This window comes from Zunongwangia sp. HGR-M22, assembly GCF_027594425.1.
In the GTDB taxonomy this organism is placed as follows: Bacteria; Bacteroidota; Bacteroidia; order Flavobacteriales; family Flavobacteriaceae; genus Zunongwangia.
In genome coordinates this window covers 1544730-1602400 of record NZ_CP115159.1, presented here as the reverse complement: position 1 = coordinate 1602400, position 57671 = coordinate 1544730, and the positions used below count along the sequence as shown (strand labels likewise).

Annotated in this window: 46 protein-coding genes (1 of these 46 only partly in view); 13 read left to right on the top strand and 33 right to left on the bottom strand. The window is 34.3% G+C overall.

What is annotated here, in order from left to right:
• Nucleotides 1-153 precede the first annotated feature (153 nt).
• Entirely contained in the window at nt 154-549 is a 396-nt protein-coding gene (locus PBT91_RS06970) for a hypothetical protein (RefSeq protein ID WP_219038854.1), read from the bottom strand.
• A gap of 147 nt (nt 550-696) precedes the next feature.
• Between PBT91_RS06970 and PBT91_RS06965 the strand changes: the two genes are divergently transcribed.
• Complete coding sequence (locus tag PBT91_RS06965; RefSeq protein WP_270061057.1) at nt 697-1686, top strand: hypothetical protein; 990 nt, start codon at nt 697-699, stop codon at nt 1684-1686.
• A 60-nt stretch (nt 1687-1746) separates the two neighbouring features.
• Here PBT91_RS06965 and PBT91_RS06960 read toward each other — a convergent pair whose 3' ends face one another.
• The 9 genes from PBT91_RS06960 to PBT91_RS06920 form a co-directional block, all read right to left on the bottom strand.
• Complete coding sequence (locus PBT91_RS06960) at nt 1747-2385, bottom strand: response regulator transcription factor (protein ID WP_270061056.1); 639 nt, start codon at nt 2383-2385, stop codon at nt 1747-1749.
• 5 nt (nt 2386-2390) lie between these two features.
• Nucleotides 2391-4355: a tetratricopeptide repeat-containing sensor histidine kinase gene (locus PBT91_RS06955; RefSeq protein ID WP_270061055.1), complete on the bottom strand. Its 1965-nt coding sequence runs from the start codon at nt 4353-4355 to the stop codon at nt 2391-2393.
• A gap of 25 nt (nt 4356-4380) precedes the next feature.
• Complete coding sequence (locus PBT91_RS06950; protein ID WP_270061054.1) at nt 4381-6612, bottom strand: tetratricopeptide repeat protein; 2232 nt, start codon at nt 6610-6612, stop codon at nt 4381-4383.
• Nucleotides 6613-6614: 2 nt separating this feature from the next.
• Entirely contained in the window at nt 6615-7271 is a 657-nt protein-coding gene (locus PBT91_RS06945) for a DUF1266 domain-containing protein (protein ID WP_270061053.1), read from the bottom strand.
• 3 nt (nt 7272-7274) lie between these two features.
• Entirely contained in the window at nt 7275-9812 is a 2538-nt protein-coding gene (locus PBT91_RS06940) for a hypothetical protein (RefSeq protein WP_270061052.1), read from the bottom strand.
• An 83-nt stretch (nt 9813-9895) separates the two neighbouring features.
• Nucleotides 9896-10933 (bottom strand): SMI1/KNR4 family protein, encoded by a 1038-nt coding sequence (locus PBT91_RS06935; RefSeq protein ID WP_270061051.1) that lies wholly within the window; start codon nt 10931-10933, stop codon nt 9896-9898.
• Between the two features lie 115 nt (nt 10934-11048).
• Nucleotides 11049-12185: an adenylosuccinate synthetase gene (locus tag PBT91_RS06930; RefSeq protein WP_270061050.1), complete on the bottom strand. Its 1137-nt coding sequence runs from the start codon at nt 12183-12185 to the stop codon at nt 11049-11051.
• Nucleotides 12186-13052: a hypothetical protein gene (locus PBT91_RS06925; RefSeq protein ID WP_270061049.1), complete on the bottom strand. Its 867-nt coding sequence runs from the start codon at nt 13050-13052 to the stop codon at nt 12186-12188.
• 2 nt (nt 13053-13054) lie between these two features.
• Nucleotides 13055-13408, bottom strand: coding sequence for a hypothetical protein (locus PBT91_RS06920; protein WP_270061048.1), 354 nt, complete (start codon nt 13406-13408; stop codon nt 13055-13057).
• Nucleotides 13409-13621: 213 nt separating this feature from the next.
• On the opposite strand from PBT91_RS06920, the gene PBT91_RS06915 reads away from it, so the two are divergent.
• Complete coding sequence (locus PBT91_RS06915; protein ID WP_270061047.1) at nt 13622-14062, top strand: SMI1/KNR4 family protein; 441 nt, start codon at nt 13622-13624, stop codon at nt 14060-14062.
• 21 nt (nt 14063-14083) lie between these two features.
• A complete protein-coding gene (locus PBT91_RS06910) occupies nt 14084-14989 on the top strand; it encodes a DUF6892 domain-containing protein (protein ID WP_270061046.1) in 906 nt (301 codons plus the stop codon).
• A 61-nt stretch (nt 14990-15050) separates the two neighbouring features.
• Here the strand turns inward: PBT91_RS06910 and PBT91_RS06905 are convergent, their stop codons facing one another.
• Nucleotides 15051-16199, bottom strand: a complete 1149-nt coding sequence (locus tag PBT91_RS06905) for an MFS transporter (protein WP_270061045.1) — start codon at nt 16197-16199, stop codon at nt 15051-15053.
• 205 nt (nt 16200-16404) lie between these two features.
• Here PBT91_RS06905 and PBT91_RS06900 point away from each other — a divergent pair, with 205 nt between their 5' ends.
• Together PBT91_RS06900 and hemN are read left to right on the top strand one after the other, a co-directional pair.
• On the top strand, nt 16405-16686 hold the full coding sequence (locus PBT91_RS06900) for a hypothetical protein (protein WP_270061044.1): 282 nt from the start codon (nt 16405-16407) through the stop codon (nt 16684-16686).
• A 2-nt stretch (nt 16687-16688) separates the two neighbouring features.
• The gene (gene hemN, locus PBT91_RS06895; RefSeq protein ID WP_270061043.1) at nt 16689-18047 is read left to right on the top strand and encodes an oxygen-independent coproporphyrinogen III oxidase; all 1359 of its coding nucleotides are present in this window, start codon (nt 16689-16691) and stop codon (nt 18045-18047) included.
• A 750-nt stretch (nt 18048-18797) separates the two neighbouring features.
• Here hemN and PBT91_RS06890 read toward each other — a convergent pair.
• The 8 genes from PBT91_RS06890 to PBT91_RS06855 all read right to left on the bottom strand — a co-directional run bounded on the left by PBT91_RS06890 (nt 18798) and on the right by PBT91_RS06855 (nt 27613).
• Nucleotides 18798-19535 (bottom strand): sulfite exporter TauE/SafE family protein, encoded by a 738-nt coding sequence (locus PBT91_RS06890; RefSeq protein ID WP_270061042.1) that lies wholly within the window; start codon nt 19533-19535, stop codon nt 18798-18800.
• Nucleotides 19536-19976, bottom strand: a complete 441-nt coding sequence (locus tag PBT91_RS06885; protein ID WP_270061041.1) for a FixH family protein — start codon at nt 19974-19976, stop codon at nt 19536-19538.
• 11 nt (nt 19977-19987) lie between these two features.
• Nucleotides 19988-21409, bottom strand: coding sequence for a cytochrome c oxidase accessory protein CcoG (gene ccoG, locus PBT91_RS06880; protein WP_270061040.1), 1422 nt, complete (start codon nt 21407-21409; stop codon nt 19988-19990).
• Between the two features lie 64 nt (nt 21410-21473).
• Nucleotides 21474-22448: a cbb3-type cytochrome c oxidase N-terminal domain-containing protein gene (locus PBT91_RS06875; RefSeq protein ID WP_270061039.1), complete on the bottom strand. Its 975-nt coding sequence runs from the start codon at nt 22446-22448 to the stop codon at nt 21474-21476.
• On the bottom strand, nt 22445-22630 hold the full coding sequence (locus PBT91_RS06870; protein ID WP_270061038.1) for a CcoQ/FixQ family Cbb3-type cytochrome c oxidase assembly chaperone: 186 nt from the start codon (nt 22628-22630) through the stop codon (nt 22445-22447). The genes PBT91_RS06875 and PBT91_RS06870 overlap by 4 nt, the downstream gene beginning before the upstream one ends.
• Nucleotides 22631-22685: 55 nt before the next feature.
• Complete coding sequence (gene ccoN / locus PBT91_RS06865; RefSeq protein WP_270061037.1) at nt 22686-24926, bottom strand: cytochrome-c oxidase, cbb3-type subunit I; 2241 nt, start codon at nt 24924-24926, stop codon at nt 22686-22688.
• 14 nt (nt 24927-24940) lie between these two features.
• Nucleotides 24941-25120: a cbb3-type cytochrome oxidase assembly protein CcoS gene (gene ccoS, locus PBT91_RS06860; RefSeq protein ID WP_270061036.1), complete on the bottom strand. Its 180-nt coding sequence runs from the start codon at nt 25118-25120 to the stop codon at nt 24941-24943.
• 90 nt (nt 25121-25210) lie between these two features.
• On the bottom strand, nt 25211-27613 hold the full coding sequence (locus PBT91_RS06855; protein ID WP_270061035.1) for a heavy metal translocating P-type ATPase: 2403 nt from the start codon (nt 27611-27613) through the stop codon (nt 25211-25213).
• A gap of 131 nt (nt 27614-27744) precedes the next feature.
• Here PBT91_RS06855 and PBT91_RS06850 point away from each other — a divergent pair, with 131 nt between their 5' ends.
• Nucleotides 27745-28446 (top strand): Crp/Fnr family transcriptional regulator, encoded by a 702-nt coding sequence (locus PBT91_RS06850; protein ID WP_270061034.1) that lies wholly within the window; start codon nt 27745-27747, stop codon nt 28444-28446.
• On the opposite strand, the gene PBT91_RS06845 is transcribed toward PBT91_RS06850, so the two are convergent.
• From PBT91_RS06845 to PBT91_RS06825, 5 genes are read right to left on the bottom strand one after another with little or no spacing between them, the layout of a single operon-like run.
• On the bottom strand, nt 28443-29876 hold the full coding sequence (locus PBT91_RS06845) for a glycosyltransferase family 2 protein (protein ID WP_270061033.1): 1434 nt from the start codon (nt 29874-29876) through the stop codon (nt 28443-28445). The two genes, PBT91_RS06850 and PBT91_RS06845, sit on opposite strands and share 4 nt — an antisense overlap.
• Nucleotides 29876-30961, bottom strand: coding sequence for a HEAT repeat domain-containing protein (locus PBT91_RS06840; RefSeq protein ID WP_270061032.1), 1086 nt, complete (start codon nt 30959-30961; stop codon nt 29876-29878). Before PBT91_RS06840 ends, PBT91_RS06845 begins: the two co-directional genes overlap by 1 nt.
• 44 nt (nt 30962-31005) lie before the next feature.
• Nucleotides 31006-31362, bottom strand: coding sequence for a response regulator transcription factor (locus PBT91_RS06835; RefSeq protein ID WP_270061031.1), 357 nt, complete (start codon nt 31360-31362; stop codon nt 31006-31008).
• Between the two features lie 2 nt (nt 31363-31364).
• The gene (locus PBT91_RS06830; protein WP_270061030.1) at nt 31365-32093 is read right to left on the bottom strand and encodes an Hpt domain-containing protein; all 729 of its coding nucleotides are present in this window, start codon (nt 32091-32093) and stop codon (nt 31365-31367) included.
• Nucleotides 32094-32150: 57 nt separating this feature from the next.
• Nucleotides 32151-36851, bottom strand: a complete 4701-nt coding sequence (locus PBT91_RS06825; RefSeq protein WP_270061029.1) for a PAS domain S-box protein — start codon at nt 36849-36851, stop codon at nt 32151-32153.
• Nucleotides 36852-37163: 312 nt separating this feature from the next.
• Here PBT91_RS06825 and PBT91_RS06820 point away from each other — a divergent pair, with 312 nt between their 5' ends.
• The 3 genes from PBT91_RS06820 to PBT91_RS06810 are packed head-to-tail and all read left to right on the top strand — an operon-like array spanning nt 37164 to nt 40038.
• Entirely contained in the window at nt 37164-38195 is a 1032-nt protein-coding gene (locus tag PBT91_RS06820) for a formate/nitrite transporter family protein (RefSeq protein WP_333474242.1), read from the top strand.
• A gap of 2 nt (nt 38196-38197) precedes the next feature.
• Complete coding sequence (locus tag PBT91_RS06815; protein WP_270061028.1) at nt 38198-39052, top strand: NAD(P)-dependent oxidoreductase; 855 nt, start codon at nt 38198-38200, stop codon at nt 39050-39052.
• A gap of 44 nt (nt 39053-39096) precedes the next feature.
• Nucleotides 39097-40038 carry a cation diffusion facilitator family transporter gene (locus PBT91_RS06810; RefSeq protein ID WP_270061027.1) on the top strand — a complete coding sequence of 314 codons (942 nt, stop codon included), beginning with the start codon at nt 39097-39099 and terminating at the stop codon, nt 40036-40038.
• A gap of 3 nt (nt 40039-40041) precedes the next feature.
• On the opposite strand, the gene PBT91_RS06805 is transcribed toward PBT91_RS06810, so the two are convergent.
• Entirely contained in the window at nt 40042-40698 is a 657-nt protein-coding gene (locus tag PBT91_RS06805; protein ID WP_270061026.1) for a porin family protein, read from the bottom strand.
• Between the two features lie 180 nt (nt 40699-40878).
• Here PBT91_RS06805 and PBT91_RS06800 point away from each other — a divergent pair, with 180 nt between their 5' ends.
• A complete protein-coding gene (locus PBT91_RS06800) occupies nt 40879-43026 on the top strand; it encodes a M3 family metallopeptidase (protein ID WP_443089638.1) in 2148 nt (715 codons plus the stop codon).
• A 105-nt stretch (nt 43027-43131) separates the two neighbouring features.
• On the opposite strand, the gene PBT91_RS06795 is transcribed toward PBT91_RS06800, so the two are convergent.
• Genes PBT91_RS06795 through PBT91_RS06780 form a run of 4 tightly spaced genes read right to left on the bottom strand, consistent with a single transcriptional unit; the run spans nt 43132 to nt 49287 of the window.
• Nucleotides 43132-44472, bottom strand: coding sequence for a TolC family protein (locus PBT91_RS06795; protein WP_270061024.1), 1341 nt, complete (start codon nt 44470-44472; stop codon nt 43132-43134).
• An 18-nt stretch (nt 44473-44490) separates the two neighbouring features.
• Entirely contained in the window at nt 44491-47604 is a 3114-nt protein-coding gene (locus PBT91_RS06790) for an efflux RND transporter permease subunit (protein WP_270061023.1), read from the bottom strand.
• A 21-nt stretch (nt 47605-47625) separates the two neighbouring features.
• Nucleotides 47626-48672 carry an efflux RND transporter periplasmic adaptor subunit gene (locus PBT91_RS06785; RefSeq protein ID WP_270061022.1) on the bottom strand — a complete coding sequence of 349 codons (1047 nt, stop codon included), beginning with the start codon at nt 48670-48672 and terminating at the stop codon, nt 47626-47628.
• Nucleotides 48673-48693: 21 nt separating this feature from the next.
• Nucleotides 48694-49287 carry a TetR/AcrR family transcriptional regulator gene (locus PBT91_RS06780; RefSeq protein WP_270061021.1) on the bottom strand — a complete coding sequence of 198 codons (594 nt, stop codon included), beginning with the start codon at nt 49285-49287 and terminating at the stop codon, nt 48694-48696.
• A 562-nt stretch (nt 49288-49849) separates the two neighbouring features.
• Between PBT91_RS06780 and PBT91_RS06775 the strand changes: the two genes are divergently transcribed.
• From PBT91_RS06775 to PBT91_RS06765, 3 genes are all read left to right on the top strand, one after another.
• Complete coding sequence (locus tag PBT91_RS06775) at nt 49850-50401, top strand: hypothetical protein (protein WP_270061020.1); 552 nt, start codon at nt 49850-49852, stop codon at nt 50399-50401.
• A gap of 88 nt (nt 50402-50489) precedes the next feature.
• Complete coding sequence (locus PBT91_RS06770; RefSeq protein ID WP_270061019.1) at nt 50490-50978, top strand: MarR family winged helix-turn-helix transcriptional regulator; 489 nt, start codon at nt 50490-50492, stop codon at nt 50976-50978.
• Between the two features lie 62 nt (nt 50979-51040).
• Complete coding sequence (locus tag PBT91_RS06765; RefSeq protein WP_270061018.1) at nt 51041-51613, top strand: pseudouridine synthase; 573 nt, start codon at nt 51041-51043, stop codon at nt 51611-51613.
• A gap of 12 nt (nt 51614-51625) precedes the next feature.
• On the opposite strand, the gene PBT91_RS06760 is transcribed toward PBT91_RS06765, so the two are convergent.
• The 4 genes in view from PBT91_RS06760 to PBT91_RS06745 are tightly spaced (at most 55 nt apart) and all read right to left on the bottom strand, a layout consistent with a single transcriptional unit that may run on beyond the window.
• A complete protein-coding gene (locus tag PBT91_RS06760) occupies nt 51626-52198 on the bottom strand; it encodes a biliverdin-producing heme oxygenase (protein WP_270061017.1) in 573 nt (190 codons plus the stop codon).
• Nucleotides 52179-52742: a response regulator gene (locus tag PBT91_RS06755; protein WP_270061016.1), complete on the bottom strand. Its 564-nt coding sequence runs from the start codon at nt 52740-52742 to the stop codon at nt 52179-52181. The genes PBT91_RS06760 and PBT91_RS06755 overlap by 20 nt, the downstream gene beginning before the upstream one ends.
• Nucleotides 52743-52797: 55 nt before the next feature.
• Nucleotides 52798-55023: an ATP-binding protein gene (locus PBT91_RS06750; protein ID WP_270061015.1), complete on the bottom strand. Its 2226-nt coding sequence runs from the start codon at nt 55021-55023 to the stop codon at nt 52798-52800.
• On the bottom strand, nt 55024-57671 hold the 3' portion of the coding sequence (locus tag PBT91_RS06745) for a CheR family methyltransferase (RefSeq protein WP_270061014.1). The gene runs 1018 nt beyond the window's last position; 2648 of the gene's 3666 nt are visible here — the last part of the coding sequence; its start codon lies off the right edge, out of view; the stop codon is at nt 55024-55026.

Genomic DNA, 57671 nt, shown 5'->3' with positions numbered 1-57671 from the left:
GAAGCATAAAAACGTCTTATGATTTTCATAAAGGCGTTTTTTTTGTTTCACAATTTAGTTCCTTTTTCAATTATTGAACTATCAAATAAAATGCAAAAAAAACAGAAAGCTTAATCAGCTTTCCGTTTTTTTATAAGGTACTAAAAGTAGTGATTATAAATTATTTTCTAAAAATTCACGAATCACCAAATCAGAGAAATAACCACTGTGGTGGCCACCCCAACAAGCGGTAAGCGAAAATACACCATCTGTTATTTTTAATTCTTTTTTATCTTCTGCGCCTTCATTAGCGATGCAATAAACCTCTACCGTATTAATGCTTTCTTGTACAGCTTCTTTGCCCATATCATCTGCACAAACTTCTTTAAAAGCATCGGTAAGACGTTGTAAACAAACGCTAGGTACAAACTTCATGAAATCTAGTTCAAACGTATCCCAGTTAATGTTTATAGGCAATTCTTTCCCTACAATCTCGTTGATTTCTTTTTGATAATCTGCTAAATACTGATCTTCAATTGCTTTTGCTGTTTTTTTTTCTTGTAATCCCATGGTGTTTTTTATTGAAATTTATACTTCAAAAGTATTGGCTATTACTGAAAAAAAACTGCCCTGTTTTAATGAAAATAAAAACTCACGGAATTCCGTGAGTTTTTATTTTGCTTATTATTTAAATTAGTTTATTCATATAAATAGCTCATGAAAAATATAGTATATATCGTAATTCTAATACCTATTGTTATAGCTTGTTTTAGCTCGTGTGCCAGATTATTTGGGGGAATGAGTAAAGAAAAAGCCGCAAAAACATTAACTCAATATCTTGAAAAACATACCGATCAAAAATTGGGTTTTAGCAACCTTAACCGGTTTTGGAATGAAGGCAATATGAATCCCAATATGTTTACTGTTGAAATTTTTGATGAACAAATTCCAGAGATTCGGTTCGGTTTACATTTTGACGCTAAAGTGATGAAAGAGCAAGATTCTTTATCACAGGGAAGTTTTCAGGAACTTTCTATTCAAGAACAATATGAAGAATTTGAAAAAGATTACCGTATTAAACAAAGCATGATTGTTCCTTTAAAAAATAACGGTATAATTATAGATTTTGACTATTATGATGCGCAAATTCAATTTGAAAGCATTCCAAAACCTGATCAGCTTAAAGAAACACTTTCTACACTAATAACTACCATGAACACTAATAAAAGTAATTTATTATGTGCTAACTATTTTAACTTCAATATACAAACACCTCAGTATTCATCGGCTATTTTGCAAGCCAAAACCACTTCAGAAGAAAAAGAAAATTGGAAACTGAATTATTTCACACTCAACACTAAAGCAGAAGATTATAAATTAATTGAAAAATTTATTGAAGATGAAACAAACAACTATTTAAAACCTCTCGATCATCAATACCAAATGCATACGGCAAGTAAGGTTTTTGTAAATGCAGATACTTTTGAAGATGCCGTCTGGATTCAATTTTTAAGTGATAAATCTGAAACTGACGATACTATTATTAAACGTTCAATGGCGCCAATAACCGCGGTTATTTTTCAATATTTTAATCTTGAAACCCAAAAGATTATCCGTACCGAAGTTGAACCCATTGCTAATGTAGACTTTTTTGAAGAATATTGGGAGAATACAAAAGAAAAACTTCCGTTTTCTACCGGCTTTTAAGATTCTATTCAAAACAAAAAAACTTGATTCAATATCAGGTTTTTTTGTTTTCTAGCTTATTTAGTCATCAAATAATCCCGATTCAATCGCAAATTTCACGGCTCCAGTAGTAGTTTTAGAACCTGTTTTTAGCAAAATATTTTTACGATGTGTTTCTACGGTATTCACCGAAATAAACAGTTTTTCAGAAATTTCTTTAGAAGTAAATTCTTCTCCTAAAAGCTTCAACACCTCTTTTTCTCTGGGAGAAAGCTCGATGTTTTTGTACTTCTTACGTTCAAAAACACTTTCAATATAACGTTGTTTAATCACTTCTGAAAAGTATTGTTCGCCTTCTAAAACGGTTCTCACCGCTTTTTGCAACTCTTCTTTGCTGGTAAATTTGGGCACAAAACCATTGGCACCTTTTTGAATTACTTTGTGTACGGTACGGTGATTGTCGAGCATACTCAGCATAATAATTTTCACCTCTGCGTGCTTCTTTTTAATTTCTTTTAGCAACTCGATCCCATCCATCTTTGGCATACTAATATCGCTAATAATCAAATCGATTTCAAATTGATTTAGCAAGCGTAATACCTGCTTTCCTTCAGTAGCTAAATGTATTTCATCAATTTCGGGCATATCCTGTAAAATGGTATTGATGCCTTCTAAAAACATTAAATGATCGTCTGCTATTATGATGTTTATTCTTTTCAAAATATTTAGTTTAGAGGGATGTCGATTGTTATTGAAGTACCGTTTTTTGAGCCGCTGTCGATATCTAAAGTTCCTTGCATTTTTTGCAGTCGCTCTTTAATATTGCGAAGTCCTATTCCTTGTTTTTTGGCTTTCTGAAAACCTTTGCCATTATCGTTAATAACAATATTTAGGTGATCTTCGTGTTTAGTAAGCTGTAATTCTGCTTGTGTTGCTTTGGCGTGTTTTAAAATATTGTTGATTAACTCTTGCACAATACGATACGTATCTGCTAAAAGTTCGTCCGGTAGTTCATCTATCTCTTCCTCCGGAAACAAAAAAGTTTGAATTTTTAATTCATTTTTTTGTGTTACCTGATTAATAAATTCATTTAAAAAACTACTAAAACCAATTTTAGAAAAAGGTAATGGATGTAACTGGTGAGATAGTGTACGTACATCAATACACACATTGTTAATCGCTCCTAATAAACGTTTTGCGTTAGGTTGTAAGCCAGCTCCCTCCAAGTAATGCTCAAAGGCAATTTTAATTCCTGCCAGATCGCTACCAATACCGTCATGAATATCTCGCGCCAATCTAGAACGCTCTTCTTCTTGCCCTTCCTGATAGCGTTTTATTACAGAAAGCTTGTGCTCTTGCATCATTTGATTAATGCGCTGTCTGGCATTTTCTTCTTTCTGAGAACTCAATTGTTTTTGAACACGTAGCCGCTGGATATAAAATAGGCGCAGTACAATTAATGTAATTAAAACCAATACAAAACCGGCTATAAAAGCATTTCTTACCACACGCTGCCGTTTTAAAGTTAAGGCTGCCTTTTGCAATTCGGCATCGCTTAATTTTTGATCTTTTTCCAGCAATTTAATGCGGGTTTCCTTCAATTGAGTTTCGTAACGCTCCTGAAGTTTAGCGACATATTTTTCTTTGTTCAGGCTATTATGCTGTTCTTCTGTTTTTACCGCTTTTTGATAAAATGCTAACGCTTTTTTATAATTTTTTTGGTTGTTATATAGCTGCGAAATGTTACTATAAATTTCTGAATTATACTTTAAAAGTGCTTGCTCCTCTCCTATTTTTAAAGCTTTTTCAAAATAAAATATGGCTTTTTGACTATTTCCTAATTTACTTTCGCAAAGTCCTAAATCATTATAAACAACCGCGATATCTGATTTAAATTGAAGCGCCTGCAAAAGACCTAATGTTTTCTTTAAAGCGATAAGTGCCTCAGGATACTTTTTTTCTTCCAGCAACATTTGTGAAAGATTCATATTCACATAAGCTATCACCGATTTATTTCCTTCGCGTTTTCTGTATTTTAGTACCGTTTGGTAGTGTTTCCTTGCTTCATTAAATTTACCTTGTTCTTTTAGAATATTTGCAAAATTGAATAAAGTAGTAAGCACGCCATCATCATCTTTTAATTCTCGAAAAAGATCTGCTGCTCTGTCTAAATTTTCAGCTGCCTTTTTATAATCTTCCTGTAGAATATATAAGGTGGCAATATTTTGGTAAGCATTGGCTTGTTGCTCTTTGTTGTTTTCTTTTTCGGCAAACTTTAAACAGTTCAGAAAATTATCCATTGCTTTTGGATATTCCGCCATATTTTTATAGCCCAGCGCCAATAAGTTATAGCTCGCCGATAAGCCGTCTTTTTGATTTAGCGCTTTTAAAATTTTAATAGTTTCTTGGATATTGGCAACCGTACTTTGATAATCGCCGGCGCTATTCCCTAAATTAGCCAATGCATAATGCGCCTGCGCTTGCTGTAATTGATCATTTGAATTTTTTGCCGCCTCTAACCAAGCTAAAGCTGCTTGCTTTGCAATTTTAGGCTGGCTGTTCAAGTTGCTTCGATATACTGCCGAAAGTGAATCTATTGAAGTAATTTCAAGCTTCTGCTGGCTATAAACAGGCGTATAACCTGCCAATAGCCAGAGCATACCTAAAATGTAAATTTTTAATATTTTCATGAATTCATTCGCTTTCGCGAAAGTGTTAAGCAAAGTAGTTTTGTATAATTTCAGCTTTTATTTTTCTTAGTTTCTTTGTTTTTTCTTCTGTTACTTCTGTTTTACTACCAGCTAATAAATTATGGTATAAAAATAAATCTTCTTTATGAAAATCTTCAGCAATTTGTTGATGCTCTTCTAAATATATTTCAAGTGGATTTTCTTTACTTAAAAGTACCGCACTGTATCTGGTATAATCTTTTATATTCATTTCCCCTTTTGCCGATTCTCTAAGGGTTTGAATAATCATACTTTTATGTTGCGCAAAATTATAAAATACTTCATACGGATACGAGGCTGTAAAATTGAGAAATGCCTCTTTTGCTTCTTTAAAATTTTGGGTTCGCTCTAATAAACCGGTGTAAGAAATATCGATCTCCCAGTTTCTAGCTTCCGGAACTTCTTTTACTAAATCTCTATATATGCGTACCGCCGATTCTTTATCCGGACTTTCTCTCGCACAAAGGTAAGCTAATTGATAATACAAGTCTTTTTCTACATCTTTTTCAACAGCAATTAATAAAGAATCTATAGCTTCTGTATAATTTCCTATCATCCAATAGGTTAATCCGTTATTACGATAATGAATAAAGGTTTTCGGATTAGCAATTAAATCTGCTTCTGAAGCTTTTTCTAATCCTTCAGGTTTTGGTAGATAACTATAAAAGCAAATCCATTTTAATACATTGTGAAGATCTGCATCCAGCTGTCCTTGTTCAAAACAATATACACCGTATTGATGCGATTTTTTGTAATCTCCCGTTTCAAAAAACGAAACCATACACAAGTTCATCGAGTTGCAATAGTCGCTACTCCCTTCCGGGTAAAATTTTACTTCATTCTGAATATCTCTCAGCATCAAATCATAATTTTTATAATGCTTATGAATTACAGCTCGCCAATAATACATCCAAGCGTGAAATGCCGATTGTGGATAATTTTCTATTCCTTCTGTAAAAACTTCAAAAGCATGATCTAAAAAGCCTAATTTAACTAAAGCTATTCCTCTAAAACATGTACTTTTTGCATTAGGGAAATGCCGTTGATGAAACTGATTCACCGTTTGTAAAATTCCCTTATAATTGTTTACCCGATCATATACATCCATTGAAGTTTGTAAATAATCGGTAGCAGAAAGGCCTTGTTGAAATGCTTCGTTAAACGCTTCTGATGCCTGCTGATAATCTGCTTGAAAGAAGAAAAACTTCCCTTTCAATTCTAATAATAACGGATTTTTAGGATGAAGCGCTAAGCCTTGCTGTAGGCAATATGCCATTTTCTTCAAGTCTTTTGAATAATGATAAAACGACTTTCCTATTAATAAATATTGATGTTGAGCTCGTTGCCAACCTGCATTAGTAAGCGCTAGCATGTAAGTTCTATAAGCTGCAAAATCGCTATAGTTTTCTGCAGGAAAATTAGGTGCCTCAGGAAATTTTAGCACCTCATCTACCATATCATACATCATAAATGCTTTGGCATAATCTGCCAATAAATCACGAGTTTGGTCTGCTAATTCTACATGTTTCCATTCGGCTCTCCATTGGTTACGATTTTCTACCGATCTATTTTGCCAAACAGCTAATTGAATTTGAACGTGGTATTTTTCGGCTGGTGTTAATCGAGGATCTAGTTCTAAGCCTTTTAAAACCGATTTATTGTGGGTTGCAGAAGCTAAATCAAGAAGCTGTGTTGCTTCAATTTCTTTTTCAGAATTACATAATTCATCTAAATATTCTTGTTTAATTTCCCATAATAAAAAGCGACAATCTGTACTTCCCGGATAACATTCTAGTATATACTCTAGTACTTCAATAGCTTCAGTAAAACGTCGTTCTTCTTTCAGTTTTAAAGCATAATGCAGATGCAAGGTTTCGTTATAAGAATAAGCCATTAACGCTTTTTCATAAATTGCTTGCGGACATATTTTGTAAAAACTACAGATGAGTTCGTAATCTGATGCTTCTAATACACCTTCATTTTCTAAAGCTTCAAAATAGGTTTGCATTGTTGTTATCTTCACCTCATCAAAAAGCGTTAAAAAACGCATATATAATCGATAATATCGAATACATATGGCTTGGTCTTGAGCTTCTAAAGCATCAAAATTTTCTTGAATAACAACAATATGCGATTCTAATTGTCTGTTAAGTTGGTTAGCGTAAGCTGCTTCAGCCTGCTCTATATGTGTGATTACTTGTTCTCTTGTCAATTCCATAATTACCATTCTTTAAACCAAGTTGAATAAGTGATGTGCATCCGCTGGTAACATTCCCAAAGGGTTAGTATTCCCGGGAATGAACTTCTATCTTGTTCTCCGCTTCCGTTAATAAACTCATCTCCTATACATACGTTTCGATGAAACTCTCCCCAGCTAGTAAATGTATTTTTAAGTAAGGCTTCTGCTTCCGTTAAGCGTAAGGTAATTTCTTCTAACTCCATGTAATTTAAGATGCCGCCCAAACGCATCAGAAATACATATTTTGCCATTTCATAGCCTTTAAGCTTCTGATCTTTAAGGCTAAATCTATATTTCCAGGCAAGCGTATATTGGTGCTCTTGAATAACATTATCTAAAGATTTATATTTGGCTTCGAAACTGCTGGTGGTATCTAGGCGTAAACTGGCTGCTAATTTTTCAAAAGTAGTGGAAGCTATAATTCCGTTTTCATATTCAAACAACTTACCGCGTAAATCTAAGCCTGAATGTATTCCGTAGTACTTCAATAAGCGTTTTGCTGCTTTAACATGCCACTCGTTATGTACATCAAATCCAAACCAACTTTCAAGATCTACTTCGTGAGCGTGTTTTTTTAAAAGCAAAGCCGAAAAGTTTAATTGCTTTTGTATTTGAGGTGTAATTTCTTCTGTAGTCATTAATTAGGCTTTTAAATTGGTCACTACTTGTAATAAAGCTTTGGTTAATTTTTCGGGATAGGCACCAGATGAAGCCATCATTTCTAATCCTTGTGCGTAGCTTAAAGCCATAGTGCTTCCTTTTACCAGCGTCACAAAAAGGTTTCTACTCAAGTCTCCGTAAGCTTCATATTTGGTGTCGGGTGCGGCTTCTAAATCGATAATCAATAAATATAAAACCTGATACATTTTCATTTTAAGCTCCATATTTTCTTCTAGCAAAGCTTTAATTTCAGTCTCGTGTTGTTCTATAAATGTTTTATAAACACTACTATCTATTCCGTTGGTTTTATAGTTTTCTAATCCTGAAATTACATGTTCTAAAACCTCTTTACTGAATTGCGTTTCTGATAAAAGTACTATAGACTCTGCAGTTGGTGAAGTGGTTTGTTCTTCTATTGCAGTTTCTATTGGTAATTCTGCGGCATCTTCTTTTTTTTCTTCTTCTTGAAAATAATATTTGTAAAAAGGAAGAATCACACTTTCTAATTGCATGTTATGGTAGGCATTAATCTCGTGCCCCATAATGTAGTTGTATAAAACCTCTACTACTTGTTTAGACAATTTTTCTGGTTTTAAATCTTTTAACAAATGGTAGATATGCTGAGCAATAGCGAAACCTATTTCATTTAATTTAGGATACGATTCTGAATGTTTGCTACACATTTTTAAAAACATATTCAACCTAAAGAGTATCTCACTAGGAAAACTTCCTTCTTCATTCTCATTAAAATACTTAGCTAAACGAGCTCCCTGAGTTTTTAATACTTCTTCTACCCATAAGGCTTCTTTGCCTAAGCTGTAGTAATAATCGTTTAAAAATAAATACCAACTTTGTATGAGGTTAGCGGTTAACGGAATTTCTGTATTTACATAATGAGATTTTGAAAACTCTTCGCAGTATTCTGTTAGGCTAGGATTTATATTTTTTAAGGATGCAATTTCATTTACTTGCTTAAAATTTTCAGTGTCTTTGTAAACTTCCGCTAAAATTTCTACACAAATCTCTACACCGGTTTCTCGTAAATAAGGTTCTGTTTCTCTGGCATCTTTAGCTAATGTCAGCAAGTAGTTATACAAAACCGCATTACTTTCTTCGTTAATCTTTTCTTTTAATTCTGTACGAACATCGTAAAAACAAAGGAGTAAAAACTGATTTAACGGATCTGCAAAACCTAAACGTTGGTAATTCGGAAGCCAATCTTTTAATAAGTAAATATTTTCTAATAAACCGTCGAGCACATACATTCCGGTGACTTGAAAAGCTTCACCTTCATGACTCATGATCGGCAATTTTTTAGCTTTCCAATCTGAAAGTAAACATGCAAATACCTGATTAAAATAGACTTTTCTAGCTAAGTTTTTGTGATAGCATTTGCTCATCTCGAACCAAAGTAAAATTAATTTTACCGGTAATTCTCGAGCACTTTTTACAGCAAAAACTGCTTTTGCATAATTGTCTACAACAGGGCGGTTAAAATTAGTACCGTTATTTGCCAACAGCCAATTTTGTAGTTTGTAAAAACCGGGTTCAGTTTGTTTTAAAGGAATATTTTTATCCTTCAAGCTAAATAAAAGTACATCTCTTTCATTCCATTCTTTAGTGTTGAAAGCTGCAATTATTGGGTAATATCCTTCTGCAGTGCGAAGATTGAGGTAATCAAAACTTTCATCTTCTACAAAAAACAAACGCTCTAGCAAGACTTGATGTGCGCTTTTTGCAAAATCTTCATTCGCGGCATAAAAATCAGCTAAATCTTCTGTTAGCCAAGGTTTCAGCAACTCATAAGCGCCAGGTGTATTTTCTTCACTTACCGGTAAAACTTCGTGAAAGCTTTTTGCCAACAAGTAAAAACTATTTTGATAAAAATGATTTACAAAATCATCGGTAATCAGAAATGGATATTCCTGTAAAATTTCATTATTATCTTTTGCAAAATAGCTTTTGGCCAGTAATTTATAATTTAAACACTGCTGAACAATAAACGAAGAACTCTGATAATCTCGAATATCAAAAGCACGTTCCATTAAAAAACGAGCTACCGGTAACGACGCTTCAGATTTACCATGCACTAAAAGGTATAAGACTTCAAATACATTTTTCCTTCTTTCTGTTGAAATTTTTTCTGACTGTAAAAAAACTAACCCGAAATAAAGAAATTCTAGCAGTTTTTCTGCACTCTCTTCATCTGGAAAAAAACCTTTTTTTAGCAAAGGGATCCAAGTCGCTATCCATTCAAATCCTCGATCTTCATCTGCGTAAACCTCAGGATGATAATATATTTGTTGGGCTAAAACTTTTGAAAATACAGGAGCGATAGGCTGTAACTCTACTGTATTTTTTGTTTCAATATAAACACGAGAATCTTGGGCTTGCAATAATTCTAACACCTCTACTAAAGCTTGAAGAGCGGCAGTATCTAACTCAAAAGTGTTTATTTTGGGGATTATTACATTTTTAAATGTCTCTCTTGGAATTTCGCTATTCAAATTATTTTCCACGGTTGCAGTTTTTTATTGAAGTCCGCATTGGTAAAGTTGCGCAACTAAAATTTTGTTTTTATGATGCCTTATCTTTAAACAGTTTAATACTCGTCTTCATCAAACTCTTCAGAAGTTAATAGTTCTTCTAAAAAGGCGTTTAAACTTTCTGCTTCCTGATAACCAATTTCTTGATCGGCACCAAAACGTATCACTTGTCCGGGCGTTCCCTTTTCTGTAGGCGCAAAATCTAAGGCTATAAAATTACCGTTGTATAAATCGAAAAAGGGAATCCAATACGGCGTGGTGTACATCAACAAAGTTTTCCCTTCATTAGTACTATAGGTATCTAGCAATTCTTCTTGCGTCCAATCTTGATATATGTTTTTCCATTCTCTCCATTCTTGTAGAATAGATTCAGCATTTAAAAAACGGGTTTTTTCTACTCCATTATGAAGGCTTAAAAAATCTTTGAGCAGCTGTGGAAATACAAAACCGGCTTCCGCTTCAAATTCATTATAAATTTGTTGATTATCGGTTGGAGGAATAATCTTCCATGAATTTTTAGCTACCAGTGTTTCAAAATTTGCTTTTATAGTTTCAAAGTTATAATCGACTTCTAAATGAATAAACGGATTTATAAAATCTGCTTTCTCTTTGGCTAATTGTTCTGCAATAAAATGATTGGGAATGTTTTGTACAATAAATTCTCCTGTATGCTCAAAAAGCTGTTCGTGTTTTTTAGCATTTATTGGGCTGTAACTATAACTGCTTTTGGAAAAATGAAATAACTTGGCATCTGTTTTATCATCATCTTCATCAAGAACAGCATCGTACCACTGAGTGAAAATTTCAGTTTGCTGAATTTCAGCGGTAAATATCTCTTTCGTTTCTAGGTAGGCAATGCCGTAAAATGCTGAATTTAAATTAAAATCTGGAGTTATAAATAACAGTTTTAAAACATTTTTACCTGAAATTTCTTCGAAAGCTTCTAGTAGCGAATCTCTAAAGGTGAAACTATTTCTAAAATCTTCAGGATCTTCTAAAGTTGGAAGTGTTTCTATCTGAATAGGTTCAAACTGAAAATCGTTCCACTTCTTCTGATTGACATCTTCTTTATACGCAATTATACTTTTCATCATAACTTCATTTTTACAAAACGAAATTATGGTAGAATAGCTTACAATTTATCCCTGAAAAAGGTGATTTTGGAAAATAAACATTCTAATTAAAAAATGTTTTAGCTTGGAAAACAGTTTAATTGGTAGATTTTATGAGTTTAATGGTTTGTCTACTAGGACCATAACTAGCATATATTTTTGAAAATGAAATCGGAATTTTTTGAAGTAAATTTTCTACCGAAAAATCAGGTAACTGATCTAAACAGGTAATCATTAAATTTTTGGTAATAGCTAAATTTTGATGATGAATTTGATCGCAGCTTAAGGCATAATTAAGTAAATTGGGATCAAGCGTTTTTGTTCGAAATTCCCCTTGAAACTCGTTGGTTACATTAGCTTCATTTTCATTATTAATTAAGGTAACTTCTGGAGTATTGCTCATCGGGCCGTTGCCGTGGCGAGTTTGGTAACAGCGCGTTACATAATATATATTGATTTGGGCATCATTCAATTCATTTGCAATAAGCTGAATGGCATTTTTAGAAGAAGTGTAACTCCACGTGGTATGCGGATAAAAACCGTGTTGGGTATCTAGCAAAATACCCTGACTGCCTTCAAAAATAAAATGCTGAAATGAAGAAGCTAAGTCTGCCAATTTTGCAATTGTATAAAAAGAATGCATTGTAAGACAAGTCTCTACAAAAAAAGCTTCCTCGTATTGCTTTAATTCATTTGTATAATATTCTTGAACGGCTTTAGATTGCTGCGCTATTTTGTTTTGATAATATTTTTGAATACTTTGTAATCGCTGTTCTATAACCCATTTAAATTGTAAATCGTTCGCATAAAAAAACACCTCTTCTCGATGGCGAGCTATGGTAGCACCAAAACCTAAACCACAAGAACCATGGCCTTGTTGTTTTTCTAAAGCCCGGTTATATGCAATATCATACACAGTGGTTACCATGGCCAACGGATGTAAATACAACTTAGGATGGTAGGCTTTTAAATAGTTTCCTTCCTGTAAAATGGCAGGCGGAAAAAGTGTGGTATGCTCGCTATAATAGGTAGGAACACCCTGAAACGTACCTGAACCAAAATTACTAAAAGTATGTTCTAGATTTTCTGTTGCCACCGTATGCCCTACCTGATGCCCACCAGAAAACCGAACCACCAGACTTTCTTCAGGTTGTTGCGATGCCAGAAAATCGGTCGTTATTCCTTTTCCGGCATCGCCAAAACCTAAATCTATTACAATACTACACTTCGGCATTTATAGCATATTTTCTACATCAATATTCGAATTAGAAGAAGTGTTGTTTCCTACAGAAGATGCAGCAGGTTGATGATTTTGAATCACTACTTCAGCAATACGCTTGGCTACTTTTTTATAATTGGATAATTCTATAAAATTTTCACCTAGCAATTCTTTCCAATTTCCTTTTCGGGTTTCTTTTTTAGACCAATCATTATGTTCTAAATGAATGTGATATACGTTATATTTTTCTTGCGCTTCTTTAATAATAGCTTCAGTACTTATGGTTGAAGCTTCATTGGTACACGTATATTTACGAATAATTTCTGCTGGAAGCTCTTTAAAAACAGGCTCATCACCAATGGTAAATAAAAATCCTTTTTGTTTTCTTTTTTCCCAACAATCTATAGCGGTATGGCGTGCCGCAAATAAATGCGCCAAATTATACCCTTCTTGATTGTTACCGCCACCGCCGCCTTCTAAATACACACGGGTTAACCAGCGGTCTAACAATTCGGCAGAAGACTCAAATTGACCTACTTGCAAAGGAGCACTATCGTAAACAAAATCTCCCAGTCCCATAAATAAGACTTGTGGATGCTCGATCCCGGCTTCCATAAGCGAACCTATAAGATCTGGCAGCGCCTCTTTAACAATCAATTCGGGAACAAATCCCATACTTCCGGTAACATCTAGACCTACAATAATCGAAACCGATTCTGGGTGCTCTTCAGAATCTCTAGATTCACGCACTAAGGCTTTTGACGGATCCATTTCTGGATCTATATTTCTGGCAGTAAATATCTCTTCGCGAGATTTATTTTGATATCCTTTAGAATTTCTTAACTGTTCGTAAGCTTCGTTACTAAATCTTCCTCCTCCCATAATTATAATTCTTCTATTTTAGCTCCAAATAAATACGCATAGCGTTTTTTGGCCAATTCTAATTTAATTTCTAAGTTTCTTATTTTAACCGCCATTTCTAAGTCTTTGGCTACATAATCTTTAGCATCAAAATCTGAAGCCAACACCAAACTATTCGCATCTGTAGGACTCATATCTAGCATATTTTCTTGTTCGCGTTTTAAGCGCTTTAAAGACAAGGCTAGATCTTCGGTTTCTCGTTTGTACATTAACTGCGCATCTTCTGCAATAGCATTTGCACGGTCGTCTCTTATTTTATCGTTATTGCGCTTTAATGAATCTAAAAAAGCTGCTTGTGGATTATTAGTATCTGCCATAATATTAATTTCTTACAAAGTTAACTCTTCAGTCTCCTTATTATTATCCCTGAATTCGGGGAATTTTAATCTAATTGTAGATTTTCAATATGTATTAAAGAAAACATTAGTACTAAAATTTAAAATCACTGAAAACGGTTACTCTATTCGATTGAAATGTTTTCAATTTTGTAATCAAATTATTCACCAATTTTTTAATAAAATTCACATCGTATGAAATTAGAATTTAGCGAAACCTTTCAGCAAGAATTACCAAGCAGGTATCTCAAATTTCTTAAAGAAAACCCTAAGGGTACTAAAATAAAAATTAGCGGTCGTTATGATAAACGTACTTGGAATATGATGGGCGAAGAAGATTTATTAAAACGGTGGACGATGAACGGTGTTGGTGAAGCCGCGAATTACGAATGCTTAAAGCTTTATACCCATATCGAAGGAGAGAATTTAGACGAACTTTATATAGATTCAGCTTTTGGTTGTGTTGAATTAAAGCGTGTAGCCAAAGGTTTTGTGATTGGTCACGAAAATGGAGATTACCTGTACTTAGATCCAGAAAGTAATTTTTCGATATGGATCTATTATCACGATGGTGGTGATATTACTAAAATTTCAGAATCTTTTGATCTGTTTCTGAAAACGATAAATATTTTATAAATTCCTATACCCATTTGTATTATGCTTCATTTAGAATTAAATCCAGATTCGTTTAAAATTAACACTATTTCTGTTGAATTTCCTATTTCCATAGAAAATTTACAAGCCATTATTGGTAACAATTACAGTACACTTAAAACCAAAAACAATACGCTTTTTACGTGGAATGATTTAGGTATTATCGCCTTTAGTAAAGATGGTAAAAACATAGAAACACTAAGTCTTGAATTAGAGCAAGAAGTGTATAAATTTAGTCCGTCCCAAACATTCTCGGGCACCTTTCTTTTTAACCAAGAAGACATTATAGGTTATTATCATAAGTACGAAGAAAAACACGTAAAACTTTTTAAAGACGATACCTCTGGCGCTTTAGTTCTAAATACCATTAGTGCTTGGTTTGATGTACGAGAAGATAAGGTAAAGGCTATAGAACTTAGTACTTACAAGCCTTACGATCGAGCTGAAGGTATACCAAAAGATAAATATGCAATTAACAAACCTGATGAAGAACTCATCACATTTACCGATTTTGGGTTTAAACTCTCGGTGATTGAAGAGTTAATGTATACTCAAGGTTTATTGACTCCTAAATTTGATGTACACGAATTTGGGAAATGGTATACAAAAAGAGAAATTGATTTAGATGAAGAGGGCCACTTTCCTATTAAAGAAGTTACTCAATATTTTAAAGATTTTCCGGTTCCTAAACGTTTAGCGCCAAAGCTTACTGAGATTTACCAAGATGGCGGTAACGATATTTATATGAATTTAATTCCGTTTTCTGGCGGTGATATAGACTATTGGGACATTGAAAGTATAACCGATGCCAAACACTTTCCCAACTTAAAAAAAGTAACCTTATGTTACGCCAAAGACCACATTGTTGAAGATTTTGAAAAATTAGGTATTGAAGCAGAGTGGATTTAAAATAAATTTTCGATAGAAAAACCTTTAACCATATCAGCTATTTTAACTTAAATTAAAGTTATCAATCTATAATATTAGTATTCTGTCTTTTAAAAAACTGCCTGGATATAGGAGTAAGCATTAAGCCAGCAATTAAGAAAAACAAAAATGCAAATTTTAATCCTATAAGTTCGGCTAAATATCCAATTACGGCCGGTCCTAATAACATGCCTGTTACGTTATAAGTGGTAACTATAGATATCGCCATACCCGGACTATATTTTGGGGATTTCCCAGCTAAGCCCATCGTCATAGGCATTACTGCGGCTACTCCTATTCCTACAATACTAAAACCAGCTAGTGCCGGCCAAAAATGTGGAAATATCACTACTGTGCTCACTCCTATTACCACCATGCACGAACTTATAAGATAGGTTTTAGGCATCCCTATTTTTTCGATCACTATATCTGAAAAAAACCTGGAGAGCGCCATAAACACCATAAAAATAAGATATCCTAAAGTAAAAATTTCCTCGCCCACTACATCTCTAAAATAAACACCACTCCAATCGAACATCCCACCTTCACAAATAGAGGCGAAAAAGGCCAAAATCCCTAGGATAAAAATATAAGAATTTGGCTTGCCTAATTTCAGTTTACCGCCAGAGGTTGTTCTATCATTTCTAAGAAGAAAGGGAAAACCAGTTACAATTAATATTATAATTAAAATTCCGACGATAGTTAAATGCAGTCCCATTCCTAGACCAAAACGTACCATGAGAGTAGAAAGTGCCACCCCGGTAATACCTCCGCAACTCCATGCCGCATGGAATGACCCTATGATTTTACGCAAAAAATGTTTTTGCAAGGTGATGGACTGGGTGTTCATCGAGATATTCATAATCCGCAGGGAAAAAGCGAAGAAAAATATCGAAGCAATTAAAGCATATATGCTAGTAGACCAACCAATCGCCACCAGACTTAATGCGATGGAAAAAATCCCGGCAAACAGTGGTTTTCTACTATCAAATTTAGAAACTAACCAACCAGAAATGGGAAGCCCTACAATATTTCCAACAGGGAGTACCAACAACAAGCTACCAAGCTCGGCTTCACTTAAATCAAAAAATTCTTTAACAGTAGGAATCCGGGATGCCCAGGTAGAAAATGCGAGTCCGCTTATAAAAAAACAAATACTTAATGCGATGCGCTGTTTGTGCTTTACTTCCATTCTTCAATTAAAAAAAGCAAATATCTAAAATTGAAATTAATTTATCCCCATAACGCACTCTTATTGCTTAAAAAAGAATCATTTAAATGTAAAATCTTATTATTTTCTTTTAAAAATTTGAATAAAAAATTTCAACCTGACAAATATCATATTTTATGCCCTGCTTCTGCGGTAATTTTGGTGTATAATTTAAATCCTCTTAGTTATGACACTTTACGCAAAATTAAACGAAGAATTTAGTCAGAATTTCATGGGTTATTCAGCCATAGGAATGATTGTTTCAACTTGTTTGGGAGGAATTGCGATTATGACCACTTTACAACATGGTCACGAGCTTTTCCAAATGTTTCTGGTTTTTATTAGTGTTGCTATATGTAGTGCTCACAACGCATCGATATTAACAGTGCAAAAACCATCTACAGTTTTTCATTTATTCACTGCAAGTGTTTTAATAAACATACTATTAATTATAGGAAATAGCATATAATCATGCAGTCTCTGGTAAGTAAATATAACGTAGCCGGTCCAAGGTATACAAGCTATCCAACAGTACCGTATTGGGATGATGTTTCTTTCTCCTTAAAAGAATGGAAAGAATGTTTAAAAAGGAGTTATGTAGAAAGTAAAGAAAATGGAATTAGCCTCTACATACATCTTCCATACTGCGAAAGCATGTGTACCTTTTGTGGCTGCAATAAAAGGATCACCAAAAATCATCTGGTTGAAATTCCTTATATCAAAACACTTCTTATAGAGTGGGACTTATATGTTTCGCTTTTTGAAGAGACCCCTAGAATTTCTGAATTACATTTAGGAGGCGGTACACCTACCTTTTTTTCTTCGGAAAATCTTAAGTTGCTTTTAGAGGGTCTATTTAAAGATCCTGCTGAAAGAGCCAATGCTGAACTGAGTTTTGAAGGACATCCAAATAATACCACAAAAAATCATCTTCAGGTTTTAGCTAATCTTGGTTTTACAAGGGTTAGTTATGGCGTTCAGGATTATAATTTAAGCGTTCAAAAAGCAATTAATCGTGTGCAGCCATTCGAGAATGTTCAAAAGGTAACAACTTTGGCTAGAGAAAATGGTTTTACCTCAGTAGGGCACGATATTATCTTCGGTCTACCTTTTCAAACCACAAAAGATATAGAAAACACTATAAATCTTACTAAAAAATTAATGCCAGAGCGCATTGCATTTTATAGCTATGCCCATGTGCCATGGATTAAAGGAAATGGGCAACGTGGTTTTAAAGATGAAGATTTGCCCTCTCCAGATGAGAAAAAGAAACAGTTTGAGCTGGGGAAAGAAATGCTACTAGAAACGGGGTATATAGAAATAGGAATGGATCATTTTGCTTTACCAGACGACCAATTGGCTCGTAGTTTAGAGCAAAAGCAAATTCACCGAAATTTTATGGGATATACTACCGAGACTACACAATTAATGATTGGTTTAGGAGTATCTGCTATTGGAGATTCGTGGTATGCATTTGGGCAAAACACCAAAAATATCGAAGAATATAAAAGCCTGGTGGAAGGCGGTATTTTCCCAATCTATCGCGGACATATTTTAAGCCCCGAAGACCTGATTATTAGACGACATATTCTTAACCTAATGTGCAAATTCGAGACAAGTTGGGCAGATAATCATATGTATTTTTCTGAACTCCCCGATGTGATTGTAAAATTAGCAGAAATGCAAGACGACGGGCTATTAAAAATCCTCGATAAAAAAATTGAAATTACTGAAAAAGGAAGAGCGTTTGTTCGTAATGTTTGTATGGCATTCGATTTAAGGTTGCAACGTAAAAAACCAGATATAAAACTCTTTTCTATGACGATTTAAATTCTGTCTTCTTTTTAATAAGGCTTTCTATTACAACTACATACTGCTCCATAAGATTTCGGGGATTTTCTGAGAAGCAGGTAGATAAGTTGTATGGAAAGCCTTTTCTTTTATTACAGGCAGATGTTACGAAGTCTTTTCACCTTTCCTCAAATCATTGACTGAAATATCAAAGTTGAATAACTTATACCTGCAAGAGAATGGGTAAAATACATTAATCTATTTTACTTAAATAATGTTTAGCGTCTATAGCTTAGAAAGCAAGTAAATCTAAAGTTTCAATCACCTGAACTAGATTTGTAGTGCCATACGATCTCTCAACTTTATTTTAGGCTATTTTTTATTTAGCGAACTCTCATCTTGCTTCTAATTGCTCTTGTTTTGCTCTTGCTGAAGCAACAATACACTATATCAATATAAAAATAACTCCTGAAGCTTTTTAAGAAGCAAATGTAGGCTTAGTATAATTCCCGTTTTGGTCTTTTTGAGTTAATCTTTATCTTCCTCATTTATTCAATAAAACAATAAACCTCAGGAAGCAATTGGTAGTTATCTCTTTTGAAGTAAAAGGTAAAAAGTTATTGTATCGGGAAGTCGTTTTTAGTTAGCAGTACGTAAATTCAGTAGTTCTAGAACCAAATCTAATTTCATTTTCACTACCTCTAAATTACTCGAAATGAAACATCACTTCAAATGGTTTCACTTTTCGCTCATTTAATCTCTAAAAGACGAAGCGCTTTAAATTCTAATTTATTGTTTTTCAAAAGAGATTTGCACTGGCTCGTGACATTCAATTTTAGCGTCTACTTTATCTTCAGCCATTGCTGGAGAGAGGTAAGGAATGTTTAAACCAGAACCACGAAGAATAAATAAAAAGCCCGTTAAAACAACGAATATGGGTATGAGCTTTCTTATTTTTTCGCGGGTTTTTACTCCGCTAGAAAGCTTACTAGATAATACCACAGCCGCGGTCATTAATGGAATAGTGCCAAGACCGAAAAAAACCATGTATAAAGCTCCAAACCCGGCATTAGCTTCAGCAATTGCACCCAGCATGGCCATGTAAACGAGTCCGCATGGTAAAAATCCGTTCAGCATACCTATAGAAAGAAAAGTATCTGGTGATTTCTTCTTTAAACCAGCGCCAATTTTTGATTTTAACCGACTTATAATGCTAAAAAAAGGAGTTCCTATTTTACCGAATTTAAATTTTCCGAAGGAAATAATCGCTGTCAAAATCATCAAAACTCCAATTCCTATAGACAATTTTTGTTGTGCAGCGAAAAGATTTAAGCCTTTTCCTAGAAGCCCAAATAGAAGGCCTATAACTCCATAAGATAATAATCTTCCAAAATGATAAAGGAATAACTGAAGGAACATTAGCGTTTTTTTATCCCGACTTAATGGTAATAGAAATGCTATGGGACCGCACATCCCAATGCAATGGAAACTACCTAAAAGTCCGAATAAAAAAGCGCTAAAAAACATCTAATATATAATTGATTTTTTAAATAAAATCTCTTTTCCTTGATATTTCATTTCTACGGAAATATCCCAACGACCATCCACTAATTGACTATCGGGAATTAGAATTTTACCCTCTTCTAATTTTAATGGAATGGTTAAATCAAGTTTTTTATTAGAAGGACGATATAGAGATATTTTTCCTTCGATTTCTTCTGTAGTTTCAGGAAAATAAAGCGTATATCCCTCAGTTGTTTTCTTTCCTGTAATCTCTTCAGAAAATAAATTTAGATTCTTTTCAGCATCAATTTCTTGCTGAAAATGTAATTCTTTCCCGTAGTAATCTTCTACCACGAGATCATAGTCATATTTTGTATCGGTACTCATTTTAATCACAAAGAATAGAATAAAGCTTACAAAGCAGCACATTCCTATTACAAGTCCTGTTCCCCAATTAAATTTCATAATATTATTTTTTATCTGTAACTACGTGGCCCAAGAAAATTGGTTGTTGTAGTTTCTATTAATTCATTATTACTATAAACGCCAATCTTAAGTTTTTCCTTTTCTCCTTCTAAGGAAGCCGCGGGAATTTCAATAAAAAGTGTTCCTTCGGCATAGCCTCTTTTTGGGACGGTTAGACTTTCACTTTTAACCAAACGCACTTCACCCTTATGCGAAATTAGTTTTAGCTGAACGGCATTAATATCTTCTGAAGTTTTATTGACCAGCTTAAATGTAAATACATTACTAATTCTATTATTTTCCTGATGCTCGTAAAGCTGCCCGGGCAATCTAAGCACTCTGGCCTCTACATCATTTCTTAAAAAAAGCATGCCGGTTAACACCCCAATTAAAATCACCAATACTGCGGTATAGCCTTTTAATCGAGCAGTGAATTGAAATTTGGCTTTTTTCTCTATATTTTCTTCGCTGGCATAACGAATTAAGTCTTTAGGTAAGTTTACCGCCTCCATCATCGCGTTACAGGCATCGATACAAGCAGTACAGTTTACACATTCTAATTGTGTACCATTACGAATATCTATCCCGGTAGGACAAACATGTACACATTGCATACAATCAATACAATCTCCTTTACCAGATGCGGCGCGGTCTTCTTTCTTTTTAAATTTTGCTCTTCCTTTTTCTTTTTCACCACGTTTATGATCGTATGCTACAATAATCGATTTATTATCAAGCAACGTTCCCTGAAGCCGACCATAAGGACAAACAATCACACATACTTGCTCTCTAAACCAGGCGAAAATAAAGTAGAAAACTCCTGTAAAAATAAGAAGGGATATAAACGTATTTAAGTTTTCTACAGGTCCCTCTGTTATATATTCTAATAAGACATCACTACCAATAAAATAGGCAAGAAAAATGTTAGCTATTAAAAATGAAATAATAAAAAATATAATCCATTTTAATCCTTTTTTTCTAATTTTTTCAGCATTCCATGGTTGTTTGGCAAGCCGCATTTGCTTACCACGATCGCCTTCTATCCAGTATTCGATACGTCTAAACACCATTTCCATAAAAATGGTTTGGGGACAAATCCAGCCGCAAAATATCCTTCCGAAGGCCACAGTAAATAGAATCACAAAGACCACCCCTATAATCATCATGATCACCACTAAGTAGAAGTCCTGTGGCCAAAAAGGATACCCAAAGAAGTTGAAACGACGTTCCAACACATTGAAGAGTAAGAATTGATTACCGTTAATTTTGATAAACGGAGCTGAAAAAAGAAATATCAATAAGACATAACTTACCAGCTTTCTATATTTATATAATTTACCAGATGGCTTTTTGGGAAAAATCCACTCCCGCTTGCCTTCTTGATTTACGGTACCTAATGAATCTCTAAAATTGTTTTCGGGGGAATTACTCATAACGGTTACTTACTTAAGTAAGATTTTATTAGCGCCAGCGATTAGACACTGGCGCTATAATTAATTATTCTTCTTCATCCATACCTGTCACTCCATCTTCCATAATAATTTCTACTGAAGTGGAATCGGGTTTGGTCACTTCAACTTCGTCTACAGGTGCATTTTCATCTACCCATAAATCTCCCTGAGGTTCTTTGGGATCGGCTGGTGTACTACCATGAAGGCTAAGCACGTAGCTGGCTACCTGAGCAATTTCGCTCGGTTTTAAATCGGTTTTCCAGGCAACCATTCCTTTACCGGGACGCCCCCCTTCAGAAATTGTATTAAATACGTTTTTGATACCACCGCCTAAAATCCAATAATCATCGGTTAGATTAGGACCTATACCTCCACCGGCATCTTCTTTGTGACAGGCTACACAGTTTCCTGCAAAAATGGATGCTCCGGCTTTAATGTCTTCTTCACCGGTTAGCAGCTCAACTGTATTTACATCGATAAGATCTTTAGCTGTTTTTTTATATTCTTCGATGGCTTTTTTAGCTGAAGCTACTTCAGCAATATATTCCTCTCGTTGATTGGGCGCATCTAAAACATGATATCTTACTAGGTAAACTGCTGCAAATACAATGGATGCATAAAATCCATATAACCACCATGGCGGAAGATTGTTATCCAATTCCTGTATACCATCATAATTGTGATCCAGAATAATTTCTTCTTCCTCTTCTACCGGTTTACTATCATTCATTTTCTTCCAGAACGTCTTAAGACTAGCAAATCTGTTTTTTCTTCTTAACGATTGCTGGTGCAAGTAGCGCTCTTGGGCCTCAGGAGTTAAACTTCTAAATAATACAGATGTAATACTGGCAAGAATAACTTCCATAGCAATACCAAATACCAGTAAAATCCCGAGTACTGCCCAGATTACTGGATATTCTATAAATGCCCATTCCTCTGAAGATTCTACAGTAAGCTGCAGAAATATAAAAGCGAGAATGGTAATTGCTATAACTCTTAAATATGATGCGGTATTTCTCATAATAGCTCATTATTATCTTCCTCTAAAGGAATGTTACTAACCTGGTTAATATGTTCTTTCTTTGCAGTAATTACCCAGGCAAAAAGACCTACAAAAAAGATGAAGAAGATCAGTAGCGATATCATGGGGTAAAGTGCTACCCCATCGATACTTTCAAGATTTCCTTTTACAAATTTTAGCATGATTTAAATTTTATTAGTGTACCTGCTATACGTTATTATTCTTTTTTAAATTGGACTAGTGCATACCGGCTTCTAATCCACCTTCAGACTGACCTATAATTGCTGCTTCCTGTTCTTTATCTACATTCTTTACTTTAATGTCTGTTCCCAGACGCTGTAGATATGCAATTAAAGCCACAATTTCTCTGTTACGCATTTCCACGAAATCTTCATTATTTTCTTTTGCATAGGCTTTATCTGCTTCGTAGGTTTTCGCAAAATCGGGATCACTATATAGATTTTCTTCTATCGTTTTACCCTGTTCGCTCATCCATTGTTGCGCTCTTTCAATTTCCTCTGGTGTATAAGGAACTCCTAAACTTACCATTGCCTCCATTTTATCTTCAGTAGAAGATTTATCCAATTCTCTATCGAGTAACCACTTGTAAGACGGCATAATTGAGCCTGAAGAGGTACTCTGCGGATCATAAAGGTGATTTAAATGCCAGTTGTCAGAATATTTTCCTCCTACTCTAAATAGATCGGGACCAGTTCTTTTACTACCCCATAGGAAAGGATGATCGTAAACATATTCTCCAGATTTAGAATATTCACCGTAACGTTCTACCTCACTACGGAAAGGACGAATCATTTGAGAATGGCAACCCACACAACCTTCTCGTATATAAATATCCCTACCTTCTAATTCTAAAGGTGTGTATGGTTTTACACTAGAGATTACCGGTACATATTCATCTACCATTAGAGATGGAATAATCTGTACCATTCCACCAATTAAAATTGCGATCGTAGCAAAAATGGTAAGTCTAACCGGCCTTCTTTCTAACCAGGTATGATATCCTTCTTTAGAAGTTCTTTTATTTGTGATTTTTGTTAAAGGTGCAGCCTCTACAAGCTCGTCTGTTACTTTACTACCCTGTTTTGCGGTTTTAGCAATATTGTACAAAGCAATAAATGCACCGGCAATATATAAGCTACCTCCAATCGCACGCATCCAATACATCGGGATAATCTCTGTAAGGGTTTCTAAGAAGTTACCGTAAGTTAAAGTTCCATCAGGATTAAACTGTTTCCACATAGAAGCCTGAACAAAACCTGCAACATACATAGGTAATGCGTACATGATGATACCTAATGTGCCTACCCAAAAGTGAACATTGGCTAGTTTGGTAGACCAAAGTTTTGTTTTAAACAATCGAGGCACCAACCAGTAAATCATTCCAAAAGTTAGAAAGCCATTCCATGCCAAAGCTCCAACGTGAACGTGCGCAATAACCCAATCACTAAAATGTGCAATAGCATTAACATTTTTTAGAGACAGCATAGGACCTTCAAAAGTTGCCATACCATAACCGGTAATAGCCACTACCATAAATTTTAAAACAGGATCTGTTCTTACCTTATCCCAGGCACCACGAAGGGTTAATAATCCATTAATCATCCCTCCCCAAGATGGAGCTAGTAACATAATTGAAAACGCTACACCAAGATTTTGTGCCCAATCTGGCAAAGCTGAATATAACAAATGGTGTGGCCCTGCCCAGATATAAATAAAGATCAAAGACCAAAAGTGTACGATAGACAATCGATAAGAGTATACCGGTCTATTCGCTGCTTTAGGAACAAAATAGTACATTAAGCCTAAAAACGGTGTGGTTAAGAAAAATGCCACCGCATTATGCCCGTACCACCATTGCACTAAGGCATCCTGAACACCTGCGTATACTGAATAACTTTTTAAAGCACTTACCGGAATCTCTACACTATTTACGATATGCAATACTGCTACCGTTACAAAAGTGGCCAGGTAAAACCAAATGGCTACATAAAGATGACGTTGTCTACGTTTAAGAATCGTACCAATTAAATTAGCTCCAAAAGCAACCCATACAAGTGCAATTGCAATATCGATAGGCCATTCGAGCTCGGCATATTCTTTAGAAGTAGTATATCCTAAAGGTAAAGTAATGGCTGCTGCTACGATAATAGCCTGCCAGCCCCAAAAATTAAAATTACTAAGTGCGTCGCTCCACATTCTAGCTTTAAGCAAGCGCTGAGTAGAGTAATATACTCCGGCAAATATAGCATTACCCACAAAGGCAAATATCACCGCATTAGTATGTAAAGGCCTTAAACGCCCAAAGCTTAGCCAAGAAATACCATCGGTAAGATTAGGAAATAAAAACATAAAGGCCAGTAAGAGCCCCACAGTCATTCCAATTATACCCCAAAAAATGGTCGCATTAATAAATTTCCTTACGACCTTGTTATCGTAATAAAACTGCTCTTTTTCCATAAGATTATAAAAGATTATTTATCGGTGATTTTAGAAGTTTCCTTTTTTTCTACAACCTCATCTTCAAAAAGCATTCTTACAGATGGTGTATACGTATCATCGTATTGCCCGTTTTTAACTGAAATAATAAAGGCAATAAAAAATACGATGGCTACCACTACGCTAATACTTAGCAAAACATAGATGATGTTCATGAATCTTAATTTTTTGTAAAATTATCGCTAGTATAGCTTGGATAAAATGACATTTATCAGGTTTTAGTTGAAATTGGATTTTGGATATATTTATTCCTGTTTTTTTAGAATATTCTTTGCTGAAATCTGCGTTGCGATCGTCGTAAAAGCCACAATGCTAATAGAACTTAGCGGCATTAAGATCGCAGCCACAATCGGTGAAAGATGACCGGTAATAGCAAAACCAAGACCTATAAGATTATAAAAAAGAGAAAATAGAAAACTCATTTTTATAATTCTATGGCCACTTTTTGAAAGACCAAAAAACTGACTAATTTTCCCAAATACCGAAGCATCTAAAATTGCATCACAGGCTGGAGAAAAGACGTTGATATTTTCTGAAATTACAATACCAACATCACTTTGTTTTAAAGCTCCGGCGTCATTTAAACCATCTCCGATCATCATTACAGATTTTCCTTCTTGCTGAAGTTTTTTTATAAACTGTAATTTATCCTGGGGCTTTTGATTAAAACTCATTTTGGTGCTTAGCGGTAATAATTTTTCAAGCGTTTTACGCTCGCCATCATTATCCCCAGACAAAACAAATAGGTCTTTATCTTTACCCAGTTCTAGAAATAGCTCTTTAATTTCTTTACGATATTCATTTTTCAAAATATATCGCCCTTTGTACAAATTATTGGCGCTAATATGTACGGTAGTCTGATTAAGCTGTTCTGATGATGCTTCAGTGCTTTCAGCAACATATTTAAAGGCACCAACTTTTATTGAATTTTGGTTGGAGGTCGCTTCCATTCCCTTCCCAACTTCTTCAGTAAAATGATCTAAAGTTTTTATATCATGCTGCTCCAAAATATCGTAAAGTGAACGACTAAGCGGATGGTTGGAAGCTCGAAGTGTACTATTCAGTAAAGATTTTTCTTCTTCAGAAAGCGAAATACCTTCGTACGTCACTAAATTCTTTTTTGTTGAAGTAAGCGTACCGGTTTTATCGAAAACAACGGCATCGATATGCACCATTTTTTCAATAATATTGGATTCTTTTAAATAGAATTTTTGCTGCCCAAATATGCGAAGTAAATTTCCCAAAGTAAAAGGCGCTGCAAGCGCTAACGCACAAGGACAGGCTATTATTAAAACGGCAGTGAATACCTGCGCCACCATCGAAGGATTAATAAAATACCACACTAGCGCAGCTATTATAGAAATGCTTAAGATTGCTTTGGTAAAATAACCACTAATTCTATTGGTTAAATCCTGAAAAGAAGATTTAAAATCTTTATCAAAAATTTCGTTATTCCATAATTGCGTAAGGTAAGATTGCTCTACCGCTTTAATGACTTCTACCTGTACCAAACCTGCAGTTTGTTTTCCGCCGGCATAAATTTTCTCTCCTTTTTTGATAGTTACAGGAATAGCTTCACCTGTTACAAAGCTATAGTCGATAAGCGCTTCGCCTTCTACCAAACGAGCATCAACAGGAATTAATTCATTATTCCGAATTAGAATCTCATCCCCTTTCCGAAGTTTATAAACTTCTACCTGCTCTTCATTTTGATTTTCGGTATTAGGATGATTAATTCTTGTGACTCCTATAGGAAAATAGGATTTATAATCTCGCTCGAAAGAAAGATAGGAATAGGTTTTTTGCTGAAAAAACCTTCCCAACAAAAGAAAGAAAACTAACCCAGTAAGACTATCAAAAAAACCAGTACCCAGATCGAAGAAAACTTCAAACGCACTTCTTATAAACAATACCGTTATTCCTAATGCTATTGGTACATCTATATTTAAAATGCCAGACTTTAAGCCCTTAAAAGCAGTTACGAAATATCCGCTAGCCGAATAAAAAACTACCGGCAGACTAAAACCAAACATCAACCAGCGAAACACATATTTAAATTGATCGAGCCAAAATTCTTTTACCTCAAAATACTCTGGGAAAGATAAAAACATCACATTTCCAAAAGCAAAACCTGCAATACCAAGTTTGTAAATTAAACTTCTATCGATCTTGCGCTCACTCTTATCTCCATCTGAAAGCGAAATATAAGGTTCGTAACCAAGTTTGCATAAAAGTTCTACAAGTTGATATAGGTTAATTGTTTCTGAAGAAAAATGAATTCGTACCGTTTTTTCAGGAAAATTAACCTGTGCATTTTTAACTCCTGAATGTAATTTTGAAAGATTTTCTAATACCCAAATACAGGAGCTACAGTGAATTTCTGGAATTAAAAGATTGATAATGCAAACTTGCTCGCTTTTAAACTCCAGCAGTTTTTCGGTAATTTCTTCATTTTTAAGAAAATCGAATTTACCAGATTGCGTTTTAGGAGAAATTCCCGGGCGATCATCCAATTGGTAATAATAATCCAGATCGTTACTACTTAATATCTCGTAGACGGTTTTACAACCGTTGCAGCAAAAATCCTTATTATCAAAAACAAGAGCGTCACTTTTACAAGCTTCACCACAGTGGTAACATGATTTCATAATTTTGCAAAACTTAATCGTAATGCAAAGATTGCTTACTAATAGAAATTAAAATATGATAAATGTCAGTTGGTATAAATCATTATCTTTGTTGTATTAAAATTTTTTCAACCAAAACTGATAGCTTTCTTATGAAAACCCCGGAAAAAACTAGATGTGAAAATTGTATTATTAGACAGTTTAACTCTTTAAAAGCATTCAGTAAAGAAGAATTAAAAACGATCTCTGACAATAAAGTTTCTCGAGAATTTAAAAAAGGAGATCAAATTTTTAAAGAAGGTGAAAAGTTAAGTGGTGTTTTTTGTGTTAGAGATGGTGCGTCTAAATTATCTAAGCTTAGTGAAAATGGTAAACACCAAATCGTCAAAATCGCCAAAAAAGGCGAAATTTTGGGACAGCGCTCTGTAGTTTCAGACGAGCAAACCAATCTAAGCGCTACCGCATTGAATGATACGTCTATGTGCTACATCCCAAAACAGCTTATTATCGACAAAATAAATGAAAATCCCGAGTTCACCAGAAACCTATTAAAGGTTATGGCTTCAGACCTTCGGGAATCAGATAATTTTATCGTTAATATGTCTCAGCACAATGTAAAGCAGCGAATAGCTGAAGCTTTACTATATCTTGAAGCTAATTTTGGAACTGATGATGAAGGCTTTTTAGCGGTAAACCTTACCAGAGAGGATCTTGCAAATGTAGTAGGTACAGCGACCGAGAGTTGCATTCGTCAAGTGGCTGAACTGAAAAAAGATAATTACATTTCTACCAAAGGGAAAAAAACCAAAATTGAAGATAAAAAAGGATTTGAAGATATGATTAGCGGATTTTAATCCTGCTTTTTGCTGGAATTGGAAAGTCCGGCTCTAGTCATTTCGCCCCAACTTTTTTTGCCAATAATCAAATCCCAATTTCCGCGAACGGCGGCCCACATTACAAAAGGATGATAGATTAATGGTTCTAAAAAAGCAGTGCCAATTAGTTTAAATATATATTTCGGCTTTTTGTATTGCTGAAAGCTATATTCTTCAAAAAACAAAGCAGTTACCGAGAATAATACTGCAAAAGCGTAAACGACACCAAGAAAAGTCAAGAAAAAGTTCCAGCTAATTAATCCAAACCACAGTAGCAGTATAAAGAAAATAGTTCCCGTAAATTCGATTAACGGTGCCATCCATTCAAAAAATAACCAAAAAGGTGTTGATAATAATCCTAGAACACCATATTTAGGATTAAAAATCATCTTTTTGTGAATCATCAGTGTTTCAGCAGTGCCACGCGTCCAACGATTACGCTGTCGTTTTAATATTTCCCAACTTTGTGGAACCTCAGTCCAACATAAAGGATCTGGAACAAAACCAACTTTATACGGTATTTTCTTTTCTCGCATCATTCGCCGCATCCTAACCAGAAGCTCCATATCTTCACCTACCGTATTATGATTGTAACCACCAGCTTCTATCGCTAATTGTTTATCGAACATGCCAAAAGCACCAGAAATTAACAACAAACCATCAACACGAGACCAGGCCATACGCCCCATTAAAAATGCTCTAAAATATTCTATAACCTGAACTCTGGCTACAAACTTACTTGGCAAGCGTACATCGATAATTCTACCATCCTCAATCACGCAATCGTTAGCCACTCTAATTACTCCTCCCGATGCTATAACTTTTTTACTATTGTTTAGAAACGGCTTTACCAGTTTAAGCATTGCATCATGTTCTAAAATACAGTCTACATCGATACAGCAGATCATATCGTAAGAACAAACATTGATACCCGTATTTAAGGCATCTGCTTTGCCCCCGTTCTCTTTATCGATGACCAATAAATTTTTAAAAGCTGTATTTTTAGATTTGTATACCCCTTTTATCGTCTTACTTTTGATGAAATAGTGAAAAAAATAGTCTTGTTTTTCAAGATCGTATTCATCTTTTAAACGCTGTAGCGTATCGTCTTTGCTTCCGTCGTTAATAATTACAATTTCGAAACTCGGATAATTAATCGTTAAAAGAGACCTTACGTTTTCTACGATATTAAGTCCTTCGTTATAAGCAGGTGCTAAAATGGATACCGAAGGCAATTCTGAAGCCTGAAGCAAAGAAATTTCATCGTCGTAGTTATTAGACCTTTTATAGTCCCTAATTTCGATAATAGAAAATACAGCGGAAAATAGATAACCCAGACTTATAAGAATACCATAGACCAAAAAAAGCCAGCTGGCGATGTCTGCAATGTCATCGAAGGTAATAATCATTATAGCAATCTAGCTTTTTCTTCTTCGTATTGATTGTAGATTTTGTGTTTTTCTTCAGGTACAAAATATTCAGACAGCTTGTAATATATTATTTTAAGTTCCCATTCAGAATCTTTAATCTTAGCTGCAACCTGAAGAAGATTATCATAATCTCCTAATCGCTTTATGGCCTCTAAGATAGTCTTTTTTACAGAATGGGATTCATTTTCAAATTTTGCGACCAAGAGCTTAACCACTTCTACATATTCCAAAACATAATAACATTTTATTGTTTCTTTTCTAACACTTTCTGCACTGTGATCTAATAATGGTGAAAGGGCTGGAATATTTTCAAATTGGTTAAATTTAGCAATCATCCTAACTGAAAATTCTACAACACTATCAAGGTCTGATTTTAACCACTTAGAAAAATCAGGAATAGCTCCTTGATACTCATTTCGTAGAGCATCTTCAATATAAATTTCCTCCCAAATCGTTAAAGGTTTAGTAAGATGATCTAAAAATAATAATGGTTGTTTTTTTGCAAGCTTCACAAAATATAACTGCGATTGCTGTCTTACCTCGTCTCTTTTGTGATTTAATAATGGTTTTATAGTTTGAAGGTCTACAGCTATAAGCATTTCTGAAAGACTAAAAATAGCTCTGGATTTTGTGTACCATGCACCACGGGATAACTGTTTGATGCAAAATTTGTCCAGTTTCCATCTTAAAAAGAGTTTGCGAAGTTGCTCTGCCGATTCTCCTTTTATATTGCTATGAAAAAGAAGAATTTCTTTGATAGCCATTTTTATTTCTAATGACGATCTTAGATACTTTTGCTCAAAATGGTTTAACTCTATTCTTTCTTCAAATTCTTCATCAAATAAATAAGAGTTTAGAATATCCTGAAGTAATAATTGCTGTGTTTGCTTTTTTTTAGTTCTAACATTTTTATACAGCCGCAAGAATAAAATGAAAGCGACAAAAAGAAGTGAAAAAAACAAAAAAACAAAAGTCATCAAAATATTGACCTTTATTACAAAAGGAATACCCTCGGGAAAATACCGAAAAATCCATTCTAGATCTATAAATTGAATAACTGCCATAAATGAAAAATCACAAAGCAATTACCTTGCAACTACCTACAAAATTAGGAAAGAAGACGTTTTACTCGTAAGGATAATTCGTTAGGGCTAAAAGGTTTTGTTATAAAATCTTCAACTCCCATATTAAACGCATCCATTATAATATTTTCTTGAGTTGATGTAGACAAAACAATTATGGGCACTGTTGGCAAATTTTCTTTCACATACGCAATAAGCTCGTTTCCTGTAACAAAAGGAAGATTAAGATCTGTTAAGATAAGATCATAAGTATCTGTTTTTAAAAGCTTCATAGCTTCTCTTCCATCGGGGGCAATAATAACTTCATACCCGTCTTTGGAGAGCTTAAACTGAAGAGATTTTATAACCATTAGGTTGTCTTCGATAACTAAAATCTTCTTCATTTTTATAGGTTTAAATTGGGGTAATCCTTTTTAATTGAATTTTGAATCTTTAAAAATTCAGCATGTAACTCTTCAATTAGCTTTTCCAAATCTTCGTCTTTGACCTTATAAGTGATTCTATCACAAAGCTCTACACCTTTATTATTTTCAACCATTGAAAAAGATGGTTTTATTTTATGTGCAATTTGCCGAATTTCTTCAAAAGAACTTGATTTAAAATGAAGATACAATGCTTCAATATCATTAACAACAGAATTTAAAAAAAGTTGTAAAGATTCTTCTATAAACTGCGCATTATCCCCAGAAACTTCTTTTAAGTAACCAATGGAATAAGAAGAGCTATCTATTTTACTTTGTTTTCCGTTATCAATTTCTTTCAGCAAAACCTCTACGTCTCCTCCCAGGTCAAAAAAACCATCTATATGAATATTTACCTGCGAATCTATACTCCCAGGATTTTCGGGATCCTGCAAAACTACATTAAAGGGGCTCATTTTTAATTCGGTAAAAATATAGTTTATGGTTTGATAAGCATTTAACGGACTAGTGTTTTCTTCTACCAATAAGGCAAAAATATCTTTATTTCCTAATTTTTTTATAGCCTCTAAACCATTTGATGCATATAAGCATTGGTAGCCTTCTTTGGTAAAACGAAGGTAAATTGGCTCGATACTGGTAAAATTTTTATGTATAATTAAAATCAATTTTGAAATCTGTATATCAGTATTCATTTTTTAATATCCTACACTATTTTATTGTCTAATAAATTTTCTATTTCAATTAGGGTTTTATATTAGACGCTTCAAATGGTTAATCTCTGCTTCTATTTTTTCTTCTAATTCTAAAATAGTAGATTCTTTAAATTGAGAAATCTCTTCTAAATTAGAAGAAAGATATTCCAGTTTATAAAAACAACAATTTTGGCAGGAACCTTTTAGTTTATGGCCAAGTTTTTTGATACCCACTAAATTGCGGTCTTCTATTTCCTGTCTCAATTGTGCTGAAAATTCCTCTAATCCTTGTTTTACTATAGTAATTAATTCATTGTACGTATTTTGATCGTTATCAAATTTTCTTAGAAGTTCTTCTTTATCAAAAGACTGAAGATTTTCTTCTTTATTAATTTTCTCTTTTTTGCCTAATAAGTATTTACCTAACACCGTTTTAATAGTCTCAAAAACTACTGGTTTAGTTATATAATCGTCCATACCGGCATCCAAGCATCTTTCTCTTTCTCCTTTTACCGTGCGTGCGGTAAGTGCGATAATAGGTATATGATATTCTTTGTCCTCTTCTATTTTTCTAATTTCCTGAGAAGCTTCAAAACCGCTCATCATAGGCATTTGGATATCCATAAAAATGATATCTATATCGTTTACCTTATAAAAAGAAACAGCGTCGAGACCATTTTCAACTTCAAATATCTCGGCATTAGGAATCGCTTTTTTCAAAATAGTTTTTGCCAGAAAAGTATTCACAGGATTATCCTCTGCAATTAAAATTCTAAACTTATCCTCAAAATTTATTTCTTCACTAACATCTGCTGGATTCTCTTTAATATCTTTTACCGGTGCTTCAATCTGGTTTAACATATTGTATAATTGACCAATCTTAATTGGTTTTGTGAAATTAAATTGAACACCTAATTCTTTACAACGTATGCTAAGTTTCTCTTTTTCTGCAGAGCTATGCAATAATATAATTGGCAATTCTTCTGAATTTATTTTCAGCTCATTTCTTAAGTGAGATATGAGGTCTATACCTGTCATGTAAGGCATGTTGTAATCTATTATGGCTAATTGAAAGTGATTTTCTTTCTCTAAAAGTGTTAATGCTTCTATTGCATTAGAAACAACTTCACAATCAATTGCTTCAATGGCCAACATCTCCTGAAGTATCATCTGGTTATTCGCATTATCATCAACCACTAATACCTTTTCAATCTTAGACAATTCTGTATTTAAGAGTGATTCTCCGGCTTCCGACTCAAAATCTAATTTAAAAGAAAAAGTACTACCTATTCCCAGCTTACTTTCTAAATGCAAGCTACTCCCCATTAGTCCTAACAACTTGTTAGAAATCGTTAAACCTAGTCCTGTACCTCCATATTTACGAGTGGTGCTGCCGTCCTCCTGATCGAATGCTTTAAAAATACGCTGAAGATTTTCTGGAGCTATACCAATACCTGTATCTCTCACAAGAAATTTGTATGTTCTTTTATTCTCACTGTTAACTTCTTCAGCATCAATCCTTAATTCTATTTCTCCAGATGAAGTAAATTTTACAGCATTTCCAAGCAGATTAATCAAAATTTGCCTAATTCTTACAGAGTCGCCGTAAATAAATCGATCTACATTTGGACTAATATTAAGTAGTACTTCCAAACCTTTTTGATGAGCTTTGTGCTTCACGACATCAACAGTTTGACCACACAACTCAAGTAGATCTACTTTTTCGATATTAAGCTCCAATTTGCCGGCTTCAATCTTAGAAAAATCAAGAATATCATTAATCAAATCTAATAATGTATTTGCCGAATTATAAACAGTCTCCATATATTGCTTTTGGCTACTGCTAAGCTCCGTCTTCATCAATAAATCAGTAAAACCAATTACCCCATTTAAAGGCGTTCTAATTTCATGGCTCATATTCGCAAGAAATTCAGATTTTGATTTACTAGCGGCTTCGGCCCTTAGCTTTGCATCCAGTAGACTATTCTCCATTTCTTTTCTAGAAGTAATATCCTGAATTGTAGCTAAAATAATATCACGACCATCGGCATCTTTAATTCTTACTCCATTAATTAGCGCAGGATAAACGCTTCCGTCTTTTTTGATAAAACTTTTTTCAAAAGGTTCAGTTCTACCGTTAAAAACCAATTTTTCAAATCTATTTTGTATCGATTCTACATATTCCTTTGGTACAATTTCCTTATAAGACAAACTTGTAAACTCTTTCTTGGTGTACCCAGAAGAATTTATTAAAGATTGATTGGCATCTAAGAAATATCCGGTTTTTAAATCTATCAAACTTATACCTATTGGTGATAGCTCGTATAATGATCGAAATCTAGCTTCGTTTCTTTTAATTTTACGTTCTGCTATTTTACGATTACTAATATCACTTTGGGTACCCATCATTCTTAATGGTTTATGGTCTTTACTCCACTCGATAGTTTTACCGCGATCTAATATCCATATATATTTGCCGTTTTTGCTCTTTACTCTTTTTTCTACACTATAGACTTCTGTTATTCCATCAAAATAGTCTTTTAATGCTTTCTCTGATTTTTCACGATCTTCAGGATGAATTCTTTTATCCCATTTTTCTGAATCGGTAAGATCGTCGCTTTTATCAAAACCAAGCATTTCTTTGGCTCTTAAAGATAAAAATTGCGTATTGCTATCGATCTTCCAATCCCAAATCCCATCGCCGGCACCTTCTAAAGCAAATTGCCAACGCTGTTCACTTTCTTTTAATTCCTCCTGAAAATGCTTTAATTTAGAGATATCTGTTCCTACCCCTACATAACCGGTAATTTCACCTTCAGCATTTTTAATAGCTGTTACTACAAGTTGTACGGGAAAACGCTCTCCGTTTTTTCTGATATAAGTCCATTCTAAAGATTCAAATTCTGCAAGCTTTGCTCCAATGGTAAGAACATCAAAACCTATCACCTTTTTCTTGTACTGATCATTTAGCTCTAGAGAACGATTAATAATCTCTTGTTCATCATGAAATATAAGGACGTTTTTTTTATTAATTAAATCTTCCGCCTTATAGCCAAAAAAGTTTTCGGCACCTTTATTAAATTTTTTTATTATCCCATTGGTATCAGTTTCTATTATCGAAACCTGGGTTGTAGCATCCATCATATTTTGGAGCTCTCTAAAGGCTTTATTGATCCTATCCTGTGCTTCTTTTTTAGCTGTGATATCGTTAATTTGCGAAATAAAATATAAAGCGTCTCCCTTCTCATTGGTTTGTAGCGACACCGTTAGCAGCCCCCAAATCACACTACCATCTTTATGGATATATCGTTTTTCCATAGAATAGGTTTCGATTTGTTTTGCCTTTAATTTTTGTAGTAATTTCTGATCCTTATTTAAATCTTCAGAATAGGTGACGTCCATAAAAGACATTTCCAATAACTCTTCCTTACTATAACCTATCATCTTGCTAAGATTTCGGTTTACTTTGATCCAATTCCCATCTAGATCTACCAATGCCATACCATTTGGAGAATAATCAAAAGCACTTTGAAACTGAGATGCATTTTTATAGGCTTCTGCTTCAAGATTTTTACGAGTAGTGATATCTTCTATCTGGGTAATAATGAGATTTGGAGTGCCTTCTTCTGTTCTTAAAAGCGAGGTATGAACTTGTCCCCAAAATAGGCTACCGTCATCTTTACGAAATTTGCATTCATTTTTGAAACTATCAAATTCGCCATTCATCAATTTTTTACGTTGATTTAAAACCGAATCTAGTTCATCATCACAAAGCACGTCTGCTATAGAAAGACTGTAAACTTCTTCTAAAGGTTTGTTTTGGAAACCAAAAATTTTTAGAGCAGATTGATTTAAGTGAAATACCTTACCACTTTCAGGATTAACTAAAATAATACCTAATGGTGACGATTCAAAAATATTCTTAAATCGTAATTGCGTTAAGTGTAATTCAGCTTCTCGTTTTTTCCTTTCAGTAATGTCCTGAAATACACCATATACTCTTACCGTTTTTCCTGCTTCTTGTTCAGCATTCCCAAAAACTTTAACCCATTTTACCCGTCCTTTTGCAGTGAGGATCTGGAGGTTTTCTGTATAAGAACCTCCATTTTCAGCAATTTCAGTAAAAACTCTGATTATACGGTCTCGATTTTCGCCTTCCAGATAAAAATTTATTCCGGTATTAAAATCTGGTTCATAGTCTTCTTCAACTTCGTGAATATCTTTTGTGACTTTGGTCCAATAAACTTGGTTACTTTTAAGATCAACCATCCATCCCCCTACCCGAGCAATTTCGTTGGTTTTCTCAAAAATTTCGTTTAATTTTTTCAAATAACTATTCTCGTCACTCAGATGTAAAAATTTTTCTTCGATAGGTACAAATTGCTGTAGGATAAAGACAAATTCATACGCAACATCATCGAGAGTACATTGTAATTTTTTAAAATGAAATCGCCATTTTTTCTTTTCGTTATGCTGATCGTGAAAATCGATATGGCTTACTTTCTCAGCCGATGAAATAAAAGCCTCTGTAAATTGAACAAAATTAAGGTTGCTATTCTTCAATAAACTTAGACTACCGTAATCAAGTACCTTATTTTTATCTAGAACTTTTTGAAAATTGCCCCAAATTGCTTGATCCGCAACATCTATAAACCAAATACATTCAAAAATATGCTCGCCAAAAAAGCCTAGAATAGTGGGGTTTTTAGCGATCAATTTTTCTAAAGTATGCTCTAAATCTTTAAAATATAATGACATAAAAAGTTAAGATATGATAGCGAGTAAATCTTTTTATCCGATAAACTGAGTGTTTCATCCAGTTGTAATTTACAATATTATTTTTTTTTAATGCTAAAAAGATTTGTAATCGCCTAAAAACACAACATATTCTAGAAAGAATAAGCTTCTATTCTCTTAAGAAGTTCAAATTTAAAACAAACACGCTGTGTTTTTTTATTAATTTCTATGGCGTAAGAAGATTTTTTACCCCATTAAATTTAAAGCTATAAGGAATATTATTTTTAAAGCATCGCTTAGATCAACTATAGGTATAAGCAAAAATGACTTACTGTGTTAAAAAATTCTTTAAGAATTAAGATAACTACACCTTTAATCGTCCAATTACCTAATTTAGTAAAAAATATCGCAGCTATTAGCTTAAACCGTTGGCAGCGAGATATAATAACAAAAGGACAGATGCAAAAAGAAAACGCTGAAAACATTGAAAAAGAAAAAGAAAAGAAAGAGCAAGAAAAAAAACAGGAAAATATAGACAAAGAACTCAAAGATTCTACTTCGGTTTCAAATGATGGTACAAAATCTCATGGAGAGATATTAAAGCAACAAATTATAGAGGGGCAGGAAACTTACGATCGTAATCCTAGAAGTATTTTACTAAGTTCCATCACCGCGGGTTTGGAAATTGGTTTTAGTTATTTGCTGTTATGCACGGTATTTTCGTTCTTTAGCGATAGCGTATCTGAAAGTGCACTTTTTAAAATAATGGCGTTGGTTTATCCTGTAGGATTCATTTTGGTAATACTTGGCCAATCTATTTTATTTACTGAACAAACTTCGCTTTTAACCCTCCCAGTACTTAATAATAAAAGAGGCATAAGAAGTTTATTTAAAATTTGGGGAATCGTAATCGCAGGTAATCTTTTAGGAGGTTATATTATGGCAATTTTGTTAGTATGGATTGGTCCTAAACTACATATTTTTGAGCATTTTGCGATCGAAAAAATAGCAGAGCACGTTACCGATTATAACGGAATTGTAATATTTGTAAGCGCTATTTTGGCGGGTTGGTTAATGGGATTGTTATCATGGTTAATAACATCGGCTAGAGATAGTATGAGCCGTATTATCCTGATTTTTATCGTTACAGCAACTATGGCGTTTACAGGTTTGCATCACAGTATAATAGGTAGCGTAGAAGTTTTTGCAGGTATGTTGGTATCACCAAACATTGTTTTTCTGGACTATTTAAAGTTTCAGTCTTTCGCTCTGATCGGAAATTCTATAGGTGGCGGGGTTTTCGTAGCTCTTTTAAAATATCGTGCTTTTGTATATAATATTGATATGGAACGTAGAAATTATTAATTATGAATACAACAAAATTTAAAGTAGGTTGGATTGGCTTAGGCAAAATGGGCATTCCCATGTCAAAACAGATCTTAAAAGCCGGATATCCCCTTCGTGTTTATAACCGATCTTCAGAAAAAAACAAAAAATTAGAGACTGAAGGTGCTACAACTGCCGAGAATATTAGAGAACTAATAAAAGAAACCGAAGTTATCTTTATAATGGTTTCAGACAACAAAGCAGTTAGAGAAGTTTTTGAGCATGAAAATGGAATTTTTTCTACGGAAATCGCCAACAAGATCTTTATAAATTCAAGTACAATTGCTCCTGAACTAAGCGTAGAAATTTCTGAAAAGATCGAAAACATGGGAGGCTTTTATTTGGATGCACCCGTATCTGGAAGTGTAAAGCAGGCAGAAGAAATGACCCTGGTAAGTATTGTTGGGGGATCACAAGAAATTTTCGAAAAAACAGAAGCACTATTAAAAACGTATTCTAAAAAAGCTGTTTATGTTGGTGAAAACGGAGTAGGAAATTCAGCAAAATTAGCAGTAAACACTTATTTGGGAATAGTAACCCAAGGCTTAGCTGAAATTATTCAGTTTGCAAAAACTAAAAATGTAAACACTAAAGATTTGCTGGAAATTATTAATAACAGTGCTTTAGGAAGTACTTTTGTTAAAATAAAAGGAGAAGCGGCAATAAAAGAAAATTATGAAGCGGCATTTACTTTAGCGCATTTAACCAAAGATTTAAGACTTGCAAAAGAAAGTGGTTTTGATAAACCTCTGGGCAATACGACTTATAAAACATTTAGTGATGCTGAAGTAGCACTTGGTGAAGAAGATGTTATCTCAATTATTAAAAAGCTTTAAAGAATTGCAATAGGATTGCAAAAATCCTAGTGTACTTTTACAGCATGTCACACCACCACCATCACCATCATAATCAATCGGGCAAAAACCTAAAAATTGCGTTTTTCTTAAATTTAGGATTTACGATATTAGAGTTTTTTGGAGGCATTTATGTAAATAGTGTTGCTATCATGTCTGATGCTGTTCACGATCTTGGGGACAGCCTTTCTCTTGGAACTGCGTGGTATCTCGATAAGAAATCTCATAAAGCAGCAGATAATAAATATAGTTTTGGCTACAAGCGATTTTCGTTATTAGGTGCTTTAATTAATAGTCTCGTATTAATCGCAGGTTCTGTTTATGTGATTTCTGAAGCGGTTGGTAGGCTTTTCGATCCACAGCCTTCAGATGCACAGGGAATGATAATTTTTGCAATTATCGGCGTTTTAGTAAATGGATACGCAGCCTGGAAATTAAGCGGCGGTAGTAGTCTTAACGAAAAAACAGTTTCTTGGCACTTACTAGAAGATGTTCTAGGTTGGGTGGCGGTTTTAATTGTTGCAATCGTACTTAAATTTACAGATAATCAATATTTAGATCCTGCGCTATCGCTTTTAATTACTTTGTATATTCTTTACAATGTAATAATCCGACTCAAAGAAACATTATACATTTTTCTACAGGGAGTTCCCAAAGAGATCAATCCTGAAAAAATTAAAGAAGACATTCTTAAAATCAACAATATCGAATCGTTACATCATATGCATGTTTGGAGTTTAGAAGGAGAACATCACGTATTTACATCTCACATAAAACTAAAGAATATTACCTATTTGCAGGAATTACTCGAGGTAAAAAAACAGATAAAAAACCTACTTAAAGAATACCATTTTGATCATTACACTATCGAAACCGAATTAGATAACGAAACCTGTGAACTTATCTCCAGCGAAAAACATGATCACGATGATGAACATAGGCACGATCATCATAAACATTCTCATTAGAATTTACCAAATTCGATATTCTAAGCCTAAATTTAAAACAATACCTCTAATCTCATTCTCTCTTTTTATTGCTCCAAAATAACTGCGAAAATTCACTAATATCGACTTGTTTATATGGTGGCCAATTCCAATATTCAAGCCGGCGTCAAAACGATCTCCATCGCGCATAATAAAAGTATCGCTCTCCCCATCGATCACCTGATAATCTGATTGTAAATTGCGATCTACAATAAAAGCAAACTGTGGTCCCGCTTCCAAAAAAAATCCTTTGGTCAAGTAAAACTGGGACATTAAAGGTATTAAAATACTTAATTCGTGAACATCATATTTATACTCGTATGTTGAAGATGAAATAGGATTGCCATAATAATCGAAAGCAGGAACAGTTAGATCATCTTTCACCATTTTACTTCCCTGTAATCCAAATAAAACTTCTGGCTGAAACTGGTAATTTCCAGACCTAAATGCATAGAACGCTCCAGCATAAAATCCTGGCTTAAATTTAAAATCCCCTCGATTTCTAAAACGATAATCGTTACCAGATGCATCGGTGAATTTTGCTAAATTCCCGCCCGCTTTTAGTCCAAATTGATGCTCCTGAGCGGTAATTTTGAATACTGAAAATAATAAAACGATAAAAAATAGATTCCTGATATTCATTCTGATTGATTTTTTTGATTGATTTTTCGAATTATTGTAATTCACTGAAATTGCGGATAAATATAGAATTATTTTGTATTCAGAATCGATAAATTTTTCAAGCTTTTTTACCAGTTCATTCTTCAGAATTTACAGTCTTTGTATATTCAGGCCTTAAAACCTCAACGCTCTTAAAAACGCATGAAAAGAAAGTTTACAAAAAATTTAGGTATGGCAGCAATTGTACTATTCGCTGCTTGCAAAAACGACTCCCAAAATAAAGATGATGCTATGGAAGACAATGTTATTCTTGCTGAATGGACCGGCCCTTACCAGGGAGTACCGGCTTTTGATAAAATGAAAGTTGAAATGCTGAAACCCGCAATTCTTGAAGGGATGCAGCAACATCTTGAAGAAATAGACAGTATCGCTAACAATCCTGAAGAAGCAACTTTCGAAAACACGATTATCCCTTTCGAAAAATCTGGTGAGGCGCTAGATCGCGCTTTTACATACTACGGAATTTTTAGCAGTAATCTGTCTTCTCCAGAATTTAGAGAAATTCAGAAGGAATTATCACCAAAAATATCGGAATACAGTTCTAAGATTTCACAAAATGAGAAGCTTTTCCAAAGAATCAAATCTGTTTACGACCAATCTCAAGAAACTCCGCTAGATTCAGCTGAACAACGAACCATCGATCTTATCTACAAAGATTTTGAAATGGATGGCGCTAATCTTTCCGAAGAAGATAAAAAACGTTACGCCAAAATAAATAAAGAACTCTCTGAATTATATACGAAATTTTCTAATAACGTATTGGCAGATGAAGAAGGTTACGTAACATATATCGATAGCACGCAGCTTAGCGGATTGCCAGAAAGTTTTGTAAAATCTGCTGCCAGCGCTGCAGAAGATAGAGATCATAAAGGTGAATTTGCGATTACCAACACGCGATCTTCTATGGATCCATTTTTAACCTATTCAGATGAACGTGAATTAAGAGAAAAAGTTTGGCGAACTTATTATTCTCGTGGAAATAACGGAGACGAATTTGATAATAATCAGGTGATCAAAGAAATTCTTAAACTTCGTGATGAGCGTGTTTCATTATTAGGATACGATAATTATGCGCAATGGCGTTTGCAAGATCGTATGGCTAAAGAACCAAAACAGGCAATGGAATTAATGGAAGCCGTTTGGCCTGCTGCTTTGGGTCGTGTTGAAGAAGAAGTAAAAGATATGCAGGAATTTGCCAAAAAAGAAGGCAAAGACATTACTATAGAGCCATGGGATTATCGCTATTACATGGAAAAAGTTAGAAAAGAAAAATACGATCTTGATAGCGAAGAGGTAAAACAATACCTGCAACTCGACAATCTTAAAAAAGCCATTTTTTATGTAGCAGGAGAACTGTTTAATTTCGATTTTACGCCTGTTGATACCAGTTATGTATCTGTTTTTCATCCAGATGTAACAGTTTACGAGGTTAACGATAAAACAAATGGAGAAGTCATTGGATTATGGTATTTAGATCCTTACGCTCGCCCGGGGAAACGCTCTGGTGCTTGGGCAACGACCTATCGCAGTAAGGATGAATTAAGTGGAAATAAACCGGTGTTGGCTTCTAATAATTCAAATTTCGTTAAACCTGCAAAAGGAGAACCTACGCTAGTTAGTTGGGATGATGCTGAAACTTTCTTCCATGAATTTGGGCATGCACTTCACTTTCTTTCCGCAGATATTAAATATCCTAAATTGAATAGCGGTGTAAGAGATTATACTGAATTTCAATCTCAATTATTAGAACGTTGGTTATCTACAGATGAAGTAATTAATCAGTTTCTGAGACATTATAAAACCAATGAGCCAATGCCAGAAGAATTGGTGAAAAAGATCAAAAAAGCGGCTACTTTCAATCAAGGCTTTGGTACTACCGAATTTTTGGCTTCTGCTTTAATGGATATGAAATATCATACCACAGATCCTTCTGAAATTACAGATGTGCAAGAGTTTGAAAAAGAGCAACTGGACGATCTTGGTTTACCTGAAGAAATACCTATGCGCCATCGTTCTACGCAGTTTGGTCATATTTTTTCTGGGGAAGGATATGCAGCCGGATATTATGGATATTTATGGGCAGATGTTTTAACGGCCGATGCTGCTGAAGCTTTTGCTGAAGCGCCAAACGGTTTTTATGATAAAGAAACTGCACACAAGTTGGTGAAGTTTCTATTTGCGCCTAGAAATGCCATGGATCCTGCTGAAGCTTACAAAAAGTTTAGAGGAAGAGATGCCAATATTGATGCATTAATGCGCGATCGTGGTTTCCCTGTTCCTAACAAATAAGTTATTTAATTATAACAAATAATGAAAAACCGGCTACATTTTGGTAAATGTAGCCGGTTTGTTTTTTAGCCCAAAATGGCTTCTGATTATATTTTTAAACTGAAATTAATATTCGTTTTCCTCAGATAATTCTTCCATTTCGGGAGCATCTAACTTATTATTTCTATATAAATACACGGTTTCTTTTACTTCGTATTCAGCAAAAGCATTCACTAGTTCCGTTTTAGCTTCTTGTTGTAATCGTTGGGCATCCAACAAATCGGTTAAATTATTTAAACCGCTATTGTAATTGTCACGTTGCACTTCTAGATTTTCTTCCGCATATTCTAAGTTATCTTTGGCATATTCAATTTGCTTGTATGCGTCTATTAAATCGTACCAGCTTTTTGTGATACCTACCCTAATTTGATCCTGCCCTTTCTTTAATTGATTGATGGCTATTTTCTCTTCAATTTTTCGCTGCTTTACTTGTTGTTTTTCTTTACCCCACCAAGCTGAAATAGGAATTCGCACGAGTCCAAAGGCTAATGGTTGAATATCGGAATCTAAACCGGTATTAAAAGTACCATATTTACTGGCATTTACTCCTACAGATATTTGCGGCAACTGGCTGGCTTGTGCCATTTTAGTTTGTAGTTTAGAGGCTTGAATTTGCTCGTCTAATAATTGATAATTTTTATTTTCTGAAACATTTACCGTATGCTCATATTTCAGTTCTGGTGGTATTACTTGGTGTAAGGTGTCTACAGCAACTTGGGTAGTATCGTAATCTAAACCAGTGTACACGGCCAAATCTAGCAAAGATAATTTCCGCATATTGGCTAATTTGCTTTCCTTAAGTAAAACCTTACTTCTATTTACTTTTACTTGTAGTAATTGATTTTTAGCAATTAATCCGGCTTCTAATAAATCTTGTTGTTGTGCTAATAATTCAGAAAGATACAATTTGGCGGCATCCACTACTTTTTGCTGTTCTTGTAATTGTACCAATTGCCAGTATTTTTTTTCGGTGGTTAGAATAACAGAGTCAACAGACTGTTCTGCCCGAATTTGATTGGCGTTTACTTGTATTTCTGCTAATTTGTTGGCGTTTCTTACTTTTCCGCCGGCAAAAACCACTTCAGATGCGGTGGCCGAAGCTAAATATACATTATCGATTTCCGGTATTCCTAATAAAGCAATAGGATCTATAAAATTGTCGAAGGCATACACCGTTCCGCCTAAAGCTTCCACCGTAGGAAAGTAATTGGCCAAGGCTTCTTGTTTTTGTGCGTTAGCTTTTTCTATACGTAAATTTCCATTTTTAATATCGTGGCTATATTGTAAAGCTGCTTTCTTAGCTTTTTCTAGCGTGATATAATTTTCTTGTGCATTTGCTGTAATAGCTACCGTGAATAGTGCAAAAATGCCAAGCTTTTTTAAATATGCTGAAAAATTAGTGTTCATTTCTTTTCAATTTGAATATTAAGCTTCTTCGGTTTTATTTTCATCTTCTTTTTCTTCGTTTCTAAAGAACATCCAATATAAAACAGGTAAAACATACAGCGTTAGTACCATAGAAATCATTAACCCGAAGGCGATAACAGTTCCTAAAGGTCCCCAAAGAGTAGACCTACTAATAATCATAGGAATCACACCTACCGCTGCTGCTGAAGAGGTTAAAAAGATGGGGCGCATTCTACGTTGCGCTGCCATTATTGAAGCTTCTTTAACGCTATAATTCTCTTCGTACCGAAGTTCATCAGCAAAATCTATTAAAATAATACCGTTTCTTACTACAATTCCGCACAAGGCTAAAATCCCAAGGAACGAGGTAAAACCAAACGGGTATTGCATCAGCATTAAGCCTAATGCGGCTCCTAAAATACTTAACGGCATCGTAATAAAACTCAACGTTGCATGTTTTATCGATTTAAAATGCCAGATTAAAATCAAGAAAATGACTAATACACTAATGGAAAGTGAAATGCCCATCGGAACCAAATTTTCTTGTTGCATCTCGTATTCACCACCATAATCTACTCGAATGGTATCGGGAATATTTAGTTTCTTGATTTTTGGCCTAAGTTTTTCTAATACCACATTGGCAACGGCACCTTTGGTAATATCTACCCGAACGGTTAAACAACGCATTCCGTTACGGTGGGTAATTTGTTCTTCTTCCCAACCGGGTTTTACATTGGCTACTTGCCGAAGCGGAATCATACTTTGGGTTTTTGCAGAAAGTATCGAAAGTTCTCTTAAATCGGCTACGGTTTGTGCTTTGTTATTTTCGGCTTTAATTTTTACCTGAATGGCATAATCTTCATCGTACACTTTGGTAGCATTTAAACCTTCCATATACATCGCCACCGTATTGGCAATATTTTCTTTACTTAAGCCAACTTGTGCCGCTTCATCTTTTTTAATATCGATGTTAATGGTAGACTGTTTTTCGCCAAAATTGGTTCTCGACCAAATGGTTTCTGGGGTTTGCCGTGCTAAATTAATAATGCTATCGCCATAGGTACGCAATTGCTCAATATCGTTTCCAAAAAGGCGAACTTCTATAGGTGCCGGTTTATTTACCATATTTAGCTGTTTCATTCGTAAATAGGCGTTCGGAAATATATCGGCATAATGCTTATCATAATCTTTTAATACTTCTTCGGTTGCATCTTCAGAAGCTGTGGTGATTAAAATTTGAGCATAATTTTTAGCCGGTAAATTAGGTGCGTAAACCATATGGAAACGTGGCGAACTTTCTCCAATAAAACTGGTGTAATTCAGTACGCGTTCGTCATCTTTTAAAACTTCTTTTTCAAACTTTTTAACCACTTTGGCCGTTTCCTCTAAATTGCTGCCTTTGGCTAAATACACTTCAACTGCAAACTGGTTTCGTTCAATAACCGGGAATAATTCTTGAGTTAAGCTTGAAAATAAAATGATTCCTAAAACTACAGAAGCAATTCCTACGGCTAAGGTGATTTTAGCGTGTTTCATTGCTTTTTGTATAGAAGAATTGAAAAAGTTTTGTAACCGATCTAACATGGATTTTTTATCTTTTTTCTTCTCTTTTTTAACGTCGTGAAGCCCTCTTTTAATAAAAATAGTATTGAAAAAAGGCACAATTAACACAGATATGGCTAAGGATAAAAACAGCGCAATCATAATAGTGAAGGGGAACGTGCTTAAAAAGTCTTTCGCCGTACCGCTTAAGAAAAAGATAAGCGGTAAAAAGGTAGCGGTAATAGCTAAGGTAGCCGTAAATACAGACGGGAATAATTGTAACGCACTGTGGTAGGCTGCCTTCCAAATCGATTCGCCTTCGTCTAATTTTTCTACGTGATTATCGATAATCACAATAGGATCGTCTACCACAATTCCCAGCACAATAATAAGTGCCGCCAGCGTTACGGTATTTAATTCCATACCCAACATATACATAACGGCTAATGTTGCTGAAATGGTAATCGGGATAGTGGCAGCGGCAACCGAAGCTACACGAAACGGCAATAAAAACAGCGCTACTAAAATTACTCCTACCAAGGCGTAACCAAATTCTTTCATAAAATGGCCAATAGCGCTATGCACCACATCCGGCTGATCGGCTATTTTATGAATTTCGATATCTTGTGGGAGTTGTTGCTCGATGCTGGTTAAGCGTTCTTCAATTTGTTTTCCGAATTGTACGATGTTATTTCCTTTGGCCATTTCTAAGGTAATAATCATCGCTTTGGTTCCGTTAGAAGTGGTAAAAGCGTCCGGATCTTCATATTCTCGCTTTACTTCAGCTACATCTTTTACCCGAATTACACTGCCGTCTTCTCCGGTACGTACAATTTGGTTGGCCACATCGGTTTCATCTTTAATAAAAGTATCAATATGAATAGGTCGATCAAATTTTTGCTGCTCTAAAGTTCCTCCCGGATTTATGGAACCTTGATCTTGTAAACTTTGCATTAGCATTCCCGGACTAATGCCGTAGGTTGCTAATTTATTCTGATCGGCATACACAGCGATTTGTTCGGTTAATCCACCATCGTGACTTATTTTTGCTACCTTTTCTAGCTGGCGAAGATTGTCTTCAATATCTTCTACGTGGCGTTGTAAATCTTTATAGGGTCGGTTTTGAGATTGCACCGCTAAAATCATAGCCGCGGTATTTCCAAACTCGCTATTCACTATAATTCCGCGAACGCCTTTGGGTAATTTTTGTTGCTGAAAAACGAGTAAACCATTTTTAAGTTTATTCCAAAACTGCTCGGTAGCATCTTCATCTACTCGGTTAGCAACTTCAACGTACATATACATTTTCCCGTCTTGGGAATAGGAGTAGGTTTTGGTTTTATCAACTTCGTTAAAACTAAACAGGTATTCTTCAACTTTAGTTGTCAATTGTTGTTCTACTTCTTCAGAATTGGCTCCCGGATAATACCCAATTAATAATCCTTGGCGAATGGTAAAATCCGGAAATTCGTTACGTGGCATATTAAACAAACCAATAAGCCCGATAATTACCAAAAGTGCGGCAACCGCAAGCGGAAACGATTTGTTTTTCATAGCCCATTCTATAATAGAGCTGTTATCTTTTTTCATAATCTACACGAACTTTTTAGCTTATTTAGCTATTTTTATGGGAGTATTGTCGGTTAATTTATGATAGCCGGAAGTAATTACTTGATCGTTATTTTGTAATCCTGAGGTAATTGCAATACCGTTATTGTACAATTTTCCGGTAGTAACCATTTGTCGTTTTGCTTTGCCATTTTGTACGATATACACAAAATTTTCGCCATTTTCGGTTACCGAAACTACTTCAACCGGTAACACAATTGACGTGTTTTTTGAGGTTTCATTTTTATCGAAATCGAGCATAGCAGCGCAAGACATACCGGGTTTTATTTTTCGATCGGGGTTATTGATTGTGATTTGTGCTATGTAAACCGGATTTTGTTGGTTAGACTGAATAGAAATTTCAGAAACCTGTCCATGAACTATTTCATTATCTAAAGCATTGATTTTTACTTTAGCGCTATCGCCATTTTTTAGCTGATTCACTTCTTCATCCGGAATAGGAATGGCAGCTTTAACCTTGTTGATATCTAATAACTGAAAAACCGGACGCCCGGGGCTTGCTAAATCTCCGGCTTCCATAATTTTAGCACCAATATATCCGCTGGTAGGTGCGTATAATTTACTATGCTTTACGTTTTGGTATACGGCATTTGCTGCAGCTTTTGCCTGTTGGTATTTAGAGCGCGCTTCAATCATTTTAATTTCAGCAATACTTCCTTTTAAATACACTTCGTTAATACGCTCGTAGTTCTCTTTAGCTAATTCTGCCTGAGCTTTTTTTGCCTGGTATTTTTCTTTATAAGCGGTGGCATCAACTTCGGCTAATAATTCACCTTTCTGAACAAAATCGCCCATATCGGCTTTTAAATATTCAATAGTTCCACCTATTTGAAAGCTTACATTTATTTTTTTATTGGCTATAATTTTACCGGTAAAACCAATGTCCTGATTTTGTTGAGCTGAACTTGGGTTACCAATCGTCATCGTTTTTACCTCGATAGGTTGAATAGGAGTCGATTTTTTTTCTTCACCACAGCTTATGGCCAGAAAAATGCTAAAGACTAGCAAAGTGAAACGAATAGTGCGCATAGTTTTAAGGTTTAAAAAGTATTAGTGTTGAAGTCCTTTTATAATAAGTTGATTAATCCAATCTAAACGATCGAACATATCGTTTGAATAGCGTTGATATAAGAAAATTTCTTTTTCAAGACTATCGGTTGCCGTCACAATAGCTAGGGCTAAAAAATTTAAATCGGCCTTAGGTACCGAAGTAATTTCTTCTTTTTCGATAGCCCACGTGAGGCAGTTCTCGATAATTGAAACTTCTTCTGCCCGAATTTCATATAATAACTGAAACAAAAAACTGGTGTTTTCTTTTAAATCGCTTAATAGATATTGGTAAGTCTCTGAAAGTTTGATAAGATGTTCAAGCTTAATCTTTCTGTATTTAGAAAGATTTTCTTTGATGGTAAATTCATGAGAAATCTCAGTTGAAGTTTCTAGAATTCTGCTTTCATATTCATTTTTCACAAAAGCCTCAAAAACCTCATTTTTATTTTTAAAATAATAATATAAAGTACTTCTGCCTTTACCGGAAGCTTTGGCAATATGATCCATCGTGGCTTTTTTAAAACCGTATTTTTTAAATACCGTTTTAGAAGCGTCTATAATCTGTTTTTTTACAAAGTCTTCTTTGGATTCCATTTTCGACAAAAAATTAAAATATGTCTAATTTTAGACAAAAATACGCATTTAGTTGAAAAATGAATTTAGCGCTCATGCTAAAACATTATTAAAATTTTTGAGTGGAAATTGAAATCAAATGATCTTAGGCTTACTTGAAATTTAAAAGATTTTCTCACGAGGATGTCAAAATTAGATTCCTTATCATCCTGCTAGTAATTAAAAGTCTGAAGACTTCAAATGAGCTGTTTTTAGATCTCGGATCTGAGTTGAAGAATTTTGATCAAAAAATTTCGATAGCTATTATTAATCAAGAAACCAGCCCCATTTCCCTTAATTCACAAGATTCTCAAAATTTAGATAATAACAATATTTTAAGGTATCATCAAAATTAAGATGAAACATCACCTATTAATTATCACAATGTCAATATAAGCTCGAATATTAAATAATAGTTAAATCGAAATAACAATGTAAGCTCTTACGTATATTTTTAACTAATTTTGCGTAAGCACTTACGCTTTATTTAATTAAAGTAAATTTTACCCAGAAATTTGACAGACAATTTTTAAACAGATGAGTTATGATCTTAGAAAGAAAAAACAACTTAGCACTAGATATTAAAGAACTCAATGCAATGGATTTAAACAACATTGCATCTATGTTTCTACCTAAAACATCTCATATTGCTCAAAATAATGAACAAGCAGAACCATACGTAGGTAAATTATTAACCTTTTTAAGCGCAGAGCTTAACCTGGAGCAGAAAAAAACACAAAATTATCATTTGCTTTGGTCTCGTAAAGAAGAAACCATTGGCTTTGTAAGTGTAACAAATATTACCCAAGGTAGAGAAGCTAAGATTAAATTTACTTTGTTTGAACATGTTAACCTGAGTAAAGAGGAAAGTGAAAATAGTATAATATCTTCTGTAGAAAGAGTATTCGAGAAGTTCAATTTACAGCGTTTAATTGTAACTATTGATACTGAGAATGAAAATCAACCTGAGAAAGATTTGCTGAGTCTTTACAAATATTATCCTATTGGTCTTTTACATCTTGAAGGATCTAAAAAAGATTTTGTAATTCTTAAGGATGATAAAAACAGTTCAACAAAACCATTCTATTTTTTATAGAATTAAATAAATTTTAATGGGACTATCTATTTTCTTTAATAAACCTGTGTAAGTGCTTACTTTTACTGCTAGTTTTTAATTTAACTATATGGATGACGATTTTTTAGTGGAAATGGGTTATGCAGGTTTAACTGGCAGATTGAAACGACTTAGCGATTCCTTTTTATATTCAACACGCCAGTTTTATCGTGATAATGGTCTTGAAATTGAACCAAATTGGCATATGATTTTTCTTCTGTTAGAAAAACATGAGCGATTAACCGTTATGGAAATTGCCGAAAAACTACACCTCTCCCACCCTGCAATAGTGCAGCTGGTTGATAAAATGAAGAAAAAAGGATATATCAATTCAGTTAAAGATCCTAAAGATAAAAGGAAACACTTACTTCGGCTTTCAAAAAAGGCGCGACTTAAATTGCCCGAAATGCAGCGACATTGGGATGCTGGTGATAAAGCTGTAAAAGAAATAATGAATCATAGCAAAGCGATTTTCGATCACCTAGCCATTCTTGAAAAGAATATAGAGCAAGCTGATTTTAATGAGCGCTCAAAAAAGTACCTCAACAAAACTGAGTAAGCTTTTACTCTTTTAAATTTTCTAAGCAAGATTGTCTATTTTCGTCTCAGAAAATATTTTTTATGCACCGGTATTTTAAAATCTACAAACCTTACGGCTATCTCAGTCAGTTTATCACCAACGAAAAACCTAGAAAAAAGAAAAAGTTGCTGGGTGAACTTGGCGATTTTCCGGAAGAAACGATGGCAGTAGGAAGATTAGATCAGGATTCTGAAGGTTTGTTGTTTCTTACTACCGATGGTAAAGAAAGCGCTAGAATTACCGGTGGTGGTGTAGAAAAAGAATACTATGTACAGGTTGATGGAGATATTACTGAAAAAGCGGTTGAATTATTACAGCATGGTGTAGAAATAAGTATAAATGGTACAAAGTATGAGACACTCCCTTGTAAAGCTTTCAAATTAGAAAAGCGTCCTGTTTTTCCTGAGCGTGCGAAGAAAATTAGAGATGAAAGACACGGTCCAACAAGTTGGGTTTCGATAACCCTAACGGAAGGAAAATTCCGGCAGGTAAAAAAGATGACCGCAGTGGTTGGCTTTCCTACGCTCCGTTTAGTTCGAGTTCGCATAGGCAACGAAAAACTAAACCAAATGGATAGTGGTGAAGTTATTGAACTTTCTAAATTTAATTGTTGAAAATAATATCAACTAAAAATTGTACTGGTTTAACGGATTGTAATTAAAAACTTTTCCAAAAAAACGGAAGGTTTCCTGAGCCTTTGCCGTAGCTATTTGAATTTCTTCTTCTGTAAATTCTTTCGAGCTGACTTCTTTCATAAATTGTTTCCAGCCTTCCACATTTTTTCTGTCCCCATTAAAAAAATGATGCTGAGAAATATCTTTTAAATGCTCGCAATGCTGAAGTTCTTTTGCAATGAGCATACCGCCCATTGCCGAACCTTCTAGAACATAAGAAGCTCCCAGAGCTTCAATCTTATCCCTACAATAAAAATCGTTTTTAAAATAGCTCAAAGCAGTTTCAAACTCTACACCAAGCATCTTTAAATCTATAGCCAATCGCTCACTTTTATCAGTAGAAAAATTAGGGTAAAACTGTTTTATTTCATCTTCAACAATACGATATGCTAAGAAATTTTGAAGCAGTAGCGTCCTATATTCTTCTAGGGTAATGGCATGATCCATAATTAGACTCGCAGCGTTATCGCTTTCAATCTCCTTATGTAAATCTGATGTTTCTTTTCTAAGCGTTTCTAACATCATTATCTAAAGTGATATTATCTATATTTTCTCTAATCTTACTAATATTAAGACGTTGCTCGTCATTTTCAGCATTAATCTCATCTAAGTATTGATAGATTTGATTTACTGCTATTTTATTTCTTCTAATTTTCTCTCGTAACTCTTCCTGCTCCAGCATATTGAAGACTACTTTTTTAAGCAGTGGTTTCAATTTTTCACTTAAGTTCTTCATATTTTTCTTTAATATGAAGCCTGAAGCTCCAGCGAGAATAGTATTTGCGGCAAGCTCATCATCGTCGATAGTTCCTGTCACAAATATAAAAGGAAGACTATCATCAAAATTCTTAGTTAACTTAAGGATATCTAGCCCGGTACAAGTAGGTAGATTATAATCTGATAGTATTACATCTGGAACAAAATTATGAAGCTTATTCTTACAATCTTCTACATTATCTACTACCTCAATTTCAGGATTTTCAACAATTTTATTAATCTGCATCGTAATTAACTCTGCATCAACCTCATAATCCTCTACTAATAAAATTTTTAGCGCCGTCGTAATCATCTAATAAATTTGGTTTATTTACGTGGGAAAAATACAAAATAGATTTCAATAAATTCTATTCATCAAAATCTGGCAAAATAAAATAAAAAACAGATCCTTTGCCCGGTTCGGTTTCTACCCATAATTGCCCATTATGCTTGTCTACTACTTTTTTTGCAATAGAAAGACCAATTCCCGTTCCCAGGTAGTCTTTGGAAGCAACTCTGGAGAATAATTTGAAAATCTTCTCTTTATATTTAGGATCAAAACCTACACCATTATCTTTAATAAAATAAACATTTTGCTCTTTCTTCTTAAAAAATCCTATCTCTATTTCAGGAAGCTCTTCTTTACTACTATATTTTAAAGCATTGCTTATTAAATTATTGATCAGTTGGGAAATCATGCGGCGATCACCAACAGCTTTGGGTAAATTTTCATCAATTTTAATGATCGTACCAGGATAATTATTTTCAGCGTTTTGTGCTTCAATCGCGTTAGTAACAATTTGCTTTATCGATAACAATTGTTTAGATAATTTTGTTTGCCCTACTTTGGAATATGACAAAATATCATCGATCATTATATCCATTTCTCCAGCCGATTTTACGATAGTTTTTACCGCCTTTTGGCTATAGTCGTCCAAGCGATCCCAATAATGATCTTGTAATATCCTAGCATAACCGTCTATCCCCCTTAGAGGTGCTCTTAAATCGTGAGAGACACTATAACTAAACGTTTCCAGTTCTTTATTTGCTTCTACTAGCCTACTATTAAGTGAATAAATTTCGTCCTTTTGCTTTTTAACTAAAATATGGATTATATTTTCGCACAAACTACTTACAGCCTCAAGATCATAATCTGCCCATGGCTTGGCTATTCCAGAAACTTTTTCTGCCCAACGCTCAAACGACTTGCGCGGGGTAAGATATTCGATTCCGTTTTTTATGAATCCTTTTTTTTGTGGGTTTCCGCCCCAGCTTACCGTTTCTTTAGCCTCTGGTCTAAACCAAATTATATAATCACCTTCCTCATTACCAAATCGCGCACTAAGAATTCCTGAGGCTTTCGATTTAAATTTACTCGCTTCAGGATATAAATTAGACAAGGACTTAGAAGAAAAGTAAGTTCCTTTATTAACTAAAAAATGATCACATAATTTTGCAATTTCTTTTTTCTCTGGGGTTTCACCACAAGTATATACTTCTCCGTCTTTAACAATTGCACCGCCACCGCAATCTAATATATCAACAAAAGTTGGATCAAAATTGCAAAGTGCATGTACTATATTATTAATCGACGTCATCTGCAAAACTAATTTTTTGCGGATCTCATCTGATGCTGAAGTTTTGACTAAGAATAAATTAGTTGTTTTTAAAGCAAGTTTGTTCGAAAAAACCTGAGTTAAAAATAAACAAGATTGTCTTTGATGGTAATTTATAAATTTTGGTGTAGCATGGTGACATGCCACCAATCCCCATAATTCTCCATTCAGAATAATGGCAGCAGTTAAAGAAGCACCAACTCCCATATTTTGAAGGTATTCTATATGAATTGGAGAAACCGCTCGTAATTCTGAACTAGATATATCTGAAGCTTGTCCCGTAATCGGAGAGATTTCAGGAATTATCGGTGAGGCTTTATAATTTACATCACTTATTATACGAACACCCTGCTTCATGAAAATATCACGAGCAGGTTTAGGAATATCGGTTGCAGGATAATGTAGACCCAGCCAACTTTCTAATTGCGGCTCTTTAACCTCAGCTACGACTTCTCCATTCCAATCTTCGTCAAATTTATAAATCATAACGCGATCATAATCGAAAAGATATTTAACAAGCATGGCAGCTTGTTGGCACATATCGTTTACAGAACCGCTATCATTTAGCTCTGCTAAAATTTTAGTTAGTTGTTCTTGAAAACCAACTGGATCCAACGATTTTCCCGAGGGCTCTATATCCAGGATCAAGAAATCTTTTGATATAGAAGGAATGCTTAAAAATTTTTGATTACCTATTTTAAACTTCTTTGGAAGTAGGCTCTCATTATTTTTTAATTTTCTTTTAAAAGATTTAGCTACTTTTTTGGGTAAAACCTCTATTAAAGGCGCTCCTAAAATCGTTGCAAGATCAATCCCAAAAATACTTTCTACATTAGCACTGCATTGAGAAACACTTAAGGTATTAAGATCACAAATCATGATAACCCCATGTTCTTGTGCTTTTCCTATAATATGTATAGGTTCCCTATCGCAATTAGTAAGTGTTATTTCCTGCTCGCTATATGCGCCTGTCGCCATTTATTTTGCTTTAATTTTAAAATAAAAAGTACTTCCCACTCCTGGTTGGCTATCCACCCAGATTGTTCCTCCGTGAAGTATTACTATTTTATGAACATGTGCAAGTCCCACACCAGTACCTTCGTATTTTTCTTCTGTAGGAACTCTGTTAAATATGGTAAATATATTTTTCTGATCTTCTTCTGAAATTCCAATACCATTATCCATTACAGAAAATACCCAATATTCATTTTCTTGATAAGATGAAATTCGAACTTCTGGAGTTTTATCTTTAGCGCAATACTTTAAAGCGTTACTTAACAGATTTTGGAAAAGCAATCGCATTTCTACCTCATACACCTTCAATTTTGGTAAACTACCAATATGAACTTTTGCATTAGTATCTTTTATTCTTTTGGTTAAATCATACTTCACAACCTCGGCAAGTTCTCTGGTATCAACCATTTTTTTCTTGGTATTTCTACCAATTCTTGAATGTTCTAGTAAGGCTTTTATCTGCGCTGATAATCGATCGGAAGCCTCGTCTATATACTTTATGTAGTCTTTACCTTTTTGATCTAACTTATCGGAATAGATTTTACCAAGAATATCACTTCCAAATTTAATTGTACTCAAAGGCTCCTGAAGATCGTGGGAACAAATAGAAACAAACTGCTCTAGATCATGATTGGCTCTTTGAAGATCTTTCTTTTGTTGCTCTAGTTCATCCTGCACTGTTTTCAATTCAGAAATATCTACACATGTAAAGCGATTAGTGATCCCATTACCGTTTTCATCCAGTTCTACAGTAGAATTCATGATTACAGGAACAACACGACCATTTTTAGTGACCATCTCCTGCTCTACATTTTTAAGTTCTCCTTTTTCCTGAAATAATTTATTAAGGCGTAATGCACGTAGTTTAGATTCGTCTTCATAAAGCTCGAAGATTGGCTTACCGATAATATCCTCTTTAGAATCATATTCTAGCTTTTCAACAGCTTCTTGATTACATTGAACAATTTCTGAAGTTTTTGGATCTACACTAAAGTGTAATACAGGATCTTCCTCGTAAAACGATTTGAATCTTCGCTCACTAGCAAGTAGTTTATTTTTAGCTTTTTGAAGTGATTCTATATCTACAAAAGTAATTACAATCCCTTCTGTATTATCTTCACCATTTCTAAATGGAGAAATTCGCTGTAGGTAATTTCTTCCTTCTTTAGAAAGAATATTACGCTCTAATGTTTTATTGGTTTCCATCACCTTATGGCAACGATCTACAAGGCCTTTTCCCCTATTAACACCAAAGTTGGTTGTAAAGTTGTCGATAGGCCGTCCTACATCAGCGTTTATAAGACTAAAATGTTTTTTTATTGCCGGAGTAAACTTTCTAATTCGTAAATCGCTATCTAAGAAAATAGTACCAATATTCGTACTTTCCAGAAGGTTATTCATATCAGCATTAAGCTGAGCTAAATCATCCATTTTCTGAATATTTTCAGCATTAACGGTATTAATCTCTTCGTTAACGCTTTGTAGCTCTTCATTGGTACTCTGTAATTCTTCATTAGAGGCTAATAACTCTTCATTGGCAGCTTGCAGTTCTTCGTTACTGGTTTCTATCTCTTCTAAAGAAGTTTGGAGTTCCTCTTTTGTTCTTCTTAGTTCCTCTTCAAGTTCAACAATATATTCTTGAGTTCTACCACTAATAGTAATTTGTTCAACCTCAATAGTATCTTCCTCTTTTACTTCTTTTTCAATAAAAGTAAGCACAAAATTATTTTCGTTATCAAGATTTTTAGGCTTAAATGGCTTAACTACGATATCCATTTTTATAAGCCTATCTTCTCCTTCTTTAACGATTGCATCGTGATATACAACTCTTTTATTTTCTTTCGCTGCTTTTTTTGTAGTGGACTGCACCACATGCTTAAGGTCTTTATTAAGCATTTCGATCAGGTTTGTAGTAAAACCTGAAATTGGTAAGTTGGCGTATTTTCTAAATTCACCAACAGCTTCCATTATATTAAATTCAGAATCTACGTATACACTCGCAGCTCCAAATTGTTCCATAATAGCATCATTAAGTTCTTTTACAAACTTCTGCTTACTATTATTATAGTTACGATTATCTCTGCTTTTAGGTGCTCTTTTATATTCCTCCTCTCGCTCTGAGTGATTTCTTCCGGTAGTCGATTTCAGACTTCGAGTTCTAATTCTGGATCTAGGATGTACATTCCTAAAAATTTTCCACTTTCTGCTAATATCTTCAAAGGACTCTCTGTGAGAAGTCACTGTTTCGCTGGTGCCTAAAACTAAAAACCCATATTCTTTAAGCGAATAATGTAACACATCCATTGTTTTCTTTTGAATAGATGCCTGGAAATATATCAATAGATTACGGCAAAATACCGCATCCATATTACTAAAAGGTGGATTCTTTATAATATTATGTTTAGAAAAAATCACCATACGGCGAATTTTCTCTACGATTTGGTAGCCTTCCGGTTTTTTTACGAAAAACTTTTTTAGAAATTTATCCTCAACATTTGCAACAACACTTTCAGAATAAATCCCAGCACTACCAATATCAAGATGTTCCTGAGAAATATCTGTTGCAAAAATTTTAACTTCCAACACTTTATCCTGGCGCTGCATTTCTTCAT

Bases quoted from the DNA above. Each gene is read 5' to 3' on its own strand.
- PBT91_RS06910 (WP_270061046.1), top strand. From the start codon at position 14,084: ATGCTTCATTTAGAATTAAATCCAGATTCGTTTAAAATTAACACTATT.
- PBT91_RS06950 (WP_270061054.1), bottom strand. From the start codon at position 6,612: ATGGAATTGACAAGAGAACAAGTAATCACACATATAGAGCAGGCTGAA.
- PBT91_RS06775 (WP_270061020.1), top strand. From the start codon at position 49,850: ATGATCTTAGAAAGAAAAAACAACTTAGCACTAGATATTAAAGAACTC.
- PBT91_RS06875 (WP_270061039.1), bottom strand. From the start codon at position 22,448: ATGAGAAATACCGCATCATATTTAAGAGTTATAGCAATTACCATTCTC.
- PBT91_RS06760 (WP_270061017.1), bottom strand. From the start codon at position 52,198: ATGATGTTAGAAACGCTTAGAAAAGAAACATCAGATTTACATAAGGAG.
- PBT91_RS06835 (WP_270061031.1), bottom strand. From the start codon at position 31,362: ATGAAGAAGATTTTAGTTATCGAAGACAACCTAATGGTTATAAAATCT.
- PBT91_RS06855 (WP_270061035.1), bottom strand. From the start codon at position 27,613: ATGAAATCATGTTACCACTGTGGTGAAGCTTGTAAAAGTGACGCTCTT.
- PBT91_RS06890 (WP_270061042.1), bottom strand. From the start codon at position 19,535: ATGTTTTTTAGCGCTTTTTTATTCGGACTTTTAGGTAGTTTCCATTGC.
- PBT91_RS06905 (WP_270061045.1), bottom strand. From the start codon at position 16,199: ATGGAAGTAAAGCACAAACAGCGCATCGCATTAAGTATTTGTTTTTTT.
- PBT91_RS06945 (WP_270061053.1), bottom strand. From the start codon at position 7,271: ATGACTACAGAAGAAATTACACCTCAAATACAAAAGCAATTAAACTTT.
- hemN (WP_270061043.1), top strand. From the start codon at position 16,689: ATGCAGTCTCTGGTAAGTAAATATAACGTAGCCGGTCCAAGGTATACA.
- PBT91_RS06770 (WP_270061019.1), top strand. From the start codon at position 50,490: ATGGATGACGATTTTTTAGTGGAAATGGGTTATGCAGGTTTAACTGGC.
- PBT91_RS06800 (WP_443089638.1), top strand. From the start codon at position 40,879: ATGAAAAGAAAGTTTACAAAAAATTTAGGTATGGCAGCAATTGTACTA.
- ccoG (WP_270061040.1), bottom strand. From the start codon at position 21,409: ATGAGTAATTCCCCCGAAAACAATTTTAGAGATTCATTAGGTACCGTA.
- PBT91_RS06970 (WP_219038854.1), bottom strand. From the start codon at position 549: ATGGGATTACAAGAAAAAAAAACAGCAAAAGCAATTGAAGATCAGTAT.
- PBT91_RS06830 (WP_270061030.1), bottom strand. From the start codon at position 32,093: ATGAATACTGATATACAGATTTCAAAATTGATTTTAATTATACATAAA.
- PBT91_RS06755 (WP_270061016.1), bottom strand. From the start codon at position 52,742: ATGATTACGACGGCGCTAAAAATTTTATTAGTAGAGGATTATGAGGTT.
- PBT91_RS06925 (WP_270061049.1), bottom strand. From the start codon at position 13,052: ATGGGAGGAGGAAGATTTAGTAACGAAGCTTACGAACAGTTAAGAAAT.
- PBT91_RS06870 (WP_270061038.1), bottom strand. From the start codon at position 22,630: ATGCTAAAATTTGTAAAAGGAAATCTTGAAAGTATCGATGGGGTAGCA.
- PBT91_RS06955 (WP_270061055.1), bottom strand. From the start codon at position 4,355: ATGAAAATATTAAAAATTTACATTTTAGGTATGCTCTGGCTATTGGCA.
- PBT91_RS06930 (WP_270061050.1), bottom strand. From the start codon at position 12,185: ATGCCGAAGTGTAGTATTGTAATAGATTTAGGTTTTGGCGATGCCGGA.
- PBT91_RS06795 (WP_270061024.1), bottom strand. From the start codon at position 44,472: ATGAACACTAATTTTTCAGCATATTTAAAAAAGCTTGGCATTTTTGCA.
- PBT91_RS06920 (WP_270061048.1), bottom strand. From the start codon at position 13,408: ATGGCAGATACTAATAATCCACAAGCAGCTTTTTTAGATTCATTAAAG.
- PBT91_RS06790 (WP_270061023.1), bottom strand. From the start codon at position 47,604: ATGAAAAAAGATAACAGCTCTATTATAGAATGGGCTATGAAAAACAAA.
- PBT91_RS06885 (WP_270061041.1), bottom strand. From the start codon at position 19,976: ATGAAATTTAATTGGGGAACAGGACTTGTAATAGGAATGTGCTGCTTT.
- PBT91_RS06900 (WP_270061044.1), top strand. From the start codon at position 16,405: ATGACACTTTACGCAAAATTAAACGAAGAATTTAGTCAGAATTTCATG.
- PBT91_RS06815 (WP_270061028.1), top strand. From the start codon at position 38,198: ATGAATACAACAAAATTTAAAGTAGGTTGGATTGGCTTAGGCAAAATG.
- PBT91_RS06785 (WP_270061022.1), bottom strand. From the start codon at position 48,672: ATGCGCACTATTCGTTTCACTTTGCTAGTCTTTAGCATTTTTCTGGCC.
- PBT91_RS06810 (WP_270061027.1), top strand. From the start codon at position 39,097: ATGTCACACCACCACCATCACCATCATAATCAATCGGGCAAAAACCTA.
- PBT91_RS06780 (WP_270061021.1), bottom strand. From the start codon at position 49,287: ATGGAATCCAAAGAAGACTTTGTAAAAAAACAGATTATAGACGCTTCT.
- PBT91_RS06850 (WP_270061034.1), top strand. From the start codon at position 27,745: ATGAAAACCCCGGAAAAAACTAGATGTGAAAATTGTATTATTAGACAG.
- PBT91_RS06840 (WP_270061032.1), bottom strand. From the start codon at position 30,961: ATGGCAGTTATTCAATTTATAGATCTAGAATGGATTTTTCGGTATTTT.
- ccoN (WP_270061037.1), bottom strand. From the start codon at position 24,926: ATGGAAAAAGAGCAGTTTTATTACGATAACAAGGTCGTAAGGAAATTT.
- PBT91_RS06750 (WP_270061015.1), bottom strand. From the start codon at position 55,023: ATGGCGACAGGCGCATATAGCGAGCAGGAAATAACACTTACTAATTGC.
- PBT91_RS06845 (WP_270061033.1), bottom strand. From the start codon at position 29,876: ATGATTATTACCTTCGATGACATTGCAGACATCGCCAGCTGGCTTTTT.
- PBT91_RS06915 (WP_270061047.1), top strand. From the start codon at position 13,622: ATGAAATTAGAATTTAGCGAAACCTTTCAGCAAGAATTACCAAGCAGG.
- ccoS (WP_270061036.1), bottom strand. From the start codon at position 25,120: ATGAACATCATCTATGTTTTGCTAAGTATTAGCGTAGTGGTAGCCATC.
- PBT91_RS06965 (WP_270061057.1), top strand. From the start codon at position 697: ATGAAAAATATAGTATATATCGTAATTCTAATACCTATTGTTATAGCT.
- PBT91_RS06935 (WP_270061051.1), bottom strand. From the start codon at position 10,933: ATGATGAAAAGTATAATTGCGTATAAAGAAGATGTCAATCAGAAGAAG.
- PBT91_RS06765 (WP_270061018.1), top strand. From the start codon at position 51,041: ATGCACCGGTATTTTAAAATCTACAAACCTTACGGCTATCTCAGTCAG.
- PBT91_RS06825 (WP_270061029.1), bottom strand. From the start codon at position 36,851: ATGTCATTATATTTTAAAGATTTAGAGCATACTTTAGAAAAATTGATC.
- PBT91_RS06805 (WP_270061026.1), bottom strand. From the start codon at position 40,698: ATGAATATCAGGAATCTATTTTTTATCGTTTTATTATTTTCAGTATTC.